General features: G+C 63.5%; 48 protein-coding genes and 1 pseudogene (1 of these 49 running past the window's edge). 27 read left to right on the forward strand and 22 right to left on the reverse strand.

All coding sequences use genetic code 11. The annotated features are described in order from the left end of the window. Together P0D70_RS06895 and P0D70_RS06900 are read left to right on the forward strand one after the other, a co-directional pair. On the forward strand, window positions 1-1,502 hold a 1,502-nt coding region (locus P0D70_RS06895), incomplete at its 5' end, for a patatin-like phospholipase family protein (RefSeq protein WP_408183843.1). Window positions 1,503-1,613: 111 nt separating this feature from the next. Next, window positions 1,614-2,474: a DUF2092 domain-containing protein gene (locus P0D70_RS06900; RefSeq protein ID WP_408183845.1), complete on the forward strand. Its 861-nt coding sequence runs from the start codon at window positions 1,614-1,616 to the stop codon at window positions 2,472-2,474. A gap of 1,510 nt (window positions 2,475-3,984) precedes the next feature. Here P0D70_RS06900 and P0D70_RS06905 read toward each other — a convergent pair. The 3 genes and pseudogenes from P0D70_RS06905 to P0D70_RS06915 all read right to left on the reverse strand — a co-directional run. Then, window positions 3,985-4,473: pseudogene (locus P0D70_RS06905) on the reverse strand (transporter); the annotation flags it as partial. Window positions 4,474-4,491: 18 nt separating this feature from the next. Then, window positions 4,492-4,740 (reverse strand): hypothetical protein, encoded by a 249-nt coding sequence (locus P0D70_RS06910; protein ID WP_408183849.1) that lies wholly within the window; start codon window positions 4,738-4,740, stop codon window positions 4,492-4,494. 645 nt (window positions 4,741-5,385) lie between these two features. Then, window positions 5,386-5,670: a hypothetical protein gene (locus tag P0D70_RS06915; RefSeq protein WP_408183851.1), complete on the reverse strand. Its 285-nt coding sequence runs from the start codon at window positions 5,668-5,670 to the stop codon at window positions 5,386-5,388. Between the two features lie 1,353 nt (window positions 5,671-7,023). Between P0D70_RS06915 and P0D70_RS06920 the strand changes: the two genes are divergently transcribed. Next, window positions 7,024-7,431, forward strand: a complete 408-nt coding sequence (locus P0D70_RS06920; protein ID WP_408183853.1) for a DoxX family protein — start codon at window positions 7,024-7,026, stop codon at window positions 7,429-7,431. A gap of 53 nt (window positions 7,432-7,484) precedes the next feature. Then, window positions 7,485-8,195 carry a YoaK family protein gene (locus tag P0D70_RS06925; protein WP_408183855.1) on the forward strand — a complete coding sequence of 237 codons (711 nt, stop codon included), beginning with the start codon at window positions 7,485-7,487 and terminating at the stop codon, window positions 8,193-8,195. 107 nt (window positions 8,196-8,302) lie between these two features. Here the strand turns inward: P0D70_RS06925 and P0D70_RS06930 are convergent, their stop codons facing one another. Further along, window positions 8,303-9,196 (reverse strand): SDR family oxidoreductase, encoded by an 894-nt coding sequence (locus P0D70_RS06930; RefSeq protein WP_408183857.1) that lies wholly within the window; start codon window positions 9,194-9,196, stop codon window positions 8,303-8,305. A gap of 82 nt (window positions 9,197-9,278) precedes the next feature. On the opposite strand from P0D70_RS06930, the gene P0D70_RS06935 reads away from it, so the two are divergent. Further along, window positions 9,279-9,845: a TetR family transcriptional regulator gene (locus P0D70_RS06935; protein ID WP_408183859.1), complete on the forward strand. Its 567-nt coding sequence runs from the start codon at window positions 9,279-9,281 to the stop codon at window positions 9,843-9,845. A gap of 92 nt (window positions 9,846-9,937) precedes the next feature. Here P0D70_RS06935 and P0D70_RS06940 read toward each other — a convergent pair whose 3' ends face one another. Next, window positions 9,938-10,489 carry an SOS response-associated peptidase family protein gene (locus P0D70_RS06940; protein WP_408183861.1) on the reverse strand — a complete coding sequence of 184 codons (552 nt, stop codon included), beginning with the start codon at window positions 10,487-10,489 and terminating at the stop codon, window positions 9,938-9,940. A 207-nt stretch (window positions 10,490-10,696) separates the two neighbouring features. Here P0D70_RS06940 and P0D70_RS06945 point away from each other — a divergent pair, with 207 nt between their 5' ends. The 10 genes from P0D70_RS06945 to P0D70_RS06990 all read left to right on the forward strand — a co-directional run bounded on the left by P0D70_RS06945 (window position 10,697) and on the right by P0D70_RS06990 (window position 19,530). Then, on the forward strand, window positions 10,697-11,026 hold the full coding sequence (locus P0D70_RS06945) for a recombinase family protein (protein WP_408183864.1): 330 nt from the start codon (window positions 10,697-10,699) through the stop codon (window positions 11,024-11,026). A gap of 162 nt (window positions 11,027-11,188) precedes the next feature. Beyond that, window positions 11,189-11,524, forward strand: coding sequence for a hypothetical protein (locus tag P0D70_RS06950; RefSeq protein ID WP_408183866.1), 336 nt, complete (start codon window positions 11,189-11,191; stop codon window positions 11,522-11,524). 72 nt (window positions 11,525-11,596) lie between these two features. Further along, complete coding sequence (locus P0D70_RS06955; protein ID WP_408183869.1) at window positions 11,597-13,915, forward strand: sigma 54-interacting transcriptional regulator; 2,319 nt, start codon at window positions 11,597-11,599, stop codon at window positions 13,913-13,915. Beyond that, window positions 13,905-15,122 (forward strand): S-methyl thiohydantoin desulfurase domain-containing protein, encoded by a 1,218-nt coding sequence (locus tag P0D70_RS06960; protein ID WP_408183870.1) that lies wholly within the window; start codon window positions 13,905-13,907, stop codon window positions 15,120-15,122. The genes P0D70_RS06955 and P0D70_RS06960 overlap by 11 nt, the downstream gene beginning before the upstream one ends. Next, complete coding sequence (locus tag P0D70_RS06965) at window positions 15,119-15,844, forward strand: aspartate/glutamate racemase family protein (RefSeq protein WP_408183871.1); 726 nt, start codon at window positions 15,119-15,121, stop codon at window positions 15,842-15,844. The genes P0D70_RS06960 and P0D70_RS06965 overlap by 4 nt, the downstream gene beginning before the upstream one ends. 904 nt (window positions 15,845-16,748) lie before the next feature. Then, complete coding sequence (locus P0D70_RS06970; RefSeq protein WP_091808456.1) at window positions 16,749-16,937, forward strand: hypothetical protein; 189 nt, start codon at window positions 16,749-16,751, stop codon at window positions 16,935-16,937. A gap of 123 nt (window positions 16,938-17,060) precedes the next feature. Next, complete coding sequence (locus P0D70_RS06975) at window positions 17,061-17,354, forward strand: hypothetical protein (RefSeq protein WP_408183872.1); 294 nt, start codon at window positions 17,061-17,063, stop codon at window positions 17,352-17,354. Between the two features lie 473 nt (window positions 17,355-17,827). Beyond that, window positions 17,828-18,265 carry a carboxymuconolactone decarboxylase family protein gene (locus P0D70_RS06980; protein WP_091808452.1) on the forward strand — a complete coding sequence of 146 codons (438 nt, stop codon included), beginning with the start codon at window positions 17,828-17,830 and terminating at the stop codon, window positions 18,263-18,265. A 60-nt stretch (window positions 18,266-18,325) separates the two neighbouring features. Further along, window positions 18,326-19,003, forward strand: a complete 678-nt coding sequence (locus P0D70_RS06985; protein WP_408183965.1) for an FMN-dependent NADH-azoreductase — start codon at window positions 18,326-18,328, stop codon at window positions 19,001-19,003. A 95-nt stretch (window positions 19,004-19,098) separates the two neighbouring features. Then, entirely contained in the window at window positions 19,099-19,530 is a 432-nt protein-coding gene (locus P0D70_RS06990; RefSeq protein WP_408183873.1) for a cupin domain-containing protein, read from the forward strand. 189 nt (window positions 19,531-19,719) lie between these two features. Here P0D70_RS06990 and P0D70_RS06995 read toward each other — a convergent pair whose 3' ends face one another. Further along, window positions 19,720-20,631, reverse strand: coding sequence for a LysR family transcriptional regulator (locus P0D70_RS06995; RefSeq protein WP_408183874.1), 912 nt, complete (start codon window positions 20,629-20,631; stop codon window positions 19,720-19,722). Between the two features lie 137 nt (window positions 20,632-20,768). Here P0D70_RS06995 and P0D70_RS07000 point away from each other — a divergent pair, with 137 nt between their 5' ends. The 5 genes from P0D70_RS07000 (at window position 20,769) to P0D70_RS07020 (ending at window position 25,741) form a co-directional block, all read left to right on the forward strand. Continuing rightward, window positions 20,769-21,716: a hydroxymethylglutaryl-CoA lyase gene (locus tag P0D70_RS07000; RefSeq protein WP_408183875.1), complete on the forward strand. Its 948-nt coding sequence runs from the start codon at window positions 20,769-20,771 to the stop codon at window positions 21,714-21,716. Window positions 21,717-21,723: 7 nt separating this feature from the next. Then, window positions 21,724-22,872, forward strand: coding sequence for a CaiB/BaiF CoA transferase family protein (locus P0D70_RS07005; RefSeq protein ID WP_408183966.1), 1,149 nt, complete (start codon window positions 21,724-21,726; stop codon window positions 22,870-22,872). 31 nt (window positions 22,873-22,903) lie between these two features. Then, window positions 22,904-24,343 (forward strand): MFS transporter, encoded by a 1,440-nt coding sequence (locus P0D70_RS07010; RefSeq protein ID WP_408183876.1) that lies wholly within the window; start codon window positions 22,904-22,906, stop codon window positions 24,341-24,343. A 196-nt stretch (window positions 24,344-24,539) separates the two neighbouring features. Next, the gene (locus P0D70_RS07015; protein ID WP_408183877.1) at window positions 24,540-24,869 is read left to right on the forward strand and encodes an antibiotic biosynthesis monooxygenase family protein; all 330 of its coding nucleotides are present in this window, start codon (window positions 24,540-24,542) and stop codon (window positions 24,867-24,869) included. Between the two features lie 146 nt (window positions 24,870-25,015). Beyond that, on the forward strand, window positions 25,016-25,741 hold the full coding sequence (locus tag P0D70_RS07020; protein ID WP_408183878.1) for a DeoR/GlpR family DNA-binding transcription regulator: 726 nt from the start codon (window positions 25,016-25,018) through the stop codon (window positions 25,739-25,741). 63 nt (window positions 25,742-25,804) lie between these two features. Here the strand turns inward: P0D70_RS07020 and P0D70_RS07025 are convergent, their stop codons facing one another. From P0D70_RS07025 to deoC, 7 genes are all read right to left on the reverse strand, one after another. Then, window positions 25,805-26,863 (reverse strand): ABC transporter permease, encoded by a 1,059-nt coding sequence (locus P0D70_RS07025; protein WP_091808433.1) that lies wholly within the window; start codon window positions 26,861-26,863, stop codon window positions 25,805-25,807. 15 nt (window positions 26,864-26,878) lie between these two features. Further along, window positions 26,879-28,438: a sugar ABC transporter ATP-binding protein gene (locus tag P0D70_RS07030; RefSeq protein ID WP_091808431.1), complete on the reverse strand. Its 1,560-nt coding sequence runs from the start codon at window positions 28,436-28,438 to the stop codon at window positions 26,879-26,881. 66 nt (window positions 28,439-28,504) lie between these two features. Next, the gene (locus P0D70_RS07035) at window positions 28,505-29,509 is read right to left on the reverse strand and encodes an autoinducer 2 ABC transporter substrate-binding protein (protein WP_408183879.1); all 1,005 of its coding nucleotides are present in this window, start codon (window positions 29,507-29,509) and stop codon (window positions 28,505-28,507) included. A gap of 97 nt (window positions 29,510-29,606) precedes the next feature. Continuing rightward, the gene (locus tag P0D70_RS07040; protein ID WP_408183880.1) at window positions 29,607-30,656 is read right to left on the reverse strand and encodes an ABC transporter permease; all 1,050 of its coding nucleotides are present in this window, start codon (window positions 30,654-30,656) and stop codon (window positions 29,607-29,609) included. Window positions 30,657-30,690: 34 nt separating this feature from the next. Beyond that, on the reverse strand, window positions 30,691-31,671 hold the full coding sequence (gene rbsK, locus P0D70_RS07045) for a ribokinase (protein ID WP_408183881.1): 981 nt from the start codon (window positions 31,669-31,671) through the stop codon (window positions 30,691-30,693). Window positions 31,672-31,839: 168 nt separating this feature from the next. Then, a complete protein-coding gene (locus P0D70_RS07050) occupies window positions 31,840-34,242 on the reverse strand; it encodes an aldehyde dehydrogenase family protein (RefSeq protein WP_408183882.1) in 2,403 nt (800 codons plus the stop codon). Window positions 34,243-34,258: 16 nt separating this feature from the next. After that, complete coding sequence (gene deoC / locus P0D70_RS07055) at window positions 34,259-35,269, reverse strand: deoxyribose-phosphate aldolase (protein ID WP_091808421.1); 1,011 nt, start codon at window positions 35,267-35,269, stop codon at window positions 34,259-34,261. A gap of 252 nt (window positions 35,270-35,521) precedes the next feature. Between deoC and P0D70_RS07060 the strand changes: the two genes are divergently transcribed. From P0D70_RS07060 to P0D70_RS07090, 7 genes are all read left to right on the forward strand, one after another. Further along, entirely contained in the window at window positions 35,522-37,141 is a 1,620-nt protein-coding gene (locus tag P0D70_RS07060; protein WP_408183883.1) for a sugar ABC transporter ATP-binding protein, read from the forward strand. Next, window positions 37,138-38,139: an ABC transporter permease gene (locus tag P0D70_RS07065; protein WP_091808418.1), complete on the forward strand. Its 1,002-nt coding sequence runs from the start codon at window positions 37,138-37,140 to the stop codon at window positions 38,137-38,139. The genes P0D70_RS07060 and P0D70_RS07065 overlap by 4 nt, the downstream gene beginning before the upstream one ends. A 95-nt stretch (window positions 38,140-38,234) precedes the next feature. Beyond that, window positions 38,235-39,380 (forward strand): substrate-binding domain-containing protein, encoded by a 1,146-nt coding sequence (locus P0D70_RS07070; RefSeq protein WP_408183884.1) that lies wholly within the window; start codon window positions 38,235-38,237, stop codon window positions 39,378-39,380. Window positions 39,381-39,510: 130 nt separating this feature from the next. Beyond that, window positions 39,511-39,681, forward strand: coding sequence for a hypothetical protein (locus P0D70_RS07075; protein ID WP_408183885.1), 171 nt, complete (start codon window positions 39,511-39,513; stop codon window positions 39,679-39,681). Window positions 39,682-40,070: 389 nt separating this feature from the next. Continuing rightward, on the forward strand, window positions 40,071-43,334 hold the full coding sequence (locus P0D70_RS07080) for an efflux RND transporter permease subunit (RefSeq protein WP_408183886.1): 3,264 nt from the start codon (window positions 40,071-40,073) through the stop codon (window positions 43,332-43,334). A gap of 19 nt (window positions 43,335-43,353) precedes the next feature. After that, a complete protein-coding gene (locus tag P0D70_RS07085; protein ID WP_408183887.1) occupies window positions 43,354-44,685 on the forward strand; it encodes an efflux RND transporter periplasmic adaptor subunit in 1,332 nt (443 codons plus the stop codon). A gap of 27 nt (window positions 44,686-44,712) precedes the next feature. Then, window positions 44,713-46,170 (forward strand): efflux transporter outer membrane subunit, encoded by a 1,458-nt coding sequence (locus tag P0D70_RS07090; protein ID WP_408183888.1) that lies wholly within the window; start codon window positions 44,713-44,715, stop codon window positions 46,168-46,170. A 15-nt stretch (window positions 46,171-46,185) separates the two neighbouring features. Here the strand turns inward: P0D70_RS07090 and P0D70_RS07095 are convergent, their stop codons facing one another. The 9 genes from P0D70_RS07095 to P0D70_RS07135 form a co-directional block, all read right to left on the reverse strand. Continuing rightward, complete coding sequence (locus tag P0D70_RS07095) at window positions 46,186-47,646, reverse strand: heavy metal sensor histidine kinase (protein WP_408183889.1); 1,461 nt, start codon at window positions 47,644-47,646, stop codon at window positions 46,186-46,188. Continuing rightward, a complete protein-coding gene (locus P0D70_RS07100; RefSeq protein WP_095420861.1) occupies window positions 47,646-48,323 on the reverse strand; it encodes a heavy metal response regulator transcription factor in 678 nt (225 codons plus the stop codon). Before P0D70_RS07100 ends, P0D70_RS07095 begins: the two co-directional genes overlap by 1 nt. A gap of 83 nt (window positions 48,324-48,406) precedes the next feature. Further along, window positions 48,407-49,657 (reverse strand): GNAT family N-acetyltransferase, encoded by a 1,251-nt coding sequence (locus tag P0D70_RS07105; RefSeq protein WP_408183890.1) that lies wholly within the window; start codon window positions 49,655-49,657, stop codon window positions 48,407-48,409. Window positions 49,658-49,889: 232 nt separating this feature from the next. Then, a complete protein-coding gene (locus P0D70_RS07110; RefSeq protein WP_091808410.1) occupies window positions 49,890-50,804 on the reverse strand; it encodes an ABC transporter ATP-binding protein in 915 nt (304 codons plus the stop codon). A gap of 59 nt (window positions 50,805-50,863) precedes the next feature. Further along, the gene (locus P0D70_RS07115) at window positions 50,864-51,835 is read right to left on the reverse strand and encodes an ABC transporter permease (RefSeq protein WP_091808409.1); all 972 of its coding nucleotides are present in this window, start codon (window positions 51,833-51,835) and stop codon (window positions 50,864-50,866) included. Next, window positions 51,822-53,288, reverse strand: a complete 1,467-nt coding sequence (gene atzF, locus P0D70_RS07120) for an allophanate hydrolase (protein ID WP_408183891.1) — start codon at window positions 53,286-53,288, stop codon at window positions 51,822-51,824. The genes P0D70_RS07115 and atzF overlap by 14 nt, the downstream gene beginning before the upstream one ends. Beyond that, window positions 53,285-56,890 carry an urea carboxylase gene (uca, locus tag P0D70_RS07125; RefSeq protein WP_408183892.1) on the reverse strand — a complete coding sequence of 1,202 codons (3,606 nt, stop codon included), beginning with the start codon at window positions 56,888-56,890 and terminating at the stop codon, window positions 53,285-53,287. The genes atzF and uca overlap by 4 nt, the downstream gene beginning before the upstream one ends. Further along, entirely contained in the window at window positions 56,887-57,543 is a 657-nt protein-coding gene (locus P0D70_RS07130; RefSeq protein ID WP_091808403.1) for an urea amidolyase associated protein UAAP2, read from the reverse strand. Before P0D70_RS07130 ends, uca begins: the two co-directional genes overlap by 4 nt. 11 nt (window positions 57,544-57,554) lie before the next feature. Beyond that, on the reverse strand, window positions 57,555-57,671 hold the 3' end of the coding sequence (locus P0D70_RS07135) for an urea amidolyase associated protein UAAP1 (protein ID WP_408183893.1). Its footprint extends 639 nt past the window's final position; only the last 117 of its 756 coding nucleotides appear in the window; the start codon falls outside the window, past its right edge; the stop codon is at window positions 57,555-57,557.

Genomic DNA, 57,671 nt, shown 5'->3' on the forward strand with positions numbered 1-57,671 from the left:
GTGAATGCTGTATGAAGCGATCCGGAGGACACGTGATTCGATTGCCGACGCCACCATGGCTGGTACTTGCGTTGTTGCTCCTGCTCGGCGGCTGCGCTAGCCGTCCGATCAACCCGCCGATTACCCACGCCGATCCGAATACCGGCTACCGATTCGTCACGCGCCCGCAGTATTCGACGGCCGACGAAAACCTGGTGGTGCTTGCCTTTTCGGGCGGCGGCACACGCGCTGCCGCGTTCTCGTACGGCGTCCTCGAGTTTCTACGGAATACCCAGGTCGTCGGACCTAAAGGCAAGTCACGCCTGCTTGATCATGTCGGCGTAATCACTGGCGTGTCGGGCGGCAGCTTTACCGCGCTCGCCTACGGGCTCTACGGTGACAAGCTCTTCGACGACTACGAACAGCGCTTTCTCAAACGCGACGTGCAGGGGGCGATCACTTCACGCACTTTAAACCCGACCTACTGGCCGTCACTGTGGTCAAGCGGCTGGGGTCGTTCGGAACTGGCGGCCGATCTATACGACGAGATCCTGTTCAACGGCGCGACGTTTGGCGATCTTGATCGCGGGAAAGGCCCGTTCATCATCGCATCGGCCACTGACATTTCCACCGGGGCCCGTCTGCCATTTACCCAGGCCACCTTCGACGTGCTCTGCTCGGATCTGAGTGCGATACGCCTTTCCCGTGCCGCGGCCGCATCGTCGGCAGTACCGGTGGTGCTCTCGCCCATTACGCTGAACAATTACGGCGGCACGTGCGGCTACGCGCCACCCGCCTGGATCAAGCCGTTTGTCGACTCCGTCGACCCGCCGCGGCCAGCGGCACGCGCGACCCGCCATTTGAAGGAGGAGGCGGAGTTCGGGGATGGCGTCAACCGGCCATACATCCACGTCGTGGACGGCGGCGTTTCGGACAACGTCGGCATGCGGAGCGTGCTGGATTCGCTGGAGATCATGGAAGCGCTGCAGTCAGTCGGTCAGTCCACGCCACTCGATCATATCCGCAGGATCATCGTTTTTGTCGTCAACTCGGTATCTACGCCCAAGACCGTATGGGACACGTCTGAATCCCCGCCGGGCACGCTGCAGATACTGGTGAAAGCGGCGGGCGTTCCGATCGACCACTATTCCTACGAGGCGACTGAACTGTTGAGGGACAAGCAGGCACAGTGGCAATCCATGCGCCGGATCCGCGAGGCGCCTGTCTATGCCACCAACAAGGATATGGCCATAGCAAAGGCATTGCGTACCCCGGACACGACGATCTATGCCATCGACGTGTCGTTCGCCCAGTTGACGGACCAGACAGAACTGGATTACCTGAATGAGCAGCCCACGTCGTTCTCCCTGTCGGCCGAGGCCGTCGACCGCCTGCGCGCCGCTGCGGGGAAGATCATCATGGCGTCGCCCGAATTCCAGCGGCTGCTGCAGGACGTTGGGGGCAAAATCGTGAGTGACCCGACGCGCACCGGGGCGGCAGCAACGGTACCCGCCGCGAAGTAGCGCTCGCTGGAACGCCCCGTGCGCTTGTTGTAGCCGCTCCCCTCGACCGGGCTGCGGCTTCTGGGTCCTCGCCGGTCGGACCGGAATGCATTTGTTAGAAGGAGTCAGTTCATGCGATTAACCATTGAAGCGTGGCGCTGTGCAGCCAGGGGCTTATGCATCGCGGCGACGGTACTGACCGCCGCGCCTGCCGCCTACTCCGCCCCCGCGCAGAAAGAACCAGCGGCGCGTGCCGCGGTAGCCGAGCCCGAGACCGCTGCGCAAACCCAGGCACGTGCGATTCTGATGAAAATGGCGGAGTTCCTTGGCGGGACGCCTAGCTTTCGCGTCGGTGTGCGCAGCGGGTACGATGCCGTGCAGCCGTCCGGGCAGAAGATCGAATTCGGCGAATACCGCACCGTTACGTTGAGCCGGCCCGATCGCATGCGCGTGGAAAGCGAGCGCAGCGATGGCGCAAAAACGCTCGTTGTGCTCACCGGGAAAGAGATCGTTCTCGTCGACCTCGCGAGCAAAGTCTATGCAACGACGCCGCAACCAGGCACGCTGGACGAGAGCATCGTGTATTTCGTCAGGGATCTCGGCATGCGCCTGCCGCTCGCGGCGCTGCTGTTGAACCGGCTGCCCGAAGAATTGCAAGCCCGGGTACGATCGGTGGACTATGTGGAGAAGACGAGTATCTACGGCACTGCGTCCTATCATCTGGCCGCGCGTACCGACACGGTGGATTTTCAGGTGTGGATATCAGATGGCGACAAGCCTCTGCTGCAGCGAATCGTACTGACTTACAAAAAGGCGGTGGGCCAGCCTCAGTTCTGGGCGGAATTTGTCGGCTGGGATCTCGCGCCCGGGCTGAACGATGCGACGTTCTCGGCTCAGATTCCCGATGGCCTGCAAAAGGTCGCGTTCGCAGCGCAGCTTCCGCGTGCGTCGCCAACGGCTCGCCAGTCGTCTGCGAAGAAGGGAGTCAAGTGATGAAAACAGGATCATGGGATGGTGCCGTCACGGCACTGGTCGCCGCAGTACTCGCGGTGGGCTCGATGAATCAAGCAGACGCACGAGGCGAAAGAGGCGGCAGTGCTCGTGGTGGTGGCGGCGATGGAGGCTTTTCCCGCGGCGGGGCGGCATCGGCTGGAGCTTTGTCCTCCGGCGGCACAACCGCAGCGCAAGGCGCTTCGCGATCTGGCGGCAACCAGCGGGCGACAGCCCAACAGGGGCAGGCCTCGCGCCAGGCTACAGCGACTTCAACTTCAAGTGCGAATCAGAGTGCGCGCCAGAGTTCGGCGAGTTCGATGCAGGCAACCTCCAGCCAGAATCAGGCGAACCGACAGCAGAGCACGAGCGGGAACCAGGCCCAGCGCCAGGCTACGTCGAGCCAGAACCAGAGCGCGCGACAGACCGCGGCGGCACAAACTAGCAGCCAAAACCAGAGCGCGCGACAGTCCACCGCCAAGGAGATGCAGAACACGCGTGCTACGAACGTGACCAATGTGCAGAACAACTACAATGGTAATTGCAACAACTGCTCCGACTCCGACTGGGACAGCGGCTCCGCGGCGGCCGGATTTGTGGCTGGGGCAATGGTGGTCGGTGCAGCCGCTGCCGCAACCACACCGCCACCCGCGCCCACTACCACCGTCGTCGTCGCTTCGCCTGCGCCCACACCCGCACCTGTCGCGCCGCCGTGCAACGTAGCCCCCGTCGCCGTTAAGGAGGCGACGTACTATAAGTGTGGCACGACCTGGTACGCGGCGGGATATGGGAGCAGCGGCGTGGTGTACACGCCAGTTCCGCCGCCGCCCGGATACTGATCGCGGTCGCCTCGCGGCACGGCCGGCGCTGACCGCAGGCCGGGACGAGGCCGACGCTCGAATGTCAGCATGAAAGCACGGACCAACGTGCCCTCCTGGGCGGGGATGCTGTCCTCGGCGGTCGGCCTTACCGGACCTCTCCGGTTATCGGCCCCGGACCACCTCAACGGGAGTGAAGCGAGTGTCAACGGTCATTACCGCCGCCGTTGTGGACACTTGATCGGCGAATCCGCTAACAGGAAAGGCATACAGGGCATCGCTAGAACTGCTAATCTGGCAAGGTTTCCTCTGCCAAAACCGTGAGTGCATCGCGCACGCCCGAGGCTGCGATTTGTGCGATAGATGTGTCGTTCGCGCAGTCGGCGGAGAAGGACGTGAAGCCAATCTGAATATCTAAATAAATCCACACAATCTTTTTCTGCAGCACACGGTGGTTGCCCGGTTGTCCCCGTCCCGGGACGGATCATCATGCGTCCCCTCGTACCAGCGCCTGTTCGGTATCAGAGGAAAGCTCGAGGTGGATCTATCACCCACAAGCCGGGAAGTCGTCCGCCGTGGCGGGAAATAGCGGCGACACGAATTTCCACGCTCAGTCAGCGATTGAACCAACGGTATTGGAGCGCGACCGCGACGGTCTGGAAATTTCTGCCGATGCGAGTCGTTAGCCCACGCGATCATGCGAGTTTGGTTGACCATTGCGCAGCAAGAGGAACCGACAAGGTGATCCCATAGCGAGTACTGCTTTGCAGATCCTGGTTCTGGACTGCATTGATGCTGGTCCGGCCGCCCGTGAGATACGTAACGTCTGCGGCAATCCACAGTCCGGGCCGCCACGTGTAGCCTCCATGCCATTGGAGCACGGCCAGCGGAGACTGGCTTCGTCGCTTGCCACCAAAAAAGTCCGTATTGTCGGTGAACACCCACACCCCAGCGGCGCCTTCTACAAACAAGTTGCCGACTGGCTGGGACAATCCGAGCTCAGGTTTGAACGCCCATCGGTTCGAACCCACGTTGATGATACGGGCGGACTGATATTGGGCGGTCGGCGCCACCACGCTCAGGCTGGCACCCAGTATGGTGTTCGGGCTACGTTGGGCAAGTTCCTCTGGCGTGAGCGCGGGACCACCCAACAGATTCACGGCAATCCGGAACCGTACATCGCCTAGCCCCGAACGCCAAGCCTAGCCAGGCACGCCTGCCACATTCCCAGTCAGGTTTGCATTGGCATACGGCAGCAACACCGCAATGCTGGCGAGATGTCCCGCGACGCCAAAGCTGTGAGAATAGCCTAGTGAATACGTATTGATTCGGGCTTGAAGATCGGTGATCGGCAGCGAAGGGTCCAGCGATACGTCGCCGGTCGATCGAGCATAGCCCGCCACCGCGAAGTTCGTTCCAACCGGGACGGCCGAATAGCTGCGCGGCTCCATTTCCTGCGCGGACGCAACTATGGACCACACAAGCGCTATGCCCGCCCACCAAGACTGAAAGCGCCAAATGTTTCTTTTCTTTTTGTCAAACCTCAATCCGCAGGGTGTCCGGCATGGACTGCGCAATGTGAGCCAATCGACGCTCCCGGCATTGTCATGAGTTCCTCGCGCCCGCTTGCAAAATGCGCGCGACGTACGGCGCGACCATTTTTGGCTCGATGCGCAAGCCAGATGCGCGCGTTTTGACGTCGGGGGCGGAATCCTGGCCGACCCCACACCCCGGCGGGGCAGCAACAGCGGTACCGGCAGCTTAATAGCGCCCACGCGAAGTTCCCGTGACGCTATCATTGTCATGTCAGTTGTACCTTGGCGGTGAACGGTCGGATAGTATCGAACGCCACTCGCTATAGTCCTCAAGCACCTTTTTCCACTTCGCTCCGATAGATAAGCCCACCCTTGTTCCAGGCCATGTTCTGCTTCTTCCTGGCCACCGTCTGCTCGCGCTCTTCCGATACACGAACGTGCTCAACCGCCATCTGAACCTGCCCAGGTTTCTGCCTTATCAAGCGGAGCTGTTTTCCGCCATAGACCAATCAGAATGCCAAAGCTACCCTGACAGCGGTGGTCGAAGAGTAGCAATATCATTTAATTACATCCCTTATTATTCGCAGTCTTGACGCACGTCTTGCCGCTTGGGCTCTTGTATACGCCCTTGCCATTTTTGGTCTTGGCTTCTCCGCCCTTGCTCGACTGGGTGGTGGTTACGCCGCCCGAATCCTTCTCAGACTTCCAGGCGGTGCCCGTATTGCTGTTATAGCCGCCGGCTTTCTGCCCGTTGTCGCAGACTGTGCGCCCGGTGGCGCTTGTTCTGCACTCGGCGAATGCACTAGAAGAAAGTACTAAACATGCCAGTATCACCAAGATTTTCATAGTCGTCTCCGGACATGGTCGGCACAAGACCGTTGTTTTGGTGTGTGCGTGATTGAATGGTAGTGCATCGCTAGCGTTGTCCGAGCAACTGAAAGGGAGGGACGACGGTAGCGCCGCGACTGCGAGCACCATCGGCTCGCACTGTTCGCAATAGCAATCCTCACAACGCGTGCTCCGCCGACAAGGGTCAGTCGCGGTGGTGAAAGTCGGCGCAAACGGTTCGCTCCTTACCACAACGGCGACCTCACCCGTCAATGCGATCACGATGACCGATGCTGGTCTGGTGGAAGATGTGTCTCTCCCGGGAGCGAAGGTCTCGCTGACTCAAAATTTGAGTCAGCGATCGCCGCGCGCGTTTTGCGAGGCCTCGGTCAGCTGGTCAGCTGGTCAGCTTTGAGAGTAACGGCTGTTTGCGGGTGTGCAGGCGACGCTCGAGCGTCGAGGGCGACGATAGATCCGAATGTCCCTTGGTGGCCGGTTAGTAGCTCTGGCATCAGCGTTGGCCGTTGAGAAAATCGAACCAGCCGTGCGCCTAAGCGCAGCCGTGATCAGGAATGCCCGAACCGGCCAGCGTCTGGTCGAAGAATGCCATGCAGGGTCGGGAATCTCATCCAGACGTACGTACGGTAGCCTGCATCGCTCATTCGAACAGTCACCTCCGGTTTCTCAGGTCTTGGTGGCAACTCTTCGCGACTTTCGTTTAGTGCAGCGGGGAGACAGCGCGCAACGAGGTCCCACACACCGCTCGCCCATCTCGGATAACTGCGCACAACAGCGCGTCCCCTACCTCACCGAGCACCGCATCTTTCAGGATGACCCAGTAATCCGCGAGCGCCCCCACTCACCCGTGCGATGTCCACCGTCGCGATGATGCCCTTTCCGCTTTCCAGTCCATCGGGCAACAACTCAATGGTGACTCGAAGCATCCGCTTCTCCTTTTGATGACCCTTTCATTCGGTACAGCAGTCCTGCCACGGCATACCTGATTGAGGAGTCTGAATGCCGGGCGGGCACGGTTTCTCCGCTTGCGCTTTCGCCCATGCAACCCGAGCATTATGAGTGCCCGACTTCTGCATGCCGAAACGCGGTCTCATCGACGTGTTCTGATGCGATGGCCTTGGCGGCGGCATGGTGACGCCCCGCCAGCGCGCGATAAAGCAAAATTAAGAACGGTTAATGCGCGCATCAGGACTTTCAGGGTCGCGTTCTGTAGTCTCTCGGCTTGAGACACTACAGCCGCCCTGCCACCCCGAACCGTCAAAGAATCGACATGAACCTGCCCCGCCGGTCCGCTCGTGTGCGACGTGCCACTTCCGCCACCTTGACCACCTCGACCACATTGGGCACTCACCCGTGACGCGCTTTTCGCCGACCGATGCCGCGCTGCTGTTCCTACGCGTGAGCGCCAGCGTCCTCGTGTTGCTGGTGCATGGCTTGCCGAAAGCCTTGCACTACTCGCAGGAGTTAAACGCGATCGACGATCCGTTTCACATGGGTAAGACAATGACCTTCTGGTTCGCGCTTTTCGCCGAAGTGGCGTGCCCGCTTCTGATGATCGCCGGCATCGCGACGCGCTTCGCCGCATTGCCGATTCTGGCTATCACGGTGATTGCACTCGGCTTCGTGCATCGCGAATGGACGCTCCTTGAAGCCCAGTTCGCGTGGATGCTTCTGATCATGTTCGGAACCGTCGCCATCGGCGGGGCGGGACGTTATCGGGTCACCATGCGTCCGCGCGCACCCGCGCGCGGACAAGCCTGACGCGCGTCGCATTATTTCCCAGCCCCTACCACGCCATGCCCCAGACGACACTCATGCGCGACGCACCCGCTCCAGCACTCGACCATCTGCCGGGTGAGGACACCTGGCTCGCGTCGATCGCGGGATACGTCGATACGCTCGGCTTTATCGCTCTATTCGGCCTTTTCACGGCGCACGTTACGGGCAACTTCATCCTCATTGGCTCGGGGCTGGCGGGTGCCGGTCAGGGCCTGCTGATCAAATGGCTGGCGTTTCCCGCGTTTGTCTGCGGAATCATCGCGGCGCGCGTGCTGTACAACCTGCTGTCGCCGCGCAGTCACGGCACACGCGCGTTTGCGCTGTATGTGATGCAGGCCGTGCTGCTCGCCGGGTTCATGGCGGCCGGCGTCGTCGCAGCGCCCATCACCAGTCCGGATACGCCGATTTCAATTGCTTGCGGCCTGCTCGGCGCTGCCGCGATGGGCGTGCAGAACGCGCACGGACGCCTGACTGCGCGCTCGGTTGTCGCGAACACGGTGATGACGGGCAACGTGACTCAAGCCGTAATTGACGCCTTCGACTTGCTCACTTCCCGGAGCGACACCAGGAGCCGTCAGACTGCGCGCACTCGGCTCATGCGAACCCTGCCGCCCGTAGCGGGGTTCGCGATCGGCGCCAGCGCAGGTGCTGCGGGCTTTCTGATCGCCTCTTTCTGGGCGCTGCTGTTGCCGCTCGTGGCGCTGTGCGTGCTCGCTTCGTGCGCGTGGCACGCGCGCGGCCGCTGACTCGCGTCTTCGGAGCCGCATGCGCGCGACGAACAGGCTCGCGCCAGTGCAATTCGTCGTGCGCTCGATATTTTGATTGGCGCGCGTAGCGCCGGCCAAAGTCCCGATCACTGCCCCGGGTAGTGTCCCGCCGCGATGTCCTCGAGTAACGTCGGATGAACTGGCTCCCAACCGAGCAGCGAGCGCGTGTGGGCGCTCGATGCGGGGATGTCGGCACCGAAGAACATGCTGAGCCAGTCGAATCGCGACTGCGCCTGATCGGCGGCAATCGACTCGACCGGCACGTCCAGGAACCGGCCAAGCGCGCCGGCGATCTCGCGGGTGGTAACGCCTTCTTCGGCGACCGCGTGCAGCGCGGAGCCGGCCGGCGCCTTGTCGATCGCGAGGCGCACCAGCTTGCCGGCGTCGAGCCGATTCACTGCGGGCCAGCGATTCTGCCCATCGCCGATATAAGCCGACGCGCCGCCCTGGCGCGCGATTCTCGCGAGTACCGCAACGAATCCGTGATCCCCACCGGCGCCATGCACCGTGGGTGCAAAGCGCACCACCATCGAACGGATGCCGCGCTCCCGCAGCCCGAGCACATACGCTGCATTGGCGAGACGCGGGTGGCCGTCCGGGCGCGGCGTGTCGCTTTCGATACCGACGCGCCCCGTCGCGAGGCCGAGGGTGCCGGACGCGATCAGCAGCGGTCCGCCCGTGCCGCTGAGCACATCCGCGAATGTTTCGATGGCCGCGCGATCGGTCTGGGCCGCCGCAGCCATTTGTGAAAAGTCGTGGTTGTAGCCGAGATGCACGACGCCTTCGGCCATCGTGGCCGCGGCGCGCAGGCCGTCGAGATCATCGAGGCTGCCGCGCACCACTTGCGCGCCGAGCGCGGCGATCTTCGCGGCAGCCTCATCGCTGCGAGCGAGGCCGAGCACATGATGACCGGCGTCGATGAGTTCCGTGACGCTCGCGGATCCAATCCAACCCGACGCACCAGTGACGAGAATTCGCATTGCATGCTCCGTTGATGTCATTAAGTGACATCAGTATAGCGCTATGATGTCACACAGTGTCAACACGTTTCTGGAAGGGATCATGGGTCGCTGGGAACCCAACGCAGAGCAGCGCTTTCTTGTCGCCGCGATCGAGCTGTTCAAGGAAGTCGGTTTCGAGGGCACGACGGTGGCCGCCATCGCACAGCGTGCCGGCCTGACGCCGCGTACGTTTTTTCGCTATTTCACCGACAAACGAGAGGTCCTTTTCAAAGGCTCCGAGCAGTTGCAGCAGACAATGGTCGAAGCGCTCGCGCAAGCACCGGCTGACGCATCGGCTATCGACGCCGTCGCCGCGGCTCTCGCAACCGCCGGTGAATTTTTCACCGCCGAGCGCCGGCCTTACGCGCGCGTGCGCCATGCGGTGATCGCCGCCAATCCAGAGTTGCACGAGCGGGAGTTGATCAAACTGGCGACGCTGTCAGGCGCACTCGCCGACGCCCTGCGTTTGCGCGGTGTGCAGGAGGCAGACGCGAGCCTCGTCGCCGAGGCGGGCATTGCGGTTTTCCGGGTCGCGTTCGGCCAGTGGATTGCCGACGCTGACGAGCGTGAATATGGCGAGATCGTGAGCGAATCGCTTGTGCGATTGCGGAGGCTGACTTCACTCTGACGTCACCTCGAAGTCGCGGTCTTGCTCCACGGCTACTGAGATGCGCACCGCCGCGCCGACCCCGCCACCACCGATGTTCGCCGGGTTAATAACTACGCCGCAAGTCGATGCACGTAGTCCGGCCGGTCCCTGTCATCGAGTATCGCGTACATTGCCTCCAAATTCGACGCGTCCGGATTGAGCCAGTTATCCAGGTTTTCCGGCTTGATAGGAATAATGCACCGGTCGTGACCGGCCGCAGCGACTTCAGGCGGCGGCTCGTCAGTGATGGCCGCAAATGAGAGCAAATCTGGCTCACCGGGGGCGCTCCATCGAGACCACAAACAGGCGGCATGCATCAGCTCGCCGTTGCTCGGGCGAAACTCCAGAACAACGTTCGCGTCTCGCTCATGAGATTCGGATAGCGTTCCTTCCATCCTGGCCTTGCTGACATTTTCATAAAACAGGTCCTGTTCAAGTTTGGTTGTCTGGTCAGCGTTGAACTGGTCGATAAGGACCTTGATTTCACGTTCGGCCTCAGTGTGCGGAGACCTGAAAGCGTCTTCCATCGCCTTAGGTACCTTGGCTCTGCTAACACCTTCCGCACGCTCGAAGAACAGCCGAGTGAATTCTGCAATATCCATCAACGCGCCGAAGGTGCGCACAAACCTTTAATAATCCTCCTTGATTTGAGCCGAGTAAAACACCTTGGACCTCCAGTTGATTTGTTCGCGCAAGGCGCGTCGTCCGTGCCCCGCCGCCTAAGGGTCTACTGGACGGAACCCTGGTTGCGGGCTTGCGTGACGAACAATACGGCTTGACTTAGCAAATTGCGCCTCTATCAATAAGGTTTGCTGTGAGGGTTACGCGCGATGACAACCGTCGAAAGCGCTTCAGCCGTCTCCTCGAGGCCAACCCGCGCGCACGCCGCGGCGCAGTACATACGCATGTCAACCGACCAGCAGCAATTCTCCCCGGATGCGCAAAAGCAGGCGATTTCCGAGTATGCGAAAGTGCACGGCATCCAGGTCGTGCGTACCCACGAGGATGCAGGGCTGAGCGGCCTCACGCTCCGTGAACGATCAGCACTGGTGCGCCTGCTTATTGACGTGCGCAATTCGGACCGTGATTTCGACACTGTGCTTGTGCTCGACATCTCGCGATGGGGTCGATTTCAAGGCAGTCTAGCTCCGACGCTCTGAACTGACATGCAGCATACGTATGAGGCCAATTCAGACCTCATTAGGTGGAGAAATTTCCTTCAAGGCGATTACATCTAACTTTAGGTGGATTGCCCTTGGGGGGCACTCGAACGCCGCGCCAATCTCCACCTAAAGCTTGCATGCAATTCGGTCTCGATCGCGGTGGCACAAGGCTTCTGCGACGAGCAATTTAATATCAAGTTTGCGTTGATCCTCTTCTTTCAACAATCTCCCCCAATCCAACATCCTCCCATCCACCAGCCCAGCAACCGCAGCTCCACTAAAGTACCCACGCTGCATAGCCGTTATCCGGGTGACGTAATCGTCATCTTGCCGGGCGTATTTTCGCGTCGCGGCAAACACGCATCTGATCCGCAGACGCACTGGCGCACCGGTTTATTTCCAAGGGGCACGATCGGCGACAAGCCGTCATACTCTGTCTTTTTTGCGGCAGACGGTTCCGACAACGCATTCGGAAGACTCCCGAGCGAAGTTTGACCGTCCGTCCCGTCTTTTCGACGGCAATTTCCGCGTAGCGCCACGCGCGGTTTATGTGGAGCGTATTTTGTAATGAGTCCACCCCCTGTCGTCCCATTCGTTCACGACGAGGCTGATTCCGGCGCCTTCGTGGGCGCCGCGCCAGCTTTTCGCCAACTGGTCAGGATGATCGATCGGGTCGCACCAACCGATCATCCGCTGCTTGTTTTCGGGCCGACCGGCTCAGGCAAGGAGTTGGTCGCTCGCCGCGTCCATGCGCACAGCCAGCGCCAGGATCAGCCGTTCGTCGACGTCAACTGCGGCGCGATTCCAGAAAATCTCGTTGAAGCCGAATTGTTCGGGCACGTCAAAGGCGCGTTCACCGGTGCGGGCGAAACCCGTCAGGGACTTTTCCAGCAGGTCGGCAAGGGCACGCTTCTGCTCGACGAAATCGGCGAGCTGCCACTCGCACTGCAGCCGAAACTGCTGCGGGTACTCGAAACGCGAACCTTCCGCCCGATTGGTTCATCGACCAATCTGCATTTCGCGGGCCGCGTGGTTGCCGCGACTCACCGCGACCTGCGCGAACTCGCGCGCGAAGGTCTGTTCCGCGAAGACCTGTTTTACCGGCTGGCGGTTTTCGTGCTCGCCGTTCCCGGCCTCGAACAGCGCATCGAGGACATCCCGGCTCTCGTCACCCACTTCGCGGCGCAGCACACGCGTCGCCTCGAATTTTCGCCGGCGGCCATCCGCCGGCTGTCCCAGCACGCATGGCCGGGCCACATCCGGCAGTTGCGCAACCTGATCAGCCAGTTGAGCGTGCTCGCCGAGAACACGCTCATCGACGTCGATTCGCTCGAGCCGTTTCTTGCCAATGAAACGACCGGGCCGGTGTCGCGCGCAAGCCTCGCTGACATGCTGCTGCAACTCGAAGGCCGCGACAAGCTCGCAGTCGCTGAAGACCTCCTGATCGACCGCGCGCTCGAACGCACCAGCGGCAACAAAAGCGCGGCCGCCACCTTGCTGGGCGTGGGCCGGAAGACCATTGAGCGGCGTCTGAAGTCACGCGAGGAACATCATCGGGAAGCGCGCAAGTGTCTCGAGCACGCCAGCGCGCTGATCGAAGAATCGAAGTTCGCCGAAGCCATCCCGCTGTTGCGCCGTTGCCTCGACGTGCTGCAAACGCCCCAGGAACAGGAGTCCGTGCGCCGTCTTCAGTTTGACGCCTACCGGCTGCTCGGCATGAGCTTGCGTAGCGTGCACGGCTGGTTGTACGCGGAAGCCACCGCCTGCTACGCCGCCGCACTGACCATCGGCGAAGGCGTCTGTGCGCCCGCCGAACTCGCGGCGATCCAGTTCGGCATCTGGACCACGCAACTGACGACGCTTCAGCTCAAGCAGGCGCGCGCCACCGCGCAGAATATGCTGGAGCGCGCCCAGAACGGCGGCGACCGGGTCTCGCTCGACGAAGCCCACGTCGCGATGACCAACACGCTCTTCTGGCTAGGCGACAGCGAGGAAGCGTTGGCCTGTCTCGCGCGCGGCAATCTGCTCGGCGTGGGGCGAGAAGACGCCCGTACCGGTTCGCAGGGAATCGACCTCGCCAGTCTCGCACTGACTTTCGAAGGCCTCGCCGCGTATCAGATCGGCGCATTCGGGCAAGCGCGGCGCGCCATGGACATGCTGATCCTGCGCGCCTCCGAGCCCGGCGCGCACGCGTTGGCTCATGCCGTCAACCTGCAGGGCGCGGCCTGGCTCGCCTGCCTGTTCGACGACGAAAGCCGCCTCGGCGATCTCGCGAGCGAACTCGAATCGGTTTCGATCGCGAACGGTTTTGCGTTCTATCGAGGCGTCGGCCAGGTGCTTCGCGGCTGCCACCTCAGTTCGCTCGGCCACCCCGACGAAGCGGAAACCGTCATGATCGACGGCTTCGACAACCACATGCTCTGCAACGGCGGCGCGCTGTTCTATTCGTTCAAGACGTGGCAGCACGGCGAACTGCTGCTGCGCGCCGGCCGCGCGAAGGAGTGCGAGGCGCTTCTCGCCACTGCGATCGACGAAACGCTCGCCCGCCAGGAACGGGTTTATCTGGGCGAACTCCTCGTCACCCGAGCCCGCGCGCAATGGGCGCTCGGCGACGTCAACGCCGCGGAACTGGGTCTGCGCACCGCCATGTCCACCGCCCTCGCCTTCGGCTCGGTGCCCGCACGCGTGGACGCCGCGCGCTATCTCGCCGATCTGCTGCGCTCCACCGGCCGCAACGCCGAAGCCATCGACACCCTCGAGCGCGGCTTGCGCTCGTTGACGGGGGACCCGACCGCGCGCGTCATCAGCGCCATGGATCTGCTCGCCAAACTTCAGCAGGAAGCGTCTTTCAACATCGACAATAAAGGAATCTTGAATGGCCTATGAATTACGACGGGAAGATCTGGAGCCGCTGCTTCTGGGCGCGGCGTTCTTTGGCTCCGGCGGTGGCGGCACGATCGTATCGGCGCGACACCTGGCCGAGCATTTCGTAAAGGGCGACTATTACCCGACGGATACGGTCAAGGTCGTCTCGGTGGACGAGGCCACCGAAGGCGCGGCGGTCATGGTCGCCTATCTCGGCGCGCCTGAAGCCATCAATTCAGCCACCTATCCGATCGGACCGGTGACGGCCGTGCAGAACGTCCAGAAGCGGCTTGCATCGCAATCCGTGAAGCTCGCCTATGTCATGCCGCCGGAAAGCGGCGCGCTGGGCTTTACGGTCGCGGCGCTCGTGGCGGCGAAACTCGGGCTGGCGGTCATCGACGCCGACGGCGCCGGCCGCGCCGTGCCGTCGTTGCCAATGCTCACTTTCGCGGCCGCGGAGATCGATCCGCGCCCGGCGTTTCTCGTGAGCCAGGGCGGCCTGTGCGTGGAGCTCGACGTGACGCCGCGCAACGACAGCAACGGCGGACCGACCCATCAGCGCGACGTGTCGGCGATCGTCGAACAGATGATGCGTCCGGTCGTGGCCGATCCCGAATTCGGTCAGTTCGGCGGCCTCGCCATGTGGGTCATGAATGCGTGCGACATCGGCCGCGCAACGCCGATTCGCGGCACGCTCAAGCGCGCGCTGGAGCTTGGCCGCGCGGTGCGGGCCGGGCAGATCGGCAGCGCCCAGCAGATGATCGACTATCTCGCCGAGCGTTGCGACCTTGCCGCGCGGGCGATCTCCACACCCGGCGAACTGGTATCGGCCGAAGTGGATACGAGCGGCGGCTTCGATGTCGGCAAGATTCGCATTCAGGCCGGGCAGCGTACCTACACGGTGATCTACCAGAACGAGTCGCTGCTCGCGTGGGACAGCGCATGTGCGCAGCCGATCGTGCTGGCGCCGGACAGCGTCGCGTATTTCGTCGGCGGCGAAGGTCAGTCGATCTTCAGCAATGGCGACCTCGTGAACGACGACGGTTCGCTGAACCCGGCAATCGGCAAGCGCCCCGTGACGCTGATCGCCTGGCGTGCGGAAGCGGAATTGCGCAAACCCGGCCTGATTCTCGACAGCTTCATGGAACAGCTCAACAAGCTTGGCTATCTCGGGCCGTACGTGCCGCTCGAATCGCTCCAGTCCGCACGCAAGGGGGAAGCATCGTGAGCGCCCCACTTCGCATCTGCGTGCTCGTGCCCGTCGCCACGTCGCAATACAACGACCGCATCATGAAAGCCGTCGCGCCGGTCCTGCCGCCGGACGTGCAGGTCGAGATTCGCAACATCACGCAGGGACATCCCGATATCGAGAATCGGACCAACTGGTTGCAAAACGGCATGCCGGTGGTCGAACTCGCACAGTCGATAGCGAATGACGGCTTTGACGGCATCTGGCTGACCGACTTCGACATGTGCGGTGTCGAAGCGGCACGCGAGGTGATCGACATTCCGATCATCGGGGGATTTCCGGCGTCGGCTTTCACGGCGCTCGCGCTCAGTCAGCGGTTCTCCATCGTCACGATTCTGCAAAGCACGGTCGCGATGCAGCGCGCTCATCCGCAGACTTACGGGATTCAGAACACGTTCGCCTCGATCCGGGCGATCGACTGCCCTGTCGCGCAACTGGAAAACATCGACGTCGTGGTGGTGCGCACCTTCGAAGCGGCCATGGCCGCGATCAAGGAAGACGGCGCGCAGGCGATTCTGCTCGGCTGCACGGGTTTCGTGGACGTGGCGAGCCGCGTATCCACGCTGCTTAGCGAGGCCTTGGGCGTCTACGTGCCGGTGATCGATCCGAATCAGGCCGGTTTCAGCTTCCTCGTGTCGCTGGTGCGGATGAAAGTGCGCCCCAGCCGCTTGACCTACAGCAAGGTCAGCCTTCAGTCGTAAGCGGCGCGTCTGCCCGCGCCCCTCGGGCGCGGCAATTGCGTAATCGGCCCATAGACCGCTTTATGCGATTGCCGCGCGCGCCACGCTCGCCTTGAGCGCTTCTGCCCGCCTCCCCCATTTCTCCTCGATGCCGGCCGATTTCGTTCCGCGCGGACGAATTCGCCCGTTTATTCGTCGCGAACGCCTGATTGGACGAAATCGTCCAATTTCGCCCAAGTCTATGGACGCAAATGTCCAATGTCACGCGTCCAACTGTCGCAGGTCCTTGCCCCTATGCGGGTTTCACCCTGGCACGGTCATTGCTTTAGTAGTTCCGATTCAGCCATCGCTTGGATATCCAACCCCAGACAGGCGGTAGCAGTGCGACGCAACCATGACCACGTTCCACCTGCATCCTGGGAACGCGAAATCAAACGTCCGAGTAGCCGGGGAGAGCCTGAGAGACCAAAAAGATCGCGCGCGGCAACGTGTTCGAGAGATCGAACCCGATTGCTGACGCGACGATCAACGCCAGCGACACGAATCGCTGGATGCAAATTGAGAGAGGGTTGTGCTGTTGTTGTAGTAGTGGCTGTCGTGTGTCCATGTAGGGCGACCGAACACTTCCGCAGAGAAGAGCGTCGCAATGCGTGACACCGAAATAACGGATTCGTCTGGCCATGCATCGGACGAACCGCTGCGGGGTTCGGCCGTCGTTGCCCTCTTCGGGAGATAAGCAACGGCGGCTCGTCCTTTCGATCGACCTGCGGCATGCGCGGAAGATCGGCCCATTTTTCACGCAGCGAGACGGTCCCACTGCGGCATTCGCATTCCAGTCATTCCAGTATTAGCAGCCCTACGCGGCGTCAGATTGTTAGCGACGTTGCGAGCGGAATACCTTGGCCATTCCACGGGGATTCATCGCATGCACCACCACCTGTTCGAACGAGAGCTCGTTCATCTGGAGCGCGTAGTCGCTTGCGCGCCGAAAGAGCCCTTCTCACCTACCTACTGGCGCGATCGCGTCGAGCATCTAAAGAACTGTCCGCACGCGCCGCTCTATCACTACCGGATTGCACGCCTGTCCGAACGCGTCGCGCAACTGAGCGGTTGAGCGAGCCTGTCGCTATCCGAGGGGCGCGTCGCGGCCGATCCGGCGCCGCGCCGTGCGACAGTCCGAATCGACAGGACTGCGCGTTGCTATCGATATGCGAAAAAATTGGTTCGACGCACGCGCATGATTGCAGACACTTGGTGTGTTGCAACCGATCTGCCGACCATCATGAAGGGATTCGGATATCTTGCTCATCGTATCTCCGATGAAGCGACGGAAGACGCCACTGCGCCATCGGGCCAGCATCGGAAGTCCCTTAAACGGGTCGGCTCCGTGCTGCTGGTCGCGGCCATTCTGGCGTGTATTCACAGGGAAATTTCCGGTGCGATCGACGGATCACTCCTTTCCGTGGTCACGTCCTATGCTAACGGCGCGTTGCACCATGTTGCGTCGGTCTTGCTGAACCGCAGTCCATGACCGGATCGCTCGGCGTATCTGAACAACGGCGCTCGTGCGGACACGAGCGACCACCGCGCCAGCATGGCACCTGTCACTCAGCCGGAGGGCAAAACGGGCGCTCAACTGTCCACGCTGTTGTCGCTGTTGCCGCGCTCATTCCTGCGCACAGCTAGCTCGTATAGCCACCAGCCTGCCACCGTAGCCTGCAAGAAATAAGCGCCTCAATGTCAGGCGCTGCGAGCAGCGCTATCGCCGGATCTGGGCAGTAACTGGACACCTCCCATCCCACGCCAAACATTGCTTCATTGGATCCCCAGCACGCGGCGCACCGCCGGTGGGGATGTCGGCGGCCGTTTCGGCGCGCTCAACGCTCACAGCCAGAAGTGGTTACCTGAATTTGTTAAAAATTGGTTATTCCATGAGTCCAATTCGCGGACTAATCTTCCCCCATCGCATCACCGGATGCGCCTCATCCCACTCAGGAGCGAATCATGGAACAACGTCTCGATTTCTACAAAGCCAACCCCGCCGCGATCAAGGCGCTAATCGGCGTCGAAGAGCGCATCGGCAAGTCGGCGCTCGAAAAATCCCTGACCGAACTGGTCCGCCTGCGCGCCTCGCAGATCAACGGCTGCGCGTACTGCGTCGATATGCATACGACCGACGCTCGCAATGGCGGCGAAACCGAACGGCGTCTGGCCACCGTGGTGGTGTGGCGCGAAACGCCCTTCTTTACCGACCGCGAACGTGCGGCGCTCGAATGGACTGAGGCGCTGACCCTGGTTTCGCTCGACCATGTGCCCGACGCCGTGTGGACCGCCGTGCGCCCCCACTTCAGCGACGCGGAGCTGGTCGACCTGACCCTGCTGATTTCGGCGATCAACGCATGGAACCGCTTCGCGATCGCATTCCGCAAGCTGCCGGCGTAAGCACATCCAGTCAGCGCACACCGCAACCATTTTTGAGTGATCCAGCCAAGGAGAGCAATGATGAAAGTAATGCACGTGGATGCGAGCGCCAAGCGTGAGCGATCCAACTCCCGCGCATTGAGCCGGTTCTTTATCGAGTGTCTGCGCGAGGAAGGGGTGGAGCTCGACATCGATTATCTGGATGTGACGGTGGATACGCCGCCCCATGTGAGCGAAGCTTTCGCCATCGCCACCTACACGCCGGAGCACGAACGCACCGCTGCCATGCGCGCGACGCTGGCCGGCTCCGATGCATTGTGCCGACGCCTGCTCGAAGCCGACGCGCTCGTCTTCGCCATGCCCATGTACAACTGGTCGATGCCCTCCGCCTTCAAGGCGTTTGTCGATAGCGTGACGCGCACCAACGTGACCTACGCGAATACTGCCGACGGCCGCATCGAAGGCCAGCTCGGGCGCCAAAAGGTTCTGTTCATCACGAGCCGCGGCGCGGATTTGCGTCCCGGCTCGCCCTATTCCTCGATGGACGCGCTGACGCCCGCGCTAAAAGCGGCCTTCGGCTTCCTTGGCGTCGCGGACCCCACCTTCGTCGATGCACAGCCGCTGCAGTTCTCCAACCAGGAGGCGCGAGCCGAGGCACTCGAGCGGGCACGTTCCGAGTTGTCGGCAGTGGCGGCGACGTGGGCGAAATCGGCAACGTCTCGCACAACGGAAACGGCCACGGAAGCCACGACGCCTTAATGCCTTAATGCGTTGATGCCCACCCGATCGGAACGCAGATGAATGCCGACATCGATTCGGGATACTAATGTTTTATCGAATTCGAGAGTATTGAAATGCACACCAGGACACTTATCGCGGCCGTCGCATTCGCCGGCCTTTCCCTCACGGCCGTATCGCACGACCTGTTCGCCGAGGAACCGGCTGCGCCGCGCGAAACGATTACGCCCGCTTTCGCCGAAGCGATCGCCAACGTCCCCGGCAAGAAGATGACAGCCTTGATCGTCGACTATGCGCCGGGCGGCAAATCGCCCGCGCATCGGCATGGTCAGGCTTTCGTGGTCGGTTATGTGCTGTCCGGCGCCATTCGCAGCCAGGTGAACAACGGCGAGGAAAAGGTCTACCACGCGGGTGAACATTGGACCGAAAAACCCGGCGTTCATCACACCGAGAGTGAAAACGCCAGTGCTACGGAACCGGCCAGATTGCTGGCCATCTTCGTCGCCGATTCGAAAGACAAAGACCTCGTCACGTTCGACCGGAAGTGACCAGAAGTGACCGGAGCGACCCAGCGCGCCGGCGATCGATACGTATAGACGCGTGGATCACTCGCGCACCGTCTCACTTCAGACGGGACGTCAGTGCGAAGCCCTTTGGGACCACGCCGGGACGTCTGCCATCGGCACCACCGGTTCGAAGCGATGCAAAGTCGGAACCTGACGCTCGCCTGACCTGCTTCAGGAAACCACGAACGTCGCCCGATTCGAAAGATGCTCGACCATGCGCCGCGCGGCGGGCTGCAGCGCACCCAGCTCCCGAAAGCACACCACGAACTGGCGCAGCGCCCACGAGTTCGTCAGCGGAATCGTCTCGATGTCGAAGATCCGCTTATAGGCTTCCCCCACTTCGAGCGGTACGACGCTGATGCCGAGTCGCGCGGCGACCACCCGGAACGCGGCGTCGAAGTTGGACACGATCACGCGATACGACACCGTGTGCCCCGCTTTCGCGGCCGCGCGTTGCAACATCGTATGGACCGCGGTCGAGGGCGGCATGCCGACGTGATCATGCTCGAGCGTCTGCTCAAACCGCACCGACTTCAGTCCCGCCAACGGGTGGCCGGGATAGACGGCAAGCGCCAGCCGGTCCTGCCGATACGGCAGATGCTGCAAGCCTTCCAGGTCCGCGTTGTCCCAGCAGACGCCGACGGCCGCCGCGCCTTCCCGGAGTTGGCGAACAAGATCGATGGAGAGATGCTCCTCCACGTCGACACGGATGTTCTGGTTATCCGGCTCGCGCATGAAGGACGCGATGTCGTCCAGCAGTACCTCGGCGATCGCCGAAGCCGTCGCGCACACACTGACGCTCCCCCTGAGGCCACTGCCGAACGCCGCGACGTCGCTGGCGATCCGGTCCATCGTGAACAGAACATTGCGCGCGTGTTCCAGCAGGGACAGCCCTGCCGGCGTCGGCTGGACCCCGCGGCGCGAGCGCGTGAGCAGCGGCACGCCGAGGTCGGTCTCCAGTTGTGCGATCCGCTTGCTGATCGCGGACGGCTCGATATGTTCTTCTTCCGCCGCGCGGCCCATGTTGCGGTGCTCGCAGACGGCCACGAATAGCCGCAGCGTCTTGAGATCGATGTCTCGCATGCCTGTCTCCTCACCTGCCCTTTACTTTCCATATGGGAATCTCACCCGTTCCAAAATACCTCTTTATGGCAAACGTGGAAAGTCTAGAGTGACGACATCGCCAGCACCCATGACTGGCAGGTATTCAGGAGACACCGATGTCCTCGTTCCCCTCGAGCGTCGTCATTCGCGAAGTTGGCTTGCGGGACGGCCTTCAGAGCATTCAGACCATTCTTTCCACCGAGCGCAAGATCGAATGGATCGCCGGTGCTTATGCCGCCGGTCAGCGCGAAATCGAAGTCGGCTCGTACGTTCCCGCCAAACTCATGCCGCAACTCGCGGACACCGCCGAACTGGTGGCGTACGCGAAAACCCTACCCGGCCTGCTCGTCTCGGTGCTCGTGCCGAACTTCAAGGGCGCCGAACGCGCGATCGAATCGCAAGCCGATCTGATGCTGGTGCCGCTGTCCGCCAGTCACGCTCATAGCCTCGCCAACCTCCGCAAAACACCCGACGAAGTGATCGCCGAAGTCGCCCGCATTCGTGCGGCACGTGACGCCGCCGGCTCGAAGACGTTGATCGAAGGCGGCATCGGTACTGCATTCGGCTGCACGATCCAGGGTGCGGTCGATCAGGCCGAAGTGCTGCGCTGCATGCAAGGGCTTCTCGACGCCGGCGCGGATCGCGTGAGCATTGCCGATACGGTCGGCTACGGCGGCCCTGCTGCCGTGCGCGAACTGTTCGGCAAGGCTCGCGCCATTGCCGGCGACAAATTCTGGTGCGGCCATTTCCACGACACGCGCGGTCTCGCTCTCGCCAATGTCTTCGCCGCGCTCGAAACCGGCGTGGCCCGCTTCGACGCGACGCTCGCCGGTATCGGCGGCTGCCCGCATGCGCCGGGTGCAAGCGGCAACGCCGCCAGTGAAGACCTCGCGTTCATGCTTGCCGATATGGGCATCTCCACCGGCATCGATATTCCCCGCCTGCTTGCTCTGCGGGAAAAGGTCGCGCAATGGCTGTCCGGCGAAACACTGCACGGCGCCCTGTGGCTTTCGGGTTTGCCGAAAACTTTCGCGCACGCTGCGAGCGCAACACTCAACGCCTGAGGTCATGATGAATACTCCGAATCCCCTTCCTCTCGCCGGCGTGCGTGTCATCGAGTTCACGCACATGGTCATGGGCCCGACCTGCGGCATGATCCTCGCCGACCTCGGCGCGGAAGTCATCAAGATCGAGCCGCCAGGCGGCGACAAGACGCGCAAGCTGCCGGGACTCGGCATTGGCTTCTTCCGTTCGTTCAACCGCAACAAGAAGAGCGTGGTGCTCGACATCAATACGCCTGATGGGCACGCCGCCGCGGTTGAACTGATCGGCCAGTGCGATGTGATGCTGGAGAACTTCCGGCCGGGCCTGATGGCGAAACTCGGACTCGACTACGAAACGCTCTCGAAGATCTATCCAAATCTGATCTACGTGTCGCACAAAGGCTTTCTGCCAGGGCCGTACGAAAAGCGCCTCGCGCTCGACGAAGTCGTGCAGATGATGGGCGGTCTCTCTTATATGACAGGACCTGTGGGCCGACCGCTGCGCGCGGGCACTTCCGTCAACGACATCATGGGCGGCATGTTCGGCGCGATCGGTGTACTGGCCGCGCTGCGCGAGCGCGATACGACGGGCCGCGGTCAGGAAATCCAGAGTGCGCTGTTCGAGAACTGCGTGTTCCTGAGCGGTCAGCACATGCAGCAGTACGCGATGACGAAGGAGCCGCCGCCGCCCATGCCTTCGCGCGTTTCGGCATGGAGCGTCTACGACGTTTTCACACTTGCCGAGAACGAACAGCTCTTTATCGGCGCCGTGAGCGACAAGCAGTTCATCACGTTGTGTGACGTACTGGAACGGCCCGATCTCGCTGCCGAACCGCAGTTCGCCAGCAACGCGCTACGTGTCGCGGTGCGACCTGAACTGCTGATTCGCCTTGGCGAAATCCTCAAGCATCACCGCGCCGACGAACTCTCGCTGAAGCTCGAAGCCGCCGGCATTCCTTACGCGCCGATCATGCGGCCCGACCAGTTGCTCGACGATCCGCATCTGAAGGCAAGCGGCGGTCTGGTGCCGATGGAAACCGAGGACGGCATGACGGAGGTCGTGCTTCTGCCCCTGCTGATGGGTGGACGCCGCCCCGGCGTGCGTCAGGCGCTGGCCCGTGTCGGCGAGCATACGCAGGAAATCCTCGCCCGCCTGACAGGCCGGGCAGCGGCTTGAGACAACCGCGGGACATATCAAGGAGACAGTCATGCAACGCGTCATCACTACGGATATTCCGCCCATCGCATCAACCGATACCCGAGCGCATCCACGTACCGCCGCGGTACTTTCCGCGCGAATGGACCGCTTGCCCGCCACCCGCTATATCTGGCTGATGGTGTTCCTCATCTCGCTCGGCGGGTTTTTCGAAGTGTATGACCTGATCTTCACGGGTTATATCGCGCCGGGTATGGCGAAGAGCGGCCTGTTGAAAACCACCACGGCTGCGTTCTTCGGTTTTCAGGGGATTGCGGGCTTTATCGCGGCCACGTTCGCGGGCCTCTTCGTCGGTACGTTCGGATTTGGCTGGCTCCCCGACCGTTACGGCCGCCGCGCCGTGTTCACGTTCTCGCTGCTGTGGTACTCCGTGGGCTCGGCGATCATGGCATTCCAGACCACGCCCGAAGGCGTCATTCTGTGGCGTTTCATCACCGGCATCGGCGTGGGAATCGAGATCGTGACGATCGACAGTTACGTCACCGAACTCGTCCCCCAGCATATGCGTGGCCGCGCGATGGCCTTCAACCAGATGGTCATGTTCGCCGCCGCGCCGGTGGCCGCGATCCTCTCCTACTGGCTCGTGCCGACCACCGTGTTCGGCATCGACGGCTGGCGTTGTGTCGTGCTCGTCGGGTCGATCGGCGCGATATTCGTGTGGTTCATTCGCCGCATCGTGCCGGAAAGCCCGCGCTGGCTCGCGTCACATGGTCGTGAGGAGCAAGCCGAGCGCATTGTCGCGACGATGGAGGCGAAGGCCGTGAAGCAGTTGGGTCGTGCGTTGCCGCCTCCCGCATCTGCCGTTGAACAGCCCGCGCATCGCCGTGCCTCGCTTGCCGAGCTGCTTCAACCGCCTTACCGTTCGCGTCTGATCATGCTGATCGTCTTCAACTTCTGCCAGGCGATCGGCTACTACGGCTTTGCCAACTGGGTACCGACGCTGCTTATCGGGCAAGGCATCACCGTGACCAAAAGCCTGCTGTATTCGTTCGTGATCGCGATTGCGCTGCCTGTCGGTCCCATGCTCGCCATGCTGTACGCGGACAAGGTGCAGCGCAAATGGCTGATTGTCGGCGGAGCGCTCGCGGTTATCGTGTTCGGATTGATGTTCGGCCAGATGAAATCGGTCGGACCTCTGATTGTGCTGGGTGTGTTGATCAGCCTCGCCGGGCAGGCGATCTCGGTGTGCTATCACGCTTACCAGTCCGAGTTGTTCCCGACCGCGGTGCGCTGCCGGGCGAATGGCATTGTGTATTCGGCCAGCCGTATTGGCGCCATGATGTCGGGTTTCATCATCGCCTTCCTGTTGCGTGACTTTGGCGTGGCAGGCGTGTTTACCGGCATCACCGTGTGCATGGCGGCCGTGATGATTTCGATCGGTGCTTTCGGCCCCAGGACCAACGGACTGCGGCTCGAAGAAATCAACCATTGAGCATTGAAAGGCGCGATTCATGGCATTGCGGTGGTCGTCGTCAATCGCCACGGCACCCTGTTTAGTCACACCGCCGGAGAGGTGACCCCGCTTACAATGCAAGGTGCGCTGAGACGGGAGGTTGCCCGCCCGCTTCGAGCTGTTCGGCACGAACCCCGAGACGTAGCGTCACAACCTTTTCCGTCGGACCACCAGCATGTATTCATCCACGTTCATTTTTGCCACGAAGCAATTCGACGACACGTTTCATCGTCTTGATCAGGAAATCGCGAAAGTCGCGAAGACGATACCGGGCTACCTGGGCGAAGAAACGTGGGAAAACAGCGCCAGCGGTTTGACGTCTAACGTGTATTACTGGCAATCGCTCGATGCGCTTCAAATGCTGATTCAGCATCCGGCGCATCTGGAGGCAAAAGCTGCTCAGTCGAACTGGCTGAACGGATACCAGGTGATTATTTCCGAAGTGATTCGGACCTATGGAGACGGCGCTCTCGAACATCTTCTCGGGTCGTCAGCAAAGAAATAACGCGACCACGCACGTGCCGCGGCCGTAAATTCCCGCTCTTACCGATCTCACATCGCGCTCGCCGCGCGCACCTCCTCTTGTTATAATTCTTTCATCAAATCGAACAAAACATAACGCCCACCCACACATCGCGCGACAGGATCCCCATGCTGAAACCCGACCGCCTCCGCGCCCTTGCCGATGCGTTGGCAAGGCAAAACGTGATGCGCCTGCGCGACGCCGCCGGCTTGCTGGGCGTTTCGGAAATGACTGTCCGGCGCGACATCGCAGGCAGTCCGGAACGTTTCACGTATCTTGGCGGCTATATCGTCAGCGCGACCGACGTACCCAATAACGCCGGCTACTCACTCGAAGAAGAAAAGGATCACTTCGCGCAGGCAAAGGCCGAAGCGTCGGCGGTCGCGGCGGGACTTATCGGCGATAACGAAACGCTGTTCATCGATTGCGGCACGACACTCACCACGCTGGCCCGGCTGATTCCGGTCGAGCGGCACGTCACGGTGGTGTGCTATTCGCTGAATGTCGCGGAGATTCTGCGGCGCAAACCGAATGTACGAATGATTCTGCTGGGCGGCGTCTACGTGCCCTCGTCAGATTCGTTCGCGGGTGAAGAAAGTCTGGAGATGCTGCGCCGCATGGGGATCAACAAGGCGTTCATTTCCGCCGGCGGCGTGGACACTGCGCGCGGCGTCACCTGCTGGAATTTCCATGAGGTCGCGCTCAAGCAGGCAGCCATGGCAAGCGCGGTCGAACGGCATCTGGTGGTGGATCAGAGCAAGTTAGGCGTAGTCAAGGCGGTGCGCTTCTCGCAAGTCGACGACTTCGATTCCATCATCACCGAGAAAGGCCAGGAGCACCGCAAGCGCCGATAAGCGCACTTGCGGCCCGTGCAGCGCGGGCCGCGACCGCGCAACGCACAGGCCGCAGCCCGGTCTTCAATTCTTGCGCTGCAAGGCGAAGAGCGTACCGGCGATCAGAATGAATGCGCCAATAATCACCTTCTGCCAGGTGCTCGGCACACCCACCAGAATCAGCACGCTGTTGATCAGCGTGACGAGCACCACGCCGAGCAACGTGCCGGCGACCGTGCCGGTGCCGCCCGTAATACGCGCGCCGCCCAGAATCACCGCGGCGATCACGTCGAGTTCCGAGCCCACCAGATCGAACGGATTCGCAAGCCGGTTGTTCGACACGTGCAGAATCCCTGCAATGCCGGCGAGCATGCCGGTATAGCCGAATACGAACAGATGGATCGCGCGCAGGTTGTAGCCGAGCCGTTCGGCAATCGCGAGGCTGCCGCCCATTGCATAAACGCCGCGTCCCATCATCGTGCGGTTCAACAGCCACCAGGTGAGCACCGCGGCCGCCACCAGCGCCACCACCGATACCGGCAACACGGCGCGCAAGCCGTCGGCGGTGTGATAGAAAAACAGCGGAATGCGGCCGAAATGATCCATGCTGTGCGGGATGTTCATGAAGAACGTCGTGCCGATAAACGTCAGCAGCAGCCCGCGATACAGATATTGCGTCCCGATCGTGACGATCAGCGAAGGCGCTTTCAGCCGATGCACCAGCAGCCCGTTGACCACGCCGAGTACGATGCCGCCGAGCGCGCCCGTGATCAGAATCAGCGCGAACGGCGCATCCGGCCACCACGCGAACACGGCTTTGGTGATGCCGTACATGGTCAGCGCGGCAATCGCGGTGAACGAGACGTCGATCCCGCCGGAGGCGAGCACCACGAGCGTGCCCAGCGCGAACAGCGACATCGTGGTGGCGGAGTGCAACAGATCGAACAGCGTGGCCAACTGGAAGAAGCGCGGATTGATCGCGCCGACAACCAGGCACGTCACCGCGATCAACGCGACGGTGAACCATTCGGGATTGCGCGCGAGCCTGGTCCGCAAGCTCGGCGGCTTGACCTCGGGAGCGACTTCGACAACGGTCGGGGTGGTCATGGTCTGGTTCAGGCGCGAATCGATGCGCGAGTTCATGAGTGGAAACGTCCTTTATGCGGCTTCGGAAAGCAACGCGTGATACAGATCGGCTTCGCTCAGCGTGTCGGCCTGGTATTCGCTTGCCACGCGCCCTTTCTTCATCATCAGAATGCGGTCGCAGTTCTGCAGCAGTTCGGGCAAATCGTCGCTGATCAGAATGATGCCGATGCCGCGTTGCGACAGCCGCTGCATGATGCGGTAAATAATGTCCTTCGAGCCGACGTCGACGCCGACCGTCGGTCCATGCAGGATCAGCACGCGCGGGTCGATGGCGAGCCAGCGGCCGATCAGCACGCGCTGCTGGTTGCCGCCCGACAGCGATTGCACGGGTTTGTCGACACCCGGCGTGGCGATCTGCAAATCCTTCACGGTCTGTTCCGCGAGCGCCTGTGAGCGCGTGCGGTCGATCTGGCCGAAGCGGTCACGCAGGCTGGAGATCATCGCGGTGATCACATTGTCGCGAATCGACTTGTCGAGAAAAAGCCCTTCATTCAGGCGGTCTTCCGGTACATAGCCGATGCGATGCGCTTTCGCGTCCGAGGGCGTGCGCAGTGAAACGGCCTTGCCGTCGAGCGTGACCTGCCCGGATTGAGCCGGCGCGACGCCCGCCAGCGCACGCGCGAGTTCGTTGCGCCCCGAATCGAGCAGGCCGGTAATGCCGAGAATCTCGCCGCCGTGCAGTGAGAACGACACATCGCTGAACTGGCCGGCGCGCGTATAACCTCGCACGTCGAGCACGACGTTGCGCTCGCATGCGCCTTCGCGATAACGCTCGCTCGACAGATGCCTGCCTGTCATCAGCTCGCTGATCTGCGCCTTGGTGAATTGCGCGATCGGCCCTTGCGCCATTTTCTGCCCGTCGCGCAGCACGATCACCTCGCCGCCGATCGCGTAGCACTCGTCGAGTTTGTGGCTCACGAACAGGACGGTGACGCCCTGCGCGCGCAGATTGGCGAGCACGGCAATCAGATTGTCGACCTCCTTCTGCGTGAGCGAGGTGGTGGGCTCGTCCATGATGACGAACTTGGCCTCGCTGGCAATCGCGCGGGCAATCGCCACGAGTTGCCGGGTGGCGAGCGGCAACTGCTCGATGAGCGTTGCCTGAAATTCCGCGCTGCCCGGCAGCCCGACCGCTTCGAGCGCGCGTGCCGCCGTGCGCGCCAGTTCGCGCCGGTCGAAGGTGCGGGCGAGCTTGCCCGCGTGCGTGGCCAGCTCCGAGGTGAGCGCGACGTTTTCGGCCACGTTCATATTGGGCAGCAGCGAAAGATCCTGATACACGGTTTCGATACCGGCAGCGAGCGATTCGAGCGCGGAGAGCCGCGCGTGCCGCACGCCTTCGATCACGAGTTCGCCTTCATCAGGTGGCTGTGCACCGGAGATGATCTTGATGAGCGTGCTCTTGCCGCAGCCGTTTTCACCCAGCAGGTGATAGATCTGACCGCGCTCGAACGACAGGCTCACGCCGCGCAGCGCATACACGCCGGTGAAGCGCTTGTGCACGCCGACAACCTGGAGAAACGGTTGCGGCGTGTCGGACTGCGGTGACTTCGGTGAGGTTGCGTCTTGATTCATGGTGACGAGTCGCAAGTTGAGGCGTCCCCTTTGGGGGACGCCGTGACACATGAAGCCAAAGCCCGATCAGAACGGATACTGCTTGTAGTTCGTCTTGTCGACGTTCACCCAGCCCTGACCGCGCACGATGATGCCCTTGCCCGGTCCTTTCGCGACCGTCACCTTCGTGTAGCCCGGAATGCCGAGATCGGCGCCGTTCTCGACCGTCTTGCCGTCGATCAGCAGTTGCGCGACCTTGTTCATGGCGATGCCCGCGAGCTTCGGATCCCAGAATGCGATGCCATTGATGGCGCCGCTTTCGAGGAACTTGCCGGCTTCAGTCGGCAGGCCCGTGCCGTACACGCAGATCTTGCCCTGCATACCCGCCTCTTCCACCGCCCGGCCAATGCCGATCACGTCGAGCGACGACGAGCCCTGGAAGCCCTTCAGGTCCGGATGCTTGCGCAGCACTTCCTTCGCGACTTCATAGGCGCGTTCGCCGTCGTTGTTGGTTTCGAGCTTCGGCTCGACCAGGTTCATCTTCGGATACTTGGCCTTGGCGTTGCCGATGCCGCCGTCCGCCCACTGCACCTGCGAGCGGCTGCCGAGCGAACCGACCAGCACGGCCCATTTGCCGTCGTCGTGCATGCACGAGGCGAGCCGTTCGTTCAGGCCGGCACCGTAGGCGGTGTTGTCGAACGCTTCGATGTCCACCATCGTGTTCTTGGCGTTGTCGGCTTCATGCGTGACCACCTTGATGCCGCGATCCATCGCTTTCTTGAGCGCCGGTTCGAGCGTCGGCGGATCGTAGGGCACCACGGCGATCGCCGTCACCTTCTTGGCGATCAGGTCTTCGATGATTTTCAGTTGCTGGGCCGCATCCGCCCGGCCGGGGCCGGTCTGATACGCGTTAACACCGGGGTTGTCCTTGGCGAACTGCTTCACGCCGTCGTCCATGCGGTTGAACCAGTTGATGCCGGTCACCTTGACGACCGTGACGATGGTCTCGTTGGTGGCAGCCTGCGCTGCGGCGATGACGCCAATCGTCAATGCGCCTGCTGCGAGCGCGGCACCCAGTCGAGTCAATTTCATGCGATGTCTCCTTTTTGGTTCGATGTCGCCCATTTCACCGTCGCGGACAGCCAGGGCTCGTTGTCCGCCGTGTACTGAAACCTTTGTCCGGCGCCCGCTAACGCTTGGGCGCCGCATTCGTCGAGGCACCTGCGCCCGCGCCGCCGCCGAAGCCGAAAATCGCGCGCACCCGTTCGCCGCCCGCAAACGCGAGCGACAGCAGCAACAGAAACCCCCACGCGCAATCGCCGAAGAACTGCGATACGCCCATCAGATTGAACAGGCTGGAGAGAAACTGCAGCACCGTCGCGGCGAAAAACACGCAGATGATGCGGCCGTGCCCGCCGGCGGGATTCACGCCGCCCATCACGGCAATCAGGATCGCGATCAGCAGATAGGAGTTGCCGTAGTCCCATTTCGCGCTGGACGTATGCGTCGCGCTGATCAGCCCGGCCAGCGACGCCAGCACGCCGCACATGGCATAGGTCATGATCAGCATCCGCGCGCGCGGAATGCCGGCATAGAACGCCGCTTTGGGATTGGTGCCCATCAGATACAGACGCAGGCCGAACGGACTGCGTTTGAGCAGCCAGCCCAGCACGATCACGGCCGCGATAAAGATGCAGAACGCGATCGGCACCTGAAACACCGTACCGTTACCGATATTCGACAACGGGTCCACGTAATCCACATGTACGGAAGCGCCATTGCTGAGCACCACCGCAAAGCCGGTGAACAGCAACTGCGTGCCGAGCGTGCAGAGAATCGGCGTGAGTCTGAGCCGCGCGATCACCACGCCGTTCAGTAGCCCGCCGAGCAGGCCCATCGTCACCACGATCACGCAGAAGAGCGACGTGTAGAGCGCGGGCGAGTCGTCGCCGCTGACGAAGCGCGGCACGATCAGTGCGGCGACCATGCCGGACAGATTGGCGAGCCCGACGCCGGACAGGTCGATGCCGCCGTTGCCCGACACCATGGAGAGCATGATGCCGAGCGCCAGCAGGCCGAGTTCGGGCAACTGCCCGCCCATCGACTGCAGATTGTCGATATCGACGAACTGGCCGTGCGAAAGCCACGTCGCGACGAGCACGACGAGCACGTTGACGATCAGCAGAAAATTCAGTTGCCGGTCGCCGAACAGTTTTCCAGCGGTGAACGTTGACTTCATGGTGACGATACGCTCCTTCAACCTTCGCAATCGATCAGGATGCCTGGGACATGCCGGCCGGCTGGTTCGGCTGCGTCGGCTGCTTCAATACCTGGTTCACTTCGTCGAGCGTCGGCATGGAAGGCGCCGTGCCCGGACGCGTCACGGAAATGCCGGCGAGCGCGCAACCAAATCGCAATGCGGTGACCGCGTCGTCGCCGCGCGCGAGCGCGGCCGCGAAGCCGCCTGTGAAGCCATCCCCCGCGCCGGCGGTTTCCACCACGCGGCCACAGTGGTACGCGGGCACGAGAATCGATTGCGTCGCCGAATGCAACAGCGCGCCACCCTCGCCCAGCGTAACGATGACGGTGCCGACGCCCTTGGCGAGCAGCACGTCGGCGGCGCGCCGGGCGTCGTCGGCATTCGCGATCGGCACGCCGGTGAGCGCGGTCGCTTCGGTTTCATTCGGGGTGATGTAATCGCACAGCGGGAAGATACCGTCGTCGAGCGGCAACGCGGGCGCCGGATTGAACACGGTGATGACGCCATGCCGGCGCGCCACTTCGAGCCCGCGCCGCGCGGCCTCGAGCGGCTGTTCGAGCTGCGTGACGAAAACACGGGCAGAGGCGATATCGGCTTCGATTGCGTCGACATCGGCGGGCTCCATCGTGCCGGCCGCGCCGGATGCGACGATGATCGCGTTCATGCCGGTGTTGTCGTCGACGAAGATATGCGCCGCGCCCGTCGAGACGCCCTCGATCACCGAGGCGCGCGCCGTGATGCCTTCCGCGGCCCACGTGGCGCGCGCAATGGCGCCGAACGCGTCGTCGCCGATGCGGGTGCAGAACACCACGTCGGCGCCCGCGCGCGCGGCGGCCACCGCCTGATTCGAGCCCTTGCCGCCTGGCCCCATCGCGAACGCCGAGCCCGCGATGGTCTCGCCGATCTGCGGCATACGGCCGGCGCGAAACGTCAGATCGGTCACATAGATGCCGAGAATGACGACGCGTCCGTTTTGTTGCGAAGACGTATTCATGCGCGTTCCCCTTGCTCCTGAACAGCCGGGTTCAAGGGAATGTCTTGCGGCGCCAGAGATGCGCGCGGCACCTCGGCATGGAACTGCAGATCCAGATTCTTCAGCACGTTGTCTCCTCCATTTTCTGGTTGGCGTGCATGTCGTTCAGAGTGTCGGTACGGCGGCCTGTCAGTCGCCGTACGGTATCCAGATGTTCTTCACCTGCACGGCCTGGCGCAGGAACGGCCGGCCTTCGCTCGAACGGTCGAACCAGTCGAACTGGCGGCCGTGATCGACGAATGTCCGCTTCAGATTGCCGATCGATTCGCGCTCCACCAGCGTCGAATCCGCCGCGCTGCCGAAGCACCAGAGCGCATCCACATCGTCGTGCTTGGCGAGCGCCGGTAGCAACGCGCCGCGTTCGCCGGTGACGATGTTCAGCACGCCACCGGGCAAGTCCGAGGTTTCGGCGACCTGATAGAAATCCGTGACCGTGAGCGGCGACGCCTCGCTCGGCACCACCACCACGCGGTTGCCCATGGCCAGCGCGGGCGCCGCCAACGAGACGAAACCGAGCAGCGGCGCTTCGTCGGGACAGGCAATGCCGATCACGCCGAGCGGCTCATGCATGGCCAGCGCAACACCACGCAGCGGCGGCGTATGCACGGCGCCGTCGAACTTGTCGGCCCACGCGGCGTAAGTGAAGAGACGCTGTACCGAAGCGTCCACTTCCGCTCGCGCCGCGCCCTCCGTCGCACCGTTTCGCACCATGAGCTGGCGCACGAATTCGTCCGCGCGCACGGCCAGGTTTTCCGCCAGATAGAACAGCACCTGCGCGCGATTATGCGTGCTCGCCTGCGACCACTTCTGCGCGGCGCGTGCTGCTTCGACCGCGTTGCGGATGTCCTTGCGATTGCCCGCGGCCACTTCGCCGACGGGCGTGCCGTCCGGCGCGTGAACCGGCAGCGAATAGCCGCTGTCCGGCCGCGCCTGCTTGCCGCCGATAAAGAGCTTCGCGGTGCGGTCGATCGATGCAACGTTGGACAATGGGTCGAGCGTGGCGGTGGCGCCACCCGCGCTGCCGTCCGGGTTGCGCGTTGTCCTGCGCTCCGGAAGATTGAGCCAGGCCCGCGGTTTCAGGTATTCGTAGATGCCCTCACGTCCGCCTTCGCGGCCATACCCCGATTCGCGATAACCGCCGAAGCCGACCGCCGCGTCGAACAGATTCGTCGCGTTGATCCAGACGACGCCGCACGCCAGGCGCGGCGCGACATCGAGCGCGCGGCCGATGGTTTCGCTCCACACGCTCGCGGCGAGTCCGTAGCGCGAGTTGTTGGCGAGCGCAATCGCTTCGTCGGGCGTGCGAAAGCTCATCGTCACCAGCACCGGTCCGAAGATCTCTTCCTGCGCCAGCGTGGACGCCGGCGCCACGCCGGTCACGAGCGTCGGCGGATAGAAGCAGCCGCCGGCCGGCAACGTCGTCTCGGGCGACTGCCAGACCGAGCAGCCTTCACGACGGCCGGTTTCCACCAGCGACTGGATGCGCTCGAGCTGCACTGGATCGACGATCGCGCCGAGGTCGATGCTCTTGTCGAGCGACGAGCCCACGCGCAGCGTCTCCATGCGCCGTTTCAGCTTCGCGATGAATCGCGCTTCGACGCCTTCCTGCACCAGCAGCCGCGAGCCCGCGCAACACACTTGGCCCTGGTTGAACCAGATCGCGTCGACGACGCCTTCCACCGCGCCGTCCAGATCCGCGTCGTCGAACACGATGAAGGGCGACTTGCCGCCGAGTTCGAGCGTCAGCGATTTGCCCGAACCAGCCGTGGCCGAACGGATCAGCCGGCCAACTTCGGTCGAACCGGTGAAGGCGATCTTGTCCACGTCAGGATGCTCGACCAAAGCCGCGCCCGTGCGCCCGTCACCGGTGACGACATTCAGCACGCCGGCCGGCAAGCCCGCGCGATGCGCGAGTTCGGCGAACAACAACGCGGTGAGCGGCGTGTATTCGGCTGGCTTCAGGACCACGCAATTGCCCATGGCGATGGCCGGTGCGATCTTCCACGCAAGCATGAGCAGCGGAAAATTCCACGGCACGATTTGCCCGATTACGCCGAGCGGCGCCTGGTCGGCGAACTCGCTCTCCTGCAACTGGGCCCAACCCGCGTGATGCAGAAAGTGGCGCGCGACGAGCGGCACGTCGATATCGCGCGTTTCGCGGATCGGCTTGCCGTTATCGAGCGCTTCGAGCACGGCGAACAGCCGGCTGTGACGCTGCACCATGCGCGCGAGCGCATACAGATGGCGCGCGCGTCCCGCGCCGCCCAACGCGAACCAGCCAGGCTGTGCGGCGCGCGCGGCGGCGACTGCGGCGTCGATATCGGCCGCATCGCCCTGGGCAATATCCGCGAGCTGCTCGCCCGTGGCGGGTGCGTGAGAGGCGAAGCGCTCATCGGTTGCGGGCGCATGCCACGCACCGCCGATGAAATGCCCGAAACTGTCCTCATGCTGCGCCAGCCAGGCGCGCGCGGGTTGATCGTCCTCGGGTGCGGGACCGTACTCCATCGATGAAAAATACTCGGCTACGCTCATGGGATCGGTCTTCTGTTCAGGCTACGGGGTGACGGTTGAAAGCGGAGTAACGGCCGCTCACGTAATGTTCGAGCTGGCGTTCGATATCGGCCAGCAGGCTCGATGCGCCGATCCGGAAGAGTTCCGGTTCGAGCCACGCACGGCCGAGTTCTTCTTTCATCAGGATCTGATACGACAGCACCGACTTCGCCGTCGACACGCCGCCCGCCGGCTTGAAGCCGATCAGCACGCCGGTGCGCTCCTGGTACTCGCGGATCATGCGCACCATGACGAGCGACACATCCAGCGTCGCATTGACGCCTTCCTTGCCGGTGGAGGTCTTGATGAAGTCGGCGCCGGCCATCATGCAGACCATCGAGGCGCGCGCCACATTCGACAGCGTGCGAATGTCGCCGGTGGCGAGAATCGCCTTCAGATGCGCCGGACCGCAGGCCGCGCGGAAGTCCCGCACTTCGTCGTAGAGCGCCTGCCAGTTGCCGGTCAGCACATATTCACGCGTAACGACGATATCGATTTCCCGCGCGCCGTCCGCGACCGAGGCTTCGATCTCTCTCAGCTTCAGTGGATGCGGAATCAGCCCGGCGGGGAAACCCGTGGAGACCGCCGCAACCGGAATGCCGCTGCCGTGCAGCGCATCGACTGCCGCCGCAACGAAGCGGTGATAGACACACACCGCGCCCGTCGTGATGCCTTGCGGCGCAATGCCGAGCGCTTCGAGCAGATCGGCGCGCACCGGTTGGCGCGCTTTCGCGCAGAGGCGGCGCACGCGCCCCTCGGTGTCGTCACCGTTGAGCGTGGTGAGGTCGATGCAGGTGATGGCCTTCAGCAGCCACGCCGCCTGTGCATCTTTCTTGACGCTGCGACGCGTGCCGAGTGTGGCGGTGCGCCGTTCCACGGCCGACTGATTGACGCGCAGGCCGTCGAGCCACGAGGCGTCGAACGGCATGCCGGGATTGCGCACCGGATGGACGAGCGGTGTGCCGCGCAGCGCGACGACCGAGGAAGACTGCAATGGAGCTTCTGGCATAAGACATCCGAAAATATGATGCGACGCACAACAGCCGCCGGCAATTTGTTCGCACTTATGCTACAACGATTGATAGAATCATAACAAGCTTTGCGAGCAATCATGACATCAACAAGCGGATAAACGCGCTTGGTGCCCGCCAATGTTATTGACGCACCATATTCATGATGCGAAGATCACAACACGGTTGTCGGCCGGCTAGCGTTAGATAAAGAAAAGAATGTCGTCGCGTGGACGAAGGAGACATGCCAGATGAGTGAGCCGGTTGCGGTCGCGGCCGCGTCATCGCCTCAGGTTCCATTGATCCGTGTTGCGGGCGTCACCAAGCGATTTGGCGGCGTGCAAGCGCTGCGCGGCGTCAACCTCGAAGTGTTTCCCGGTGAAGTCCATGCGCTGCTCGGCGAAAACGGCGCGGGCAAGTCCACGCTGATCAAGATCCTCAGCGGCGTGCATGCGTATGACGACGGCGTGATCGAAATCGCCGGCCAGAAAGTGGCGTTCGACTCGCCGGCGCAATCGCGCGATGCGGGCGTCGCCGTGGTCTATCAGGACCTGAGTCTCGTCGAATCGCTTTCCGTCGGCGCCAATCTCATGTTGGGCCGCGAGCCCCGCACACGCCTTGGCTTTGTGAAGAACCGCCAGCTCATGGCCACGGTCGGCGAATTTTTGCGCTCGCATGGCATCCCGCTCGATCCGAAGACACAGGTCGGTGCGCTGCCGTTCGCCTACCGGCAAATGACGGAGATCTGCAAAGCCTTGATGGGCGAAGTGCGGGTCCTGATTCTCGACGAACCCACTTCCGCGTTGACCGGCGGCGAAGAGCAGATTCTGTTCGACGCGATTCGCGCGGTCACGGCGCGCGGCGTGGGCGTGATCTATGTGACGCACCGGTTGAACGAGGTGTTCCGGATTTCGCAGCGCGTTACCGTGTTCCGCGACGGCGCCAATGCCGGCACGTTCGAGACTTCGAAAACGGATATGAAACAGCTGGTGGCCGCGATCGTCGGCTCCGGTCATGCCGCGTTGCAGGCACGGCAGAAGACTGCCGTGGGCGAAGGCGTGATTGCCGCAGAACCGGCCAAGGCATCGGCTGTCCACGACGAAGCAGCTGATGCCACTGCCGCGCCCGTGCTCAAGCTATCGAACGTCAGCAACGACCGGCTGCGTCACGTCGATCTATTGCTTCGCCGCGGCGAAATCCACGGGCTCGCGGGGCTGATCGGCAGCGGGCGCAGCGAGATTCTGCAAACCATCTTTGGTCTTCGCACGGTCGACACCGGCGCCATCGAGATCGACGGTCGCGCGCGTTCGCGCATCACGCCCGCCGAAGCCATTCAACTCGGCGTGGCACTGGTGCCGGAGGACCGTCATCTCGAAGGGCTCGTGCTCGATCATTCGATCGAACGCAATCTGACACTGCCGCGCCTGCCGCATTTTTCCCGCTGGGGATGGTTGCGCAGTCAGGCGGCTGTGCAGCAGGCAAAGCGCTCCATGAAGGAGCTGTCCGTCAAGGCGCCCGGCCCTTCCACCGCGGTCAAGTTTCTATCCGGCGGCAATCAGCAGAAAGTGGTGTTCGCGAAGTGGAACCACCCGCGCCCGCGCGTCCTTCTACTCGACGAACCGACGGTCGGCGTCGACGTGGGCGCGCGCGAGGAAATCTACGGCGTGGTGAACGACGCCGCCCGGGCCGGAACCGGCGTGCTCGTCGTGTCCTCCGACCTGGATGAACTCTTGCGCCTGTGCGACCGGATCTCGATTGTTGCGGACGGCTCGATCGTCAAGACGGTCGAGCGCGCCGAACTCGCCAACGCCGAAGCGTTGCATCACCTGATCCAACTGTCCCGTTCTTCCATCGAGGCGCAAGCAACATGAACGAATCCGTCTCGCCGCTGACGTCCGAACGGCAGGCATCGCCGCCGCAGAAAAGCCGTATGCGGCGCATCGCGCGAGCCCTGCTGCAAGGCGACCGGCCCTATGCGCTCTATGCTGCGTTCGCGATTCTGCTGGTGGTGTTCAGCTTCGCGTCGCCATGGTTCCTGTCTATCGACAACTTCCTGAATATCGGCCGGCAAACCGCGCTCGTCTCGATCATCGCGATCGGCATGACCTTCGTGATCATTGCGCGGCAGATCGATCTGTCGGTGGGATCCACGTTGGCGCTCTCGGGCATGTCCGCCGCGCTCGCCATGACCTATCTGGGCAACAACTGGGTGATCGGCGCGATCGCCGGGATCGGCACCGGCGCGATTGTCGGCGCGATCAATGGGATCGTGACCACGCGCGTCAACATTCCTTCGTTTCTGGTCACGCTCGGCACATTGAGCGCCGCGCGCGGACTCGCGCTGATGGTCACGACCACCAAGCCCGTGATCATCGACAACGACTCGTTTATCGCGATCTTCGGCGAAGGCGACATTTTCGGCGTGCCGGTGCCGATCATCTGGACGCTGCTCGCCGTGATCGCGGGCATTCTGCTGCTGCACTACAGCGTGTTCGGACGGCAGATCTATGCGGCGGGCGGCAATCCGACCGCCGCGCTCTATTCGGGCATCAACACGCGGCGCGTGACCACCCTCGCCTTCATTCTCACCGGCATGCTGGCCGGGCTCGCCGCGCTCGTGCTTTCCGCCCGCTCGCACGCGGCGCGGCCCGATGTGGTGCAAGGCATGGAACTGGATGTGATCGCCTCCGTCACGCTCGGCGGGTGCAGTCTGTTCGGCGGCCGCGGCTTCGTGCTGGGGACGCTGCTTGGCAGTCTGATCATCGGCACGCTGAATAACGGACTGGTGCTGCTCGGCGTCAGTTCGTCGCTGCAACTGGTGATCAAGGGCGTGATCATCGTCGCGGCGGTTGCGTTTACCAGGAAGTAGCGAGCGGTAGCGCAGTAATGCCGTCACGGCGACCGCTCGCGAGCAGACGTAGTTCGGACGTGAAGCACAGACATGAAGACCAACGGAGGAGAGACATGAAACAACATCGTGGTTCAAGCAAAGCGTTAGCCAGTGTCATGGCGGCGGCGGCCGTCGCATGTCTGGCTTCCTCGGGCGCTTACGCGCAGTGTGTGACCAGCCTGCCCACCGGATCGATCGGACCGAAGACGATCGTGGGGCAAGGGCCGAACGGCGAAAAAGCCGCGTCGGTGGATGCCGTGAAGCTGACCGACGCCGACATCGCCAGGATCAAAGCCGGCAAATTCAAGGTCGGCATTTCCATGCAGACCATGAATCTCGACTGGTCGCAACTGCAGGTGCAAGGCATTACCGATACGCTGAAAAAATACGGCGTGGAAGTGATCGGTACGGCCTCCGCTGAGTATCAGGTCGACAAGCAGATCGCCGATATCGAGAATACGATCCAGCGCCATCCGGACGGCATCATCTCGATTCCGGTGGACGGCACGGCAACGGCCGCCACCTACAAGAAGGTGTCCGCGGCCGGCATCAAACTCGTGTTCATGGACAACGTGCCAACCGGCCTGAAGCATCCCGAGCAATACGCCGCGATGATCTCGGCGGACAGCGAAGGCAACGGCCAGATCGCGGCGAAAGTGCTTGCCTCGTGCGTGCCGCAAGGCGCGACGGTCGGGCTCGTGAATTTCGGCGTGGACTACTTCAGCACGACCGAGCGCACCAAGGCCGTCAACGACTGGCTGAAGAAGAATCGCCCGGACATCAAGATCAAGCAGGTCGCTTTCACGGACCCGTCGAAAGTCGGGCAGATCGCGGGCGACTTCCTGACCGGCAATCCGGACGTGAAGGGGCTCTTCGCTGTCTGGGATCAACCGGCACTGGACACGCTCACCTCGATGCGCGCACAAGGCGTGACGATTCCCGTGACGACGGTCGACCTCGGCCTGCAATCCGCGATCGAGATCGCCAAGGGCGGGCCGCTCAAGGCCACCGGCTCGCAACGTCCGTACGACCAGGGCGTAGCCGAAGCGCTGGCGATGATGAAGGCGCTCATCGGCCAGACCCCGCCGGCGTGGATCGGCGTGCAGTCTTTGCCGGTGGTTCAGTCGAACGTGCTCGAGTCGTATAAGACGGTATTCAAGAAAGACCCGCCGCCCCAGCTTGCCGACGCCTGCAAGAAGGCCAAGCCGGCTTGCGGCTGAGCGGGGCGAACCGCACCGCAGCATCGCGCTGTTCTCCTTGAGCGTCCGTGCGCCGGCGAGGCTGGCCGGCGTCGGGCGCGAATCGTGCTACTCGATAGACCTACCAAGTCGATTCGAACAAGGAGAAAAGATGACCCTGCTCATTTATCTGGCTGGCTGGATCATTCTGATCGGCGGCGTGGCCTGGGGCTTGATGGCCATGCACGTCGCTCAACATACGATTGCCATCGTCGCCGTGATCCTGCTCGGCGTCGCGGTGATTACCGGTGCGACACGGGCTCGCAGTCGCGACCGTTCATAGCACCGCCGCCTTCCCTGCCGTGCGCGCCGGGCGACCCGCACCGGCGCCATTCCCGTTCCCGCCATCCGAACCGCGTCGGCTCCGTGCGCGCCATGCGAACCGCGCCGCCATCATCCGTGCCGTGCTCAATCGCATGGATTTCCCGATTCCGCCGCACTTCCGCAGCCGTCGGCGGTTCGCCGTCGACGGCTGCCCGTCAGAACCCCGCGTGAGGCCGCGCCATATCGCCGTCACCGGGAACCCCGCCCGCGGATAACAGAACGGTAATCTAACCGACGGCAGCCCGTCAGCGCCGCCCCGCCACACTCCTGACTCATGAAGCCCGCGTCACGGCCTCAGCCGCACCGCAATGACGCGTACCGCCATCGGCCTCTTTTCAGGAACCCGTCATGTGGATCGTCAGGCTTGCGCTGCGCCGCCCTTATACCTTCGTGGTCCTCGCCGTGCTGATCTTTATCGCCGGCCCGCTCGCGATACTGCGCACACCGACCGATATTTTTCCGAACATCAATATCCCGGTGGTCAGCATTGTCTGGACGTACAACGGCTTTTCCGCCCAGGACATGGCCAATCGCATCACGTCCAACTACGAGCGCGCGTTGACCTCGGACGTGGACGATATCGAGCACATCGAGTCGCAATCGCTGAACGGCGTCTCCGTGGTGAAGATCTTTTTTCATCCGGGCGCGGACATCAATCGCGCGATTGCCGAAGCGGCGTCCAATTCGGCGTCGATTCTGCGCGTGCTGCCGCCGGGCACATTGCCGCCGAACATCATCACGTATAACGCGTCGACCGTGCCGATCCTGCAACTCGGCCTGTCCAGCAACACGCTCTCGGAACAGCAGCTCTACGACCTCGGCAATAGCCAGATCCGTACGCAACTGGCGACGGTGCAAGGCGCGTCCGTGCCGCTGCCGTTCGGCGGCAAGGTGCGGCAGATCATGGTCGACATCGATCCGCGCGCGTTGCAGGCCAAAGGACTTGCGCCGCTCGACGTGGTCAACGCCGTGAACGCGCAGAACCTGATCCTGCCCGGCGGCACGGCCAAGATCGGCACGAAGGAATACAACGTGCAGATGAACGGCAGCACCGACACCGTGGCGGCCCTCAACGATCTGCCGATCAAGACGGTGGCCGGCGGCGTGGTCTATGTGCGCGACGTCGCCCACGTGCGCGACGGCTACGCGCCGCAAACCAACATTGTGCGCAGCGACGGCAAACGCGCCGCGCTGCTGACCATCGAAAAATCCGGCAGCACGTCGACGCTCACCATCATCCAGCAGGTCAAGGCCATGCTGCCGCATATCGCGGCCGGCCTGCCGAGCGCGCTGCATATCACCGCACTGTCGGACCAGTCCGTGTTCGTGAAGTCCGCCGTGGTGGGCGTGGCGCGCGAGGCAGTGATCGCCGCCGCCCTCACCGCCGTGATGATCCTGCTCTTTCTCGGCAGCTGGCGCGCCACGCTGATCATCGCGGTTTCCATTCCGCTCGCCGTGCTGACCTCGCTGATCGCGCTGTCCGCGCTCGGCCAGACCATCAACATCATGACGCTCGGCGGCCTCGCGCTCGCCGTGGGGATTCTCGTCGACGACGCCACCGTCGCGATCGAGAACATCACGCATCATCTGGAGAATGGCGAATCGCTGTACGACGCGATCCTGAACGGTTCCGGCGAAATCGCCGTGCCGACGTTCGTCTCGACCCTGTCGATCTGCATCGTATTCGTGCCGATGTTCCTGCTTTCAGGCGTGGCCCGCTATCTGTTCGTGCCGCTCGCCGAAGCGGTGGTGTTCGCGATGATCGCGTCGTACTTCTTCTCGCGCACGCTGGTGCCGACCCTGGCGATGTACCTGATGCGCGCGCGCAGCAACGCGCCCGTTACCGGCAACGGCCCGGTTGCGCGCCTGATCCGTTTTCAGGCCGGCTTCGAGCATCGCTTCGAATTGCTGCGCGTACGCTATCGCGACGTGCTCGCCGCGGCGATCGCGAGTCCGCGGCGCTTCGTCGCGATCTTTTTGCTGCTGTGCATCGGCTCGCTCGCGCTGGTGCCGTTCGCCGGTCGCGACTTCTTCCCCGCCGTGGATACCGGCGAGATCCGCCTGCATCTGCGTGCGCCGACCGGCACGCGGATCGAGGACACCGCGAGCATCACCGACCAGGTCGAAGCCCGGGTGCGCGACGTGATTCCGAAGCCGGAGCTTGCGGCGATCCTTGACAACATCGGCGTGCCGGTGAGCGGTATCAACCTGACCTACGACTCGTCGGACCCGATCGGCCCGGAAGATGCCGACGTGATGATCACGCTCGCGCCGAAACACAAGCCGACGGCGCAATACGTGGCGACGCTGCGCACGACACTGACGAAGGATTTCCCCGGCGTCACGTTCGCCTTCCTGCCCGCCGACATCGTCAGCCAGATTCTTAACTTTGGCCTGCCCGCGCCAATCGATATCCAGATTGTCGGCAACAAGCTCGACGCCAACCGCACGGTGGCGAACCGTCTGCTCGCGCAACTGCGCGGCGTGCGCGGCCTCGTCGACGCGCGTATTCAGCAGCCTGGCGACGCGCCCGCGATCAATGTCAACGTCGATCGCACCCGGGCGATTCAGGCCGGCCTGTTACAGCGCGACGTGTCGCAAAACCTGCTGATCGCGCTCTCGGGCAGCTCGCAAACCTCGCCGAATTTCTGGCTCGATCCGCACAATGGCGTGAGCTATCCGCTCATGGCGATGATGCCGCAGTACGACATCAACTCGCTGCAGGCCCTCGCCAATATTCCGGTCGCGCAGAACAGCGGCGCGGCCACTACGTCGAGCACGCCAACAGCCGCGGCCAGCGCCTCGTTCTCGGCGAACGGCGCGGGCCCGGCGCCGCAGAACCTGCTCGGCGCGTTGAGCACGCTGACTCGAGGCACGCAGCAAGCCGTCGTCTCGCACTACAACGTGCAGCCGGTGCTCGATATCTTCGCTTCGGTGCAAGGGCGTGATCTCGGCGGCGTGGCGGCGGACGTGAACCGGATCGTCGATCAGATCCGGCCGCAGTTGCCGCCGGGCGCGTCCATCGTGGTACGCGGCCAGGTGCAGGCCATGCACGATTCGTTCAGTGGCCTCGCGAGCGGTCTCGTGTTCGCCATCGGCCTCGTCTATCTGCTGATGGTCGTCAACTTCCAGTCGTGGCTCGACCCGTTCATCATCATCAGCGGCTTGCCGGGCTCGCTCGCCGGCATTGCCTGGATGCTGTTCAGCACCGGCACCCGCCTGAGCGTGCCGGCGCTCACCGGCACGATTCTGTGCATCGGCATCGCCACGGCCAACAGCATTCTCGTCATCAATACGGCGCGCGAAACTCACCAGGCCGGCAAGCCGCCGCTGGAAGCCGCACTCGAAGCCGGTTTCAGCCGCTTCCGTCCGGTGCTGATGACCGCGCTCGCCATGCTGATCGGCATGCTGCCGATGGCGCTCGGTCTCGGCGACGGCGGCGAACAGAACGCGCCGCTCGGCCGCGCCGTGATTGGCGGCCTCGCGCTCGGCACGATGTCGACCTTGCTGTTCGTGCCGGTCGTCTACGGAATGGTGCATGCGTGGCTCGACAAACGCCGCGCGGCGCGCACCGCAAAACTCGAACCCGCCGTCCCCGAACGCACCCTTTGATTTCGACGAGACCTATCCCATGAATAATTCCTCACTTCCGCCGGGGCTTGGTGAGCAGGCAACCAAGGCCGTTGACAGCAGCCATGCCGCTCACGCTGACGCTGCAGGCTGCGCGACCGATCGCGCGACCAACGCGAGCGATTCGACGAATGCGACCAATGCGACGAACGCAACAAGCGCGACTAAAGGGTCCGACGCAACCAGCGCGAAACCGCGCCGCGCTCTCTGGCCGTTCGCACTCGGCGGTGTCGCCGTGGCGCTGCTGATCGTCGGCATCGTGCCGCGCCTCCATGCCAGCGCCGACTTGACCGAGCAGACGCAGGCGCAAAGCATGCTGACCGTGTCGGTGGTCAAGCCGCGCCCCGCGCCGAGCGTGAACGAACTGCTGCTGCCCGGCTCCGTCACGCCGTTCGCGGAAGCATCGATCTACGCGCGCACGAGCGGCTACCTCGCGCACTGGAACACCGACATTGGCGCACAGGTGAAAAGCGGCCAGGTGCTCGCGACGATCGAGGCCCCGGATCTGGACGCGCAACTGCGCCAGGCCCGCGCCGACGAAGCCACCGCGCAAGCCAATTTCGACTATGCGAAGACCACCGCGCAGCGCTGGCAGGAGATGCTGAAAACCCAATCGGTCGCGCAGCAGGACGCCGACACCAAGGTCAGCGACATGCAGGCGCGCGGTGCGATGCTGGCCTCGGCGCAGGCCAATGTCGCGCATCTTGCCGAACTGGTCTCGTACGAAAAGATCACCGCGCCGTTCGACGGCGTGATCACCGCGCGCAACGTCGATGTCGGCGCGCTGGTGACGGCGGGCGGTACGCCCGGCACCGCGGGCATGTCGGGCGAGCTGTTCCATATCCAGCAGAACGGCGTGTTGCGGGTGTTCGTGGACGTGCCGCAGAACGACGCGCCTTACGTCACCCCCGACACCGGCGTCTATCTGAGCGCCCAGCAGTATCCGGGCCGCCGCATTCCAGCCAAGGTGGCGCGCAGCACCGGCTCGATCGATCCGTCGAGCCGCACGCTGCGCGTCGAGGTAGATGTCGACAACAAGGACGGCGCACTGATGCCCGGCGCTTACACGCAGGTGCATCTGCAATTGCAATCGACCACGCCGGCACTCGATCTGCCCGTCAGCGCCCTGCTGTTCCGGCCGGACGGCGTGACGGTCGCGGTGGTCGACAGCCATGGCCGCGCGGTGCTGAAGACCGTGCATATCGGCCGCGATTTCGGCACGCACGTGGAAATCACCACGGGCCTCGCCGCCACCGACCGCGTGATCGACAACCCGAGCGATTCGCTGAGCACCGGCCAGATGGTTCAGATCATGCCGGCCATGCACGGCTGAGTGCCTCATCACGGAAAGGATTCGCCGATGTTCTCCCTATCTGATTCACGACCGCTGCCGCGCCGCGCGCTGGCGGCCACGCTGATCGGCGCGCTGCTCACCGCGTGCTCGACCTTGCCGCCCTATCAGCGCCCGAGCGCCGAGATTCCCGCACAGTATGCGGGCGCCGCGCCCGGCTGGGCGCAAGCCGCGCCGGCCGACGCCACGCCGCGCGGCCCCTGGTGGACGATCTTCAACGATCCGGTGCTGAACCAGCTCGAAGCGCGCATCGACGTTTCGAACCAGACCGTGCGCAAGGCGGTCGCGCAGGTGCAGCAAGCGCGCTCGATGGTGGACTACCAGCGCGCCGGTTTCTTTCCGACGATCACCGCCGGAGTGGCGCAGGACCGCTATCGGACCTCGCAGAACGTCGAAGGGAAATCGCTCGCGGGCAAGACCGTGCCGGACTATTCGGCGGGCGTGGCGGCGAGCTGGGAGCCGGATCTGTTCGGCCGGGTGCGCGACAGCGTGAACGGCGCGCAGGCCGACGCCCAGGCGAGCGAAGCGGACCTCGAAGGCGTGCGACTGTCGATGAGCGCGGATCTGGCCGTCGACTATTTCTCGCTGCGCTCGCTCGACACACAGAAGAAGCTGCTCGACGACAGCGTGAGCGCCTACGACGCCGCGTTGAAGCTGCTGCAGCAGCAGCTGAAAGACGGCGCGATCGATGCCTCCGCGGTCGCTCAAGCCACGACGCAACTCGAAGCGACGCGCACGCAAGATACCGATATCGACGTGTCACGCTCGCAAATGCAGCACGCGATCGCCACGCTGATCGGCGAACCGGCATCGACCTTCACGCTGGCGCCGAACGGGTCGGCTGCGACGCCGCCGGCGATTCCGCCCGGTGTGCCGTCGCAACTGCTGGAGCGTCGCCCGGATATCGCCGCCGCTGAACGGCGCGTGGCGTCGGCGAATGCGCGGATCGGCGAGGCGCATGCAGCGTTTTTCCCGGACCTGGTGCTGTCCGCGAGCGTCGGGCTCGAAAGCTCGTTTTTCGCGCCGTGGCTGAGCGCGCCAAGTCTCTTCTGGTCGCTCGGGCCGCAACTGGCCGGCACGCTGTTCGACGGCGGCAAGCGCAAAGCCGCCCTGCACGGCGCCACGGCGCAATACGACGGCGCGGTCGCGGACTATCGTCAGTCGGTGCTGGTGGCGTTTCAGCAGGTCGAGGACAACCTCTCCGCCCTGCATGCCCTCGCCGACGAAGCGACCAGCCAGCAGCGCGCCACCACCGCCGCCGACCTGTCGTTGCGGCTCACCACGAACCGTTTCAACGCGGGCGCGGTCAGCTATCTCGACGTGGTGACGGCTCAGACGATCGCGCTCACCAACCAGCGGGTAGCCGATCAGATCGCCGCGCGGCAGTTGGAGTCGAGCGTGCTGTTGTTGAAGGCATTGGGCGGGACGTGGGGTAACGCAAGCAAAAGCGCGGCGGGTTCGGTGTAGGACCGCTATCCGCTTTCAGACGCTGCGCGGGAACGTCAGCACGAAGGAGGTGCTCCGCGCGTCGCTCTGCGCGTGCACGGACCCGCCGTGCAGTTCCATGATCGTGCGCACGATGGCGAGCCCGAGCCCCGTGGACCCGGACGACCCTTGCGACAGCCCCGCCGTCGGCAGCGCGCTGCGCGACGGATCGACCCGGTAGAAGCGGTCGAATATCCGTTCGATGTGCTCGGCGGGAATCGGCTGCCCCTCGTTCTCGACGGTGACGCGCACGGCCTCCGCCGACGCGCTCGCGTCGAGCACGATCTCGCTGCCTGGCGGCGTGTAGCGAATGGCATTGGCGAGCAGATTGCTCACGGCGCGACGAAACAGTTCGAGATCCGCCGTCAGGCTGGCCGTGCCGCTGACACGCACGCGCACATTCGCATCTTCGGCAATCCCTTCGAAATAGTCGGCGATGTGGGCCAATTCCTGCCCGGCATCGAACTCACGCATGTGCTTGACGAACTGCGGATGCTCGGCGCGCGCCAGAAACAGCACGTTCTCGATCATTTTCGAGAGCCGGTCGCACTCTTCCAGATTCGAGGCGAGCACCGACTCGTATTCATCGACGGAGCGCGGCCGGGCAAGCGCGACTTCGGCGGCTCCACGCATGTTGCTAAGCGGCGTGCGCATGTCGTGAGCGAGGTCGGCGGTGAAACGGGACAGACGCTGAAAACCGTGGTCGACTCGCTCGAGCATCGCGTTCAGCGCGGCGACCAGCGTCTCCAGCTCGCTCGGCACACGCGCGACCGGGATCCGCGTATTGAGGCGATTCACCGTGACGAGGCTCGCGCTCGTTGCAATATTGCGCAACGGCCGCAGCGCGGCGCGAATCAGCAGATAGCCGAGCAGCACCGCCAGCAGCACGCCGGCCACGCCGGCTATGCCGAGCTTGTCGCGGTAACGGTCGAGCAGCAGCCAGCGGTCGCTCATGTTGCGCGCCACCAGCAGGCTCGCGGTGTCACCGTCGCGCAGCCGCGCGTCGGTGAGAATGCCGCGGATCGGCGCGCCGTCACGGCCGGTCCAGTCGCCAATATCGTCTTCCGTGATGCGCACCGTTGCCGCCACGCGCGCGAGCGGCGGCAACGCGGCAATGGTCGTCGCGCCGCTTGCCGCCTCGGGTGCCGCGAACGCGCCGGCGATGTTGTGTTCGATCGCGCGCTTGCCGTCGGGATCGAACACTTCCATCGACATGGCCTGATTGCCCAGCACGATGCTGGTCAGCCGCTCGCTGTGCTCGCGTATGGCCGCCGCCGAATCCAGTTCTTCGGCGAGGCGCCGTGCATGACGCGCGGCGAGCACGATGTCGAGATCGTCCTGCGCCTTGATCTGCCTTTCGAGCGCCACATACAGAAAACTGCCGACCAGCACGAACACCGTCAGCGTCGTGGCGCCGAAGGCCAATGCTAGCGTCGCGGCAAGCGAGCGGCCGCGCATCAGGCGGCGTCCTTCAGTTCGAGCACATAGCCCACGCCGCGCACGGTATGAATCAGCTTGACGGGAAAGTTGTCGTCGATCTTGGTGCGCAAGCGGCGGATCGCCACTTCGACCACGTTGGTGTCGCTGTCGAAATTCATATCCCACACATACGACGCGATCTGCGTGCGGCTCAACACTTCACCCTGGCGCCGCGCGAGCAGTTGCAGCAGCGAGAACTCACGCGGCGTGAGGTCGATGCGCGTGCCGCCGCGCTTCACGCGCCGGCGGTTCACGTCCATTTCCAGGTCGCCCACCTTGATCAGTTCACTCTCGCGCGGCGGGCCACGGCGGGCCAGCGTGCGCACGCGGGCCAGCAATTCGACGAAGGCGAAGGGCTTGACGAGATAGTCGTCCGCGCCGAGTTCGAGGCCGCGCACGCGGTCGTCCACGTCGTCGCGCGCGGTGAGGAACAGCACGGGGGTGGTGCGCGTGGTGCGCAAGGTCTTGACGATGGTCCAGCCGTCCATGCCGGGCAACATCACGTCGAGCACGATCACGTCGTACTCTTCTTCGAGAGCGAGGATCAGCCCTTGCGGGCCGTCGTTTGCCACATCGACCGCGTAGCCGGATTCTTCCAGGCCTTTCTTCAGATAGGCCGCTGTTTTCAGCTCGTCCTCGATCACCAGGATTCGCATCGATTGCTCCGCTTTGCGTTGACGGTGAAATCATACCGTCAAGCTCCCGGACGCGTGATGACGATGCCGTAATCTCCGTGCGCTTAATCGGGGTGCGCGCCGCCGGTCCCGGAAGCAGCCTGCATGGCAGGCGACAAGGCCGCCCCCGCTTGTCCCACTTCTCCCACTTGTCCCGCTTGTCCCGCTGGTCCAATTTCCCCCGCATACGGCGCCGCAGCACCGGCGTGCCGCAGCTTCTTCACCCTGCCGATCACCTCGCGGGCCATGTGCCGCGCGCGGATCGCCGCGAGGCCCCAATTCGAATTGATGGTTTGCACGGTCCATGCCGTGGTCGCCGCGCCGCGCGACCAATAGGCCTTGAAGTCTTCCGTGCCCACGCCGAAATCGAGGTCGTAGCCCTTGTCGAAGGCCCACTTCACGCAATGTTCGATCGCGATCAGGCCCGGACAGAACTTGCCGTAGTGCGGGTCGAAACCGGAAATGATCGCGCTCGCCCACGGGTTGCCAGTGCTCACGACGAGCGCGGCAACCGGCGCTTCGTCCAGGGTGACGACGATCAGGCGCCCCATCGAGGGCACGTCGCCCGAATAGATCAGCTTGCAGAGGAAGCGCTCGAACTCAGGCGAATCGAGCCACACGCTACGCTTGCCGACGCGATCGCTCCAGGCGCGCTTGCATTGGAACATCCACTTGATGATCGACGCCGTTTCGCTTTCGTCCACCGGATCGAGCATGCGCACGGCGAGCGTGCCTTCCTTTGCTAACTTCTTCGCGAAGCCGCCCGGCCGCTTGCGAAACAACGTGCCGAGCGTCTGGCAATACTCGTCCCAATTGCCCTGCCCGCGCAATGTCGCGGCGGATGCGTTGTGCGCCTCGGTAAACAGGATCCTGCGCTCCTGCGTCACGAGCCTGTACAGATCGAGCCGCTCGCGCACGTAGGGCAGATGGATGAAGTCGGCGCCGCAACGCCGGCGGGCCATGTCCCACGCGCCGGCTACGAGCGCCGGGGTTGTTTCGTTGGCTTCGACGAGCACGCTCGTGAAGTCGCCGCCTTCGGGGCCGAGCGGCACCAGATACGTCCAGAGCGAACGTTTGACGGCTTCGAGCGGCCAGACCATGACGAGCTTGCCGTCTTCGCGGCATACGATGCATTTGAGCTTGCGTCCATGCGGCTGCGACACGTGCTTCCATGCCAGCCAGCAAAACCCGAACGACTGATAGCAGTAGCCTTGCGCCCTCGCCCAGAGCGCGTCCCATTCGGGCTGCAACGCACGAAATTCAGCTTCGTCGCTGATGACTTCGTAGCGCCGCGTGGTCCGGGTTGTCTCGTCCATGTCGCCTCACACCATGCCTTGTCGTGTTTTTGTCCCGCGCTGTCCCCGCGCCGCTCCATCCGGACAGGCGCGGACGCCGGACCCCACCGGCGTCGACTGGAACGGGTGACATGAGCATGCGCCGAGGCGTTCCGCAGGTGTGTGCGACGCCGCACGCTGCAGTGCGGCGCAACGGCGCTTCCGACGTTGCAGCGTCGGCCCGCGCGCGTGTCGGCGCTACCCGCGGCGTGGGCTATTCGACGTTGTCCGAGACATCGGTCATACGAATCATGTGCGGTTTGACCACGTCGTCCTCGTCGTCGCTCTTTTCCGATGGCGGATGAATCAGCGCCTCGAGCCGCGCCTTGGTTGCCAGAAACTCGGGCGACGTCACCTGCGAGTAATCGCGCGGCCGCGGCACCGGCACTTCGATCAACTCCTGCACCTCGCCGGGATTCGCCTTCAGGACCAGAATACGGTCGGCCAGAAAGATCGCCTCGTCCAGATCGTGCGTGATGAACAGCACGGTCACGTCGACGTTGCGCCAGATGTCGAGCAGGTGCGTTTGCATCTTCGCGCGCGTTTGCGCATCCAGCGCGCCGAAAGGCTCGTCCATGAGCAGAATGCGCGGCCGGTTCGCGAGCGCGCGGGCAATCGCCACGCGCTGTTTCATGCCGCCCGACAACTGATGCGGATACGCATTGGCGAACTTCGTCAGGCCCACCAGATCGAGCCATTGCAACGCCTCGCGTTCGGCATGCAGGTTGCCGCGGCCGTTCATCTTCAGGCCGAACATGACGTTCTTCTTGACCGTCAGCCATGGAAACAGCGTGTAGCCCTGAAACACCATGCCGCGGTCGGCGCCCGGCCCCTGCACGGGTTTGCCGTCGAGCAGTACGCTGCCGCTGGTCTGCCGCTCCAGACCGGCGAGAATGCGGATCAGCGTGGACTTGCCGCAGCCCGACGGCCCGATCACGCAGACGAACTCGCGCCGGTGCGTCTTGAAGTTGATGCCGTCGAGCGCCGTGCACTCGCCTTGCGGCGTCTCGAAGCGCTTGCCGAGGTCGCGCACCTCCAGAATCACTTCGCGCGATTTCAGACGGTCGAAACGCTCGCGTACCGCCTCGGACTGAATCAGGTACGACGGAATCGGTTGCGGATTTAACATGATGGAATCCTTGGAATGCTGTGCGTTGCTTACGATAGGCTGTGTCACGAGGCCGTTTGCTACGCCTTGAGCGTGCGGTCCCACGGAAACAGCTTGCGGCCGAGCCACGCCAGCACGAGATCGGTGCCGAGGCCGATGATGCCGATCATCATGATCGCCGCGTAGACGTTCTCGAAATGCTCGTAGCGCGCCTGCTGCGTGATGTACCAGGTGATGCCGGAGCTGGTGCCCACCAGTTCCGCGACGATCAGATAGGTCCACGCCCAGCCGAGCAGAATGCGCTGGTCGCGATACAGATCCGGCAGAATGCCGGGAATCACCACATGCGTGAGCAGCTTGAATTTCTTCGTGCCGAGCGTCATGGCGGCTTCGAACAGGCCATATTCGAGCTTGCGCGTGGTGTTCGCCACGATCAGCACTTGCTGGAACAACGTGCCGATCACGATGATCGCGATCTTCGGGCCGTCGTAAATGCCGAGGATCGCCACCATCAGCGCGCCGAACGCGGGCGCCGGCAAGTAGCGGAAAAACTCGAAGAACGGCTCCTGCAAACGCGCAATCGCGCTATACGTGCCGCACACAATGCCGATCGGCACACCGATCACGGACGAGAGCACGAAGCCCCAGAAAATCACCTGAATGCTGTGCCACAGGCTCTGATGCAGCCAGACGCCGTCACGCGACGCGGGCGGCGTGGTGAACGCGGTGTAGAACGCGCGCAGCACTTCGTGCGGCGCGGGCAGATACACCGGGTTGACCGGCTCGCCTGCCGGCAAGGCCGCATGCGCTTCGCGCGCGTGGCTGAGTTCGTCGGCGAATACCTCCTTGTCGACGCGCATGCCCGGCTGAAAATAGTCGACGCTGCCCGGGCTGTCGATCAGCACCTGCGGATGCCAGATGAACGGCACGTAGCTGACCACGCACCAGACAAGCAGCGGCAACAGAAACGAGCCCGCGCCCAACAGCCATTTGCCGCGTACGGAAAGTTCGCGGCGCACCGCGAACCATTCGGTTCTGTCAATGACGGCCATGGGATTCTCCGAGGCAGACTTCGGTTGCGTCGTTGGCGGACGGTGACGCCGTGGCCATGTGATCGCGCCATGCACGCGCCAGGTCGAGCAGCATCGCGTCTTCGTGCGCGCGAGCCACGAAGGTCACGCCGAACGGCAGGCCCGCGTGTTTGCCAACCGTGCACACGCCGGCCGGCACCGCCAGCGCGGACAGATCGAGCAGGTTCACGAAGTTGGTGTAGTAGCCGAAGCGCGAATTCACGCGGATCGGGTCGGCTTCCAGTTCGTCGACGGTGGCGGTCGTCGCCGAGGTCGGCGTGACGATGGCGTCGATGCGCGGCCAGACTTCGGCGGCCTGCATGCGCAGGAATGCGAGGCGGTCGAAGGCGGCGAACGCATCGGCCGCACTCCAGCGCGCCGCGCCGCCGATAATCTCGCGGATTACCGGATGCAGCGCGTCCGGCTGCGTGTCGACGAACTCGCGGATCGCCGCGAGCCGCTCCGCGACCCACGGTCCTTCGTAGAGCAGCCGCGCGGTGGCGAGGAACGGCCCGAAATCGATCTCGATCAGTTCGGCGCCGGCTGAACGCAGGCGCGTCAGCGCGGCGTCGAAAGCGTGTGCGTAAGACGTGTCGCCGAAAAATTCGAGCTGGCTTGCGCGCGGCACGCCGAAGCGCACACCGCGTAGCGAGCGTTGCGCGCCGTGTTGCGTGGAGGCTTGCGTGCCGTCTTGCGGCGGCTGGAATTCCCGCGCATATGGGTCGTTCTCCGTCACGCCGCGCGCGGCGTCGAAAACGCGCTGCGCGTCGTCTGCCGAGCGCGCGAAGATCGACACGCAGTCGAGCGATTTGCACGCCGGCACCACGCCTACCGTGCTCAACAAACCCTTGGTCGGCTTCAATCCGACGAGGCCATGAAAGGCTGCGGGCACGCGCCCCGAGCCTGCTGTGTCGGTGCCCAGCGAAAACGCCGCCAACCCGAGGGCGACCGAAACCGCCGAGCCGGAGCTCGAACCGCCCGACGCATAGCGCGGATCGAGCGCGTTACGGCACGCGCCGTGCGGCGAACGCTGCCCGGACAGTCCCGTGGCGAACTGATCGAGGTTGGTCTTGCCGATCGGAATCGCACCGGCGGCGATCAGGCGCGCAACCACCGGCGCGCTGGCCGTGGGTGTGTACGCATAGGCGGGGCACGCGGCCGTGGTCGGGATACCGGCGAGATCGATGTTGTCCTTGATCGCGAACGGTACGCCGTACAGCGGCAGCGTTTCAAGGTCGCGGCCTTCGAGCGCATCGACGTATCGCATCATCTCGTCGCGGCTCAAAGGACGGATCCACGCGTGATGCGGATCGTCGCCCGAGGTGCGCGCGGCGATCGCTTCGACCAGCTGTTTCGGCGTCAGGGTGCCGTCGCGGTAGCGCGCCTGCAGCCCGGCGATCGACATGGACTGGAACAGATCGTCGTGTGATTTCATTTGCACGTAGCCTCCTCGGTGGCGTCGGCTGCAATGCCGGCGCGCATCACCATCAAACGTTGTCCCGCGACGACCGCCGCACCTTCCGCGCAATCGATCGCTTCGATCACGCCGTCGCCGCTCACGGTCACGGAAATTTCCATCTTCATCGATTCGACGATCGCGACCACCTGCCCGTCGCTGACCCGTTCGCCTTCGCTCACGAGCAGCTTCCACATGCTGCCCGACACGTCGGCGACAATGCCTTGCTGGCCTGCCGCGAGCGCGTTGTTCGCCGTGGCGCCGCCGGCTGCATCGCTATCCGTTTCGCCGACGTATTCGGCATGGCCGGCCGCGTTCCAGCGCTCGCGTTCCTCGTCGAACGCGGCTTGCTGCGCGCCTTTGAAGGCGGCAATCGATTCGGCTTCGTCCTTCAGGAAACGGTTGTACGCGCCGAGGTCGAACACGGACTCCTCGATCTTCAGGCTCGCGCGGCCCGCGATGAAGTCCGTGCGCAGCTCGGCCAGTTCCGCTTCGCTGACCTCGTAAAAGCGGATTTCATCGAAGAAGCGCAGCAGCCAGGGCTTGCCCGCTTCGAACTCACGCGTGGTGCGATAGCGGTTCCACATCTGCACGGTGCGGCCGACGAACTGATAGCCGCCGGGGCCTTCCATCCCGTACACGCACAGATACGCCCCGCCGATGCCCACCGCGTTCTCCGGCGTCCAGGTGCGCGCCGGATTGTATTTGGTGGTGACGAGCCGATGGCGCGGATCAAGCGGCGTCGCGACGGGTGCGCCGAGATAGACGTCGCCGAGACCCATGACGAGGTAGCGCGCGTCGAACACGATGCGCTTCACGTCGTCGATGCTATTCAGCCCGTTGATACGGCGAATGAACTCGATATTGCTCGGACACCACGGCGCATCCGGACGCACCGATTGCATGTAGCGTTCGATCGCGATCCGCGTCGACGGGTCGTCCCACGAGAGCGGCAGATGCACGATGCGGTTCGGCACGCGCATCTCGTCCACGGCGGGCAGTTCGCGTTCGGCTTGCTGCAAATGCGCAAGCAAGGTGTCGTGCGACAGCACACGGTGGTCGAAATGCACCTGCAGCGAACGGATGCCGGGCGTCAGATCGATAATGCCCGCCAGCCGGTGCGCGTCGAGCCAGTTCATCAACGCATGCACGCGAAAGCGCAGGTTCAGGTCGAGCACGAGCGGGCCGTATTCGATCAGCACGTTCTGGTCGCCGGAGCGGCGATACACCACGCCCGTGCCCTCGCCCGCCGTGGGATCGCGATAGAGCACGCAATCGTGGCTCTCGTCGCCCGCCTGAGCCACATGCTTCGGCGCCGCGAGCGCTGCTTTGACCGGCATGCGTTCGAAGCGCACGGTGTCTCCAGGGCGCAGTTGCCCGAGCTTCCACAACTCCTCGCCCACCACCGTGACCGGACACACGAACCCGCCCAGGCTCGGACCGTCGGGGCCGAGGATCACCGGCATGTCGCCGGTGAAATCCACCGCGCCGACCGCATACGCGTTGTCGTGAATGTTCGACGGATGCAGCCCCGCCTCGCCGCCGTCCGTGCGCGCCCACTGCGGCTTCGGGCCGATCAGGCGCACGCCCGTGCGGCTGGAGTTGTAATGCACTGTCCAGCGCGTGCCGTAGAGCATCGCGATGTCGTCGGGCGTGAAGAAATCGGGCGCGCCGTGCGGGCCGTCGAGCACGCCGAGCGTCCAGTCGTGCGTCATTTCCGGCACGCGTGCGGCGTCCAGTTGCGCGCCCGCTTCGCCGCGGCCCGCGCCGTCCGCGAGATGCAGTACGTCGCCCTTGCGCAGCGCGCGGCCAGCATGGCCGCCGAACTGGCCGAGCGTGAAGGTCGCCTTGCTGCCCAGATAGTCCGGCACTTGCAGGCCGCCCTTGAGCGCGAGACAGGAGCGCATACCGGCGCCCGTCACGCCGCCCATCTTGAGCACCGAACCCGCCGGCGCGCGCGTGACCTGCCAGAGCGCGACCGGCTCGCCGTCCAGCGTGGCGGCAAGCGGCGCGCCGCCCAGCACGAACAGCGTCGCGGTATTGAAGCGCAGCGTGGCGCCCACCATCGCGCATTCGAGCCCCGCGGCGTCGACGGGATTGCCGAGCAGTTCGTTGGCGAGGCTGAACGAACGGTCGTCCATCGGACCCGAGGGCGGCACGCCGATGTCCCAATAGCCGGTGCGTCCGGGCGTCTGCTGCACGGTTGTCTGCACGCCGCCGTCGAGCACGTCGATGGTGTGCGGCGCGAACATGAAGCGCGACAGGAACGCCGTGGTCTGCTCGCCGCGCGCGAATGTCGGCGAGCCGGCAATGGCGCGCAGATAGTCGAGGTTGGTCTCGATGCCGTAGAGCTGCGTTTCCTCCAGCGCGGCGCGCAGTGCCGCGAGCGCGGCCTCGCGTGTCTCGCCTTTGACGATCAGTTTCGCCAGCAACGGATCGTAGAAAGCGCTGACTTCCGTGCCCGCATCGACCCAGGTGTCGACCCGCGCCGCAGCGGCGAACGCCACATGCGTCAACACGCCGGCACTCGGTTGAAACTGCTTGTGCGGGTCTTCCGCATACAGACGCACCTGGATGCTCGCGCCCTGCGCCACCGGCGCAAGCGAGTCGAGCGGCGCAAGTTCGCCCTCGGCCTCGCGAATCATCCACTCCACCAGATCGATACCCGTGACCTCTTCCGTCACGCAATGCTCGACCTGCAGCCGCGTATTCACTTCGAGGAAATAGAACTGCCGTGTATCGGCATCGAAGACGAACTCGACCGTGCCCGCCGATTTGTATTTCACGGCCTGCGCGAGACGCACCGCGCTCGCATGCAGCGCGCTTCGCTCCGCGTCGGTCAATCCAGGCGCGGGCGTTTCCTCGATCACCTTCTGGTTGCGCCGCTGCACCGAACAGTCGCGTTCGCCCAAGGCGATCACGCCGCCGCGGCCGTCGCCGAAAATCTGCACTTCGATATGGCGCGCGTTCTCGACGAATTTTTCGACATAGACACCGGCGTTGGCAAAGTTGGCTTCGCCGAGCCGCGCGACCGACGCGAACACGCTCGCCAGTTGCGCCGCGTCGCGGCACAGCGACATGCCGATCCCGCCGCCGCCCGCGGTGCTTTTCAGCATGACCGGGTAGCCGATCGATTCCGCCTCGCGCAATGCCGCGCTTGCGTCGGGCAGCAAGCCGGTGCCCGGCAGCAGCGCAACGTTGTTGGCTTTCGCGATTTCGCGAGCCGTGTGCTTCAGGCCGAACTCACGCATCTGCGCCGGCGTCGGGCCGATGAAACGAATGCCCGCGTCGTCGCAAGCCTGCGCGAAAGCGGCGTTCTCAGACAGAAAACCGTAGCCGGGATGCACGGCGTCGGCGCCGCACGCACGCGCGGCTTCGAGAATCGCCGCGCTGTTCAGGTAGCTCTGCGCCGCGAGCGCCGGGCCGATACAGACGGCTTCGTCGGCGAGCATTACATGCATGGCGTGGCGATCAGCCTCCGAATACACCGCGACCGACGCAATGCCGAGACGCTTGAGCGTGCGGATCACGCGGCAGGCAATCTCGCCGCGATTGGCAATCAGGACTTTGTGGAATCTCATTGGGCATCCCATATCGTCAGTCGCACGGGCGTCGGGTTGTAGCCGTTGCACGGATTGTTCAACTGCGGGCAGTTCGAAATCAGCACCGTGACATCCATCTCCGCGCGCATTTCGACGTATTTGCCCGGCGCGGAAATGCCGTCCTCGAAAGTCAGTTTGCCGAGCGGCGTGACCGGCACGTTCATGAAGAAGTTGATGTTGCTGACAATGTCGCGCTTGCCGAGCTGCGTGCCCACGCCGCACGTGCAATGCGTGATCGCATGCAGGAAGCTGTCGCGGCAGCTATGCATATGGCGCTTGTCCAACGCGTAGCGCACCGTGTTGCTTTCGGCCGCGCATGCGCCGCCGAGCGTATCGTGCCGGCCGCAGGTATCCGCGACGATCGTCAGCATCGGCTTGCCGAGGTTCGACATCAACACGCTGCCGGCCGAGAGATAGAGATTGCGTTGCGCGCGGATCGTGTCTTGCGCGCTATAGCGCTCGAGCGGATCGGCGCTGTTGTAGAACAGCGTGTCGACCGCCTGATTGCCTTCCAGGTCGAGAATGCGGAACAGCTGTCCGCGCTTGACTTCATGCAACCACGGTTCGCCCGAAGGCAGCGTCAGGTCGTAGACCGCATGACGGAGTTCGAGCTTGCTTTCGATAATAGGCATCGCGGGTCTCCTTAAACGAACAGACGGTCGGTGTTGACGAAGCCGCGCTCATTCTCGGGACAGGCCGAGCGGCAGAAATCGTCGGCCGGTACGCAGGCGTCGGTTGCATACGCGCGGTATGCGATCAG

It is taken from the genome of Paraburkholderia sp. RL17-381-BIF-C (assembly GCF_046026435.1).
Taxonomy (GTDB): Bacteria; Pseudomonadota; Gammaproteobacteria; order Burkholderiales; family Burkholderiaceae; genus Paraburkholderia.

Bases quoted from the DNA above. Each gene is read 5' to 3' on its own strand.
- P0D70_RS06900 (WP_408183845.1), top strand. From the start codon at position 1,614: ATGCGATTAACCATTGAAGCGTGGCGCTGTGCAGCCAGGGGCTTATGC.
- P0D70_RS06910 (WP_408183849.1), bottom strand. From the start codon at position 4,740: ATGGAGCCGCGCAGCTATTCGGCCGTCCCGGTTGGAACGAACTTCGCG.
- P0D70_RS06915 (WP_408183851.1), bottom strand. From the start codon at position 5,670: ATGAAAATCTTGGTGATACTGGCATGTTTAGTACTTTCTTCTAGTGCA.
- P0D70_RS06925 (WP_408183855.1), top strand. From the start codon at position 7,485: ATGCGCGACGCACCCGCTCCAGCACTCGACCATCTGCCGGGTGAGGAC.
- P0D70_RS06930 (WP_408183857.1), bottom strand. From the start codon at position 9,196: ATGCGAATTCTCGTCACTGGTGCGTCGGGTTGGATTGGATCCGCGAGC.
- P0D70_RS06935 (WP_408183859.1), top strand. From the start codon at position 9,279: ATGGGTCGCTGGGAACCCAACGCAGAGCAGCGCTTTCTTGTCGCCGCG.
- P0D70_RS06945 (WP_408183864.1), top strand. From the start codon at position 10,697: ATGACAACCGTCGAAAGCGCTTCAGCCGTCTCCTCGAGGCCAACCCGC.
- P0D70_RS06955 (WP_408183869.1), top strand. From the start codon at position 11,597: ATGAGTCCACCCCCTGTCGTCCCATTCGTTCACGACGAGGCTGATTCC.
- P0D70_RS06960 (WP_408183870.1), top strand. From the start codon at position 13,905: ATGGCCTATGAATTACGACGGGAAGATCTGGAGCCGCTGCTTCTGGGC.
- P0D70_RS06970 (WP_091808456.1), top strand. From the start codon at position 16,749: ATGCACCACCACCTGTTCGAACGAGAGCTCGTTCATCTGGAGCGCGTA.
- P0D70_RS06975 (WP_408183872.1), top strand. From the start codon at position 17,061: ATGATTGCAGACACTTGGTGTGTTGCAACCGATCTGCCGACCATCATG.
- P0D70_RS06980 (WP_091808452.1), top strand. From the start codon at position 17,828: ATGGAACAACGTCTCGATTTCTACAAAGCCAACCCCGCCGCGATCAAG.
- P0D70_RS06985 (WP_408183965.1), top strand. From the start codon at position 18,326: ATGAAAGTAATGCACGTGGATGCGAGCGCCAAGCGTGAGCGATCCAAC.
- P0D70_RS06990 (WP_408183873.1), top strand. From the start codon at position 19,099: ATGCACACCAGGACACTTATCGCGGCCGTCGCATTCGCCGGCCTTTCC.
- P0D70_RS06995 (WP_408183874.1), bottom strand. From the start codon at position 20,631: ATGCGAGACATCGATCTCAAGACGCTGCGGCTATTCGTGGCCGTCTGC.
- P0D70_RS07000 (WP_408183875.1), top strand. From the start codon at position 20,769: ATGTCCTCGTTCCCCTCGAGCGTCGTCATTCGCGAAGTTGGCTTGCGG.
- P0D70_RS07005 (WP_408183966.1), top strand. From the start codon at position 21,724: ATGAATACTCCGAATCCCCTTCCTCTCGCCGGCGTGCGTGTCATCGAG.
- P0D70_RS07010 (WP_408183876.1), top strand. From the start codon at position 22,904: ATGCAACGCGTCATCACTACGGATATTCCGCCCATCGCATCAACCGAT.
- P0D70_RS07015 (WP_408183877.1), top strand. From the start codon at position 24,540: ATGTATTCATCCACGTTCATTTTTGCCACGAAGCAATTCGACGACACG.
- P0D70_RS07020 (WP_408183878.1), top strand. From the start codon at position 25,016: ATGCTGAAACCCGACCGCCTCCGCGCCCTTGCCGATGCGTTGGCAAGG.
- P0D70_RS07025 (WP_091808433.1), bottom strand. From the start codon at position 26,863: ATGAACTCGCGCATCGATTCGCGCCTGAACCAGACCATGACCACCCCG.
- P0D70_RS07030 (WP_091808431.1), bottom strand. From the start codon at position 28,438: ATGAATCAAGACGCAACCTCACCGAAGTCACCGCAGTCCGACACGCCG.
- P0D70_RS07035 (WP_408183879.1), bottom strand. From the start codon at position 29,509: ATGAAATTGACTCGACTGGGTGCCGCGCTCGCAGCAGGCGCATTGACG.
- P0D70_RS07040 (WP_408183880.1), bottom strand. From the start codon at position 30,656: ATGAAGTCAACGTTCACCGCTGGAAAACTGTTCGGCGACCGGCAACTG.
- rbsK (WP_408183881.1), bottom strand. From the start codon at position 31,671: ATGAATACGTCTTCGCAACAAAACGGACGCGTCGTCATTCTCGGCATC.
- P0D70_RS07050 (WP_408183882.1), bottom strand. From the start codon at position 34,242: ATGAGCGTAGCCGAGTATTTTTCATCGATGGAGTACGGTCCCGCACCC.
- deoC (WP_091808421.1), bottom strand. From the start codon at position 35,269: ATGCCAGAAGCTCCATTGCAGTCTTCCTCGGTCGTCGCGCTGCGCGGC.
- P0D70_RS07060 (WP_408183883.1), top strand. From the start codon at position 35,522: ATGAGTGAGCCGGTTGCGGTCGCGGCCGCGTCATCGCCTCAGGTTCCA.
- P0D70_RS07065 (WP_091808418.1), top strand. From the start codon at position 37,138: ATGAACGAATCCGTCTCGCCGCTGACGTCCGAACGGCAGGCATCGCCG.
- P0D70_RS07070 (WP_408183884.1), top strand. From the start codon at position 38,235: ATGAAACAACATCGTGGTTCAAGCAAAGCGTTAGCCAGTGTCATGGCG.
- P0D70_RS07075 (WP_408183885.1), top strand. From the start codon at position 39,511: ATGACCCTGCTCATTTATCTGGCTGGCTGGATCATTCTGATCGGCGGC.
- P0D70_RS07080 (WP_408183886.1), top strand. From the start codon at position 40,071: ATGTGGATCGTCAGGCTTGCGCTGCGCCGCCCTTATACCTTCGTGGTC.
- P0D70_RS07085 (WP_408183887.1), top strand. From the start codon at position 43,354: ATGAATAATTCCTCACTTCCGCCGGGGCTTGGTGAGCAGGCAACCAAG.
- P0D70_RS07090 (WP_408183888.1), top strand. From the start codon at position 44,713: ATGTTCTCCCTATCTGATTCACGACCGCTGCCGCGCCGCGCGCTGGCG.
- P0D70_RS07095 (WP_408183889.1), bottom strand. From the start codon at position 47,646: ATGCGCGGCCGCTCGCTTGCCGCGACGCTAGCATTGGCCTTCGGCGCC.
- P0D70_RS07100 (WP_095420861.1), bottom strand. From the start codon at position 48,323: ATGCGAATCCTGGTGATCGAGGACGAGCTGAAAACAGCGGCCTATCTG.
- P0D70_RS07105 (WP_408183890.1), bottom strand. From the start codon at position 49,657: ATGGACGAGACAACCCGGACCACGCGGCGCTACGAAGTCATCAGCGAC.
- P0D70_RS07110 (WP_091808410.1), bottom strand. From the start codon at position 50,804: ATGTTAAATCCGCAACCGATTCCGTCGTACCTGATTCAGTCCGAGGCG.
- P0D70_RS07115 (WP_091808409.1), bottom strand. From the start codon at position 51,835: ATGGCCGTCATTGACAGAACCGAATGGTTCGCGGTGCGCCGCGAACTT.
- atzF (WP_408183891.1), bottom strand. From the start codon at position 53,288: ATGAAATCACACGACGATCTGTTCCAGTCCATGTCGATCGCCGGGCTG.
- uca (WP_408183892.1), bottom strand. From the start codon at position 56,890: ATGAGATTCCACAAAGTCCTGATTGCCAATCGCGGCGAGATTGCCTGC.
- P0D70_RS07130 (WP_091808403.1), bottom strand. From the start codon at position 57,543: ATGCCTATTATCGAAAGCAAGCTCGAACTCCGTCATGCGGTCTACGAC.